Annotated in this window: 58 protein-coding genes and 2 pseudogenes (1 of these 60 only partly in view); 19 read left to right on the top strand and 41 right to left on the bottom strand. The window is 70.9% G+C overall.

Annotation, left to right across the window (positions count from 1 at the left end):
- Positions 1-2,110 carry the 5' portion of a PAS domain S-box protein gene (locus tag I4J89_RS44860; protein WP_196420347.1) on the bottom strand. Its footprint begins 209 nt before the window's first position, so the window shows 2,110 of its 2,319 coding nt (coding positions 1-2,110); the start codon lies at positions 2,108-2,110; its stop codon lies off the left edge, out of view.
- 79 nt (positions 2,111-2,189) lie between these two features.
- Between I4J89_RS44860 and I4J89_RS44855 the strand changes: the two genes are divergently transcribed.
- Positions 2,190-2,993 carry an SAM-dependent methyltransferase gene (locus tag I4J89_RS44855; protein ID WP_309238764.1) on the top strand — a complete coding sequence of 268 codons (804 nt, stop codon included), beginning with the start codon at positions 2,190-2,192 and terminating at the stop codon, positions 2,991-2,993.
- On the opposite strand, the gene I4J89_RS44850 is transcribed toward I4J89_RS44855, so the two are convergent.
- Positions 2,965-3,213, bottom strand: coding sequence for a hypothetical protein (locus I4J89_RS44850; RefSeq protein ID WP_309238763.1), 249 nt, complete (start codon positions 3,211-3,213; stop codon positions 2,965-2,967). The genes I4J89_RS44855 and I4J89_RS44850 overlap by 29 nt on opposite strands.
- A gap of 10 nt (positions 3,214-3,223) precedes the next feature.
- Complete coding sequence (locus I4J89_RS44845) at positions 3,224-3,454, bottom strand: hypothetical protein (RefSeq protein WP_196420345.1); 231 nt, start codon at positions 3,452-3,454, stop codon at positions 3,224-3,226.
- A gap of 123 nt (positions 3,455-3,577) precedes the next feature.
- Here I4J89_RS44845 and I4J89_RS44840 point away from each other — a divergent pair, with 123 nt between their 5' ends.
- A complete protein-coding gene (locus tag I4J89_RS44840; protein ID WP_196420344.1) occupies positions 3,578-3,889 on the top strand; it encodes a DUF3817 domain-containing protein in 312 nt (103 codons plus the stop codon).
- Positions 3,890-4,062: 173 nt separating this feature from the next.
- Here I4J89_RS44840 and I4J89_RS44835 read toward each other — a convergent pair whose 3' ends face one another.
- From I4J89_RS44835 to I4J89_RS44800, 8 genes are all read right to left on the bottom strand, one after another.
- On the bottom strand, positions 4,063-5,028 hold the full coding sequence (locus I4J89_RS44835) for an ABC-2 membrane transporter-related protein (RefSeq protein WP_196420343.1): 966 nt from the start codon (positions 5,026-5,028) through the stop codon (positions 4,063-4,065).
- A gap of 85 nt (positions 5,029-5,113) precedes the next feature.
- Positions 5,114-6,013, bottom strand: coding sequence for an ABC transporter ATP-binding protein (locus I4J89_RS44830; protein WP_196420342.1), 900 nt, complete (start codon positions 6,011-6,013; stop codon positions 5,114-5,116).
- Positions 6,010-6,405: a GntR family transcriptional regulator gene (locus tag I4J89_RS44825; protein ID WP_196420341.1), complete on the bottom strand. Its 396-nt coding sequence runs from the start codon at positions 6,403-6,405 to the stop codon at positions 6,010-6,012. The genes I4J89_RS44830 and I4J89_RS44825 overlap by 4 nt, the downstream gene beginning before the upstream one ends.
- Before the next feature lie 47 nt (positions 6,406-6,452).
- Positions 6,453-7,412: a cyclase family protein gene (locus I4J89_RS44820; protein ID WP_309238762.1), complete on the bottom strand. Its 960-nt coding sequence runs from the start codon at positions 7,410-7,412 to the stop codon at positions 6,453-6,455.
- The gene (locus I4J89_RS44815) at positions 7,409-8,551 is read right to left on the bottom strand and encodes an alpha/beta hydrolase family protein (RefSeq protein ID WP_196420340.1); all 1,143 of its coding nucleotides are present in this window, start codon (positions 8,549-8,551) and stop codon (positions 7,409-7,411) included. Before I4J89_RS44815 ends, I4J89_RS44820 begins: the two co-directional genes overlap by 4 nt.
- The gene (locus I4J89_RS44810) at positions 8,552-9,475 is read right to left on the bottom strand and encodes a fumarylacetoacetate hydrolase family protein (protein WP_196420339.1); all 924 of its coding nucleotides are present in this window, start codon (positions 9,473-9,475) and stop codon (positions 8,552-8,554) included.
- Complete coding sequence (locus tag I4J89_RS44805; protein ID WP_196420338.1) at positions 9,475-10,419, bottom strand: VOC family protein; 945 nt, start codon at positions 10,417-10,419, stop codon at positions 9,475-9,477. The genes I4J89_RS44810 and I4J89_RS44805 overlap by 1 nt, the downstream gene beginning before the upstream one ends.
- Before the next feature lie 11 nt (positions 10,420-10,430).
- A complete protein-coding gene (locus I4J89_RS44800) occupies positions 10,431-11,552 on the bottom strand; it encodes an FAD-dependent monooxygenase (RefSeq protein ID WP_196420337.1) in 1,122 nt (373 codons plus the stop codon).
- A gap of 109 nt (positions 11,553-11,661) precedes the next feature.
- Between I4J89_RS44800 and I4J89_RS44795 the strand changes: the two genes are divergently transcribed.
- Together I4J89_RS44795 and I4J89_RS44790 are read left to right on the top strand one after the other, a co-directional pair.
- Entirely contained in the window at positions 11,662-12,594 is a 933-nt protein-coding gene (locus tag I4J89_RS44795) for a LysR family transcriptional regulator (RefSeq protein ID WP_196420336.1), read from the top strand.
- A 198-nt stretch (positions 12,595-12,792) separates the two neighbouring features.
- Positions 12,793-13,911, top strand: a pseudogene (locus I4J89_RS44790) (MFS transporter); the annotation flags it as partial.
- Positions 13,912-14,052: 141 nt separating this feature from the next.
- Here the strand turns inward: I4J89_RS44790 and I4J89_RS44785 are convergent.
- On the bottom strand, positions 14,053-14,631 hold the full coding sequence (locus tag I4J89_RS44785; protein WP_196420335.1) for a DUF2087 domain-containing protein: 579 nt from the start codon (positions 14,629-14,631) through the stop codon (positions 14,053-14,055).
- A gap of 28 nt (positions 14,632-14,659) precedes the next feature.
- Here I4J89_RS44785 and I4J89_RS44780 point away from each other — a divergent pair, with 28 nt between their 5' ends.
- Together I4J89_RS44780 and I4J89_RS44775 are read left to right on the top strand one after the other, a co-directional pair.
- Positions 14,660-15,196, top strand: coding sequence for a hypothetical protein (locus I4J89_RS44780; protein ID WP_196420334.1), 537 nt, complete (start codon positions 14,660-14,662; stop codon positions 15,194-15,196).
- A gap of 166 nt (positions 15,197-15,362) precedes the next feature.
- Positions 15,363-16,463: a lytic polysaccharide monooxygenase gene (locus I4J89_RS44775; RefSeq protein ID WP_196420333.1), complete on the top strand. Its 1,101-nt coding sequence runs from the start codon at positions 15,363-15,365 to the stop codon at positions 16,461-16,463.
- Positions 16,464-16,634: 171 nt separating this feature from the next.
- On the opposite strand, the gene I4J89_RS44770 is transcribed toward I4J89_RS44775, so the two are convergent.
- From I4J89_RS44770 to I4J89_RS52135, 3 genes and pseudogenes are all read right to left on the bottom strand, one after another.
- Positions 16,635-17,120: a VOC family protein gene (locus I4J89_RS44770; RefSeq protein ID WP_196420332.1), complete on the bottom strand. Its 486-nt coding sequence runs from the start codon at positions 17,118-17,120 to the stop codon at positions 16,635-16,637.
- Between the two features lie 86 nt (positions 17,121-17,206).
- Entirely contained in the window at positions 17,207-17,812 is a 606-nt protein-coding gene (locus I4J89_RS44765; protein ID WP_230860667.1) for an SCO6745 family protein, read from the bottom strand.
- Between the two features lie 16 nt (positions 17,813-17,828).
- A pseudogene (locus I4J89_RS52135) lies at positions 17,829-17,930 on the bottom strand (helix-turn-helix domain-containing protein); the annotation flags it as partial.
- Positions 17,931-18,131: 201 nt separating this feature from the next.
- Here I4J89_RS52135 and I4J89_RS44760 point away from each other — a divergent pair.
- Complete coding sequence (locus tag I4J89_RS44760; RefSeq protein WP_196420331.1) at positions 18,132-19,037, top strand: AraC family transcriptional regulator; 906 nt, start codon at positions 18,132-18,134, stop codon at positions 19,035-19,037.
- A gap of 44 nt (positions 19,038-19,081) precedes the next feature.
- Here I4J89_RS44760 and I4J89_RS44755 read toward each other — a convergent pair whose 3' ends face one another.
- The 7 genes from I4J89_RS44755 to pcaH all read right to left on the bottom strand — a co-directional run bounded on the left by I4J89_RS44755 (position 19,082) and on the right by pcaH (position 25,352).
- The gene (locus I4J89_RS44755; RefSeq protein WP_196420330.1) at positions 19,082-19,714 is read right to left on the bottom strand and encodes a 3-oxoacid CoA-transferase subunit B; all 633 of its coding nucleotides are present in this window, start codon (positions 19,712-19,714) and stop codon (positions 19,082-19,084) included.
- A complete protein-coding gene (locus I4J89_RS44750) occupies positions 19,711-20,373 on the bottom strand; it encodes a 3-oxoacid CoA-transferase subunit A (protein ID WP_196420329.1) in 663 nt (220 codons plus the stop codon). Before I4J89_RS44750 ends, I4J89_RS44755 begins: the two co-directional genes overlap by 4 nt.
- On the bottom strand, positions 20,370-21,548 hold the full coding sequence (locus I4J89_RS44745; protein ID WP_196420328.1) for a thiolase family protein: 1,179 nt from the start codon (positions 21,546-21,548) through the stop codon (positions 20,370-20,372). The genes I4J89_RS44750 and I4J89_RS44745 overlap by 4 nt, the downstream gene beginning before the upstream one ends.
- A complete protein-coding gene (gene pcaDC / locus I4J89_RS52270; RefSeq protein WP_196420327.1) occupies positions 21,545-22,669 on the bottom strand; it encodes a bifunctional 3-oxoadipate enol-lactonase/4-carboxymuconolactone decarboxylase PcaDC in 1,125 nt (374 codons plus the stop codon). Before pcaDC ends, I4J89_RS44745 begins: the two co-directional genes overlap by 4 nt.
- A 94-nt stretch (positions 22,670-22,763) precedes the next feature.
- Complete coding sequence (locus tag I4J89_RS44735; protein WP_196420326.1) at positions 22,764-24,002, bottom strand: lyase family protein; 1,239 nt, start codon at positions 24,000-24,002, stop codon at positions 22,764-22,766.
- A 43-nt stretch (positions 24,003-24,045) separates the two neighbouring features.
- Positions 24,046-24,609 carry a protocatechuate 3,4-dioxygenase subunit alpha gene (gene pcaG, locus I4J89_RS44730; RefSeq protein ID WP_196420325.1) on the bottom strand — a complete coding sequence of 188 codons (564 nt, stop codon included), beginning with the start codon at positions 24,607-24,609 and terminating at the stop codon, positions 24,046-24,048.
- Positions 24,606-25,352 (bottom strand): protocatechuate 3,4-dioxygenase subunit beta, encoded by a 747-nt coding sequence (gene pcaH / locus I4J89_RS44725; protein WP_196420324.1) that lies wholly within the window; start codon positions 25,350-25,352, stop codon positions 24,606-24,608. Before pcaH ends, pcaG begins: the two co-directional genes overlap by 4 nt.
- Before the next feature lie 75 nt (positions 25,353-25,427).
- On the opposite strand from pcaH, the gene I4J89_RS44720 reads away from it, so the two are divergent.
- On the top strand, positions 25,428-26,207 hold the full coding sequence (locus I4J89_RS44720) for an IclR family transcriptional regulator (RefSeq protein WP_196420323.1): 780 nt from the start codon (positions 25,428-25,430) through the stop codon (positions 26,205-26,207).
- A 4-nt stretch (positions 26,208-26,211) separates the two neighbouring features.
- Positions 26,212-27,381: a 4-hydroxybenzoate 3-monooxygenase gene (locus I4J89_RS44715; RefSeq protein WP_196420322.1), complete on the top strand. Its 1,170-nt coding sequence runs from the start codon at positions 26,212-26,214 to the stop codon at positions 27,379-27,381.
- Here the strand turns inward: I4J89_RS44715 and I4J89_RS44710 are convergent.
- Both I4J89_RS44710 and I4J89_RS44705 read right to left on the bottom strand, forming a co-directional pair.
- On the bottom strand, positions 27,304-27,909 hold the full coding sequence (locus tag I4J89_RS44710; RefSeq protein WP_196420321.1) for a hypothetical protein: 606 nt from the start codon (positions 27,907-27,909) through the stop codon (positions 27,304-27,306). The two genes, I4J89_RS44715 and I4J89_RS44710, sit on opposite strands and share 78 nt — an antisense overlap.
- Before the next feature lie 21 nt (positions 27,910-27,930).
- Positions 27,931-28,698, bottom strand: a complete 768-nt coding sequence (locus I4J89_RS44705) for a hypothetical protein (RefSeq protein WP_196420320.1) — start codon at positions 28,696-28,698, stop codon at positions 27,931-27,933.
- A gap of 79 nt (positions 28,699-28,777) precedes the next feature.
- Between I4J89_RS44705 and I4J89_RS44700 the strand changes: the two genes are divergently transcribed.
- Entirely contained in the window at positions 28,778-30,262 is a 1,485-nt protein-coding gene (locus I4J89_RS44700; RefSeq protein WP_309238761.1) for a DedA family protein, read from the top strand.
- A gap of 45 nt (positions 30,263-30,307) precedes the next feature.
- On the opposite strand, the gene I4J89_RS44695 is transcribed toward I4J89_RS44700, so the two are convergent.
- On the bottom strand, positions 30,308-30,763 hold the full coding sequence (locus I4J89_RS44695; RefSeq protein WP_196420318.1) for a hypothetical protein: 456 nt from the start codon (positions 30,761-30,763) through the stop codon (positions 30,308-30,310).
- 631 nt (positions 30,764-31,394) lie between these two features.
- On the opposite strand from I4J89_RS44695, the gene I4J89_RS44690 reads away from it, so the two are divergent.
- Positions 31,395-31,664 carry a hypothetical protein gene (locus tag I4J89_RS44690; RefSeq protein ID WP_196420317.1) on the top strand — a complete coding sequence of 90 codons (270 nt, stop codon included), beginning with the start codon at positions 31,395-31,397 and terminating at the stop codon, positions 31,662-31,664.
- A gap of 17 nt (positions 31,665-31,681) precedes the next feature.
- Here the strand turns inward: I4J89_RS44690 and I4J89_RS44685 are convergent, their stop codons facing one another.
- Genes I4J89_RS44685 through I4J89_RS44670 form a run of 4 tightly spaced genes read right to left on the bottom strand, consistent with a single transcriptional unit; the run spans position 31,682 to position 36,156 of the window.
- Complete coding sequence (locus I4J89_RS44685; RefSeq protein WP_196420316.1) at positions 31,682-32,161, bottom strand: hypothetical protein; 480 nt, start codon at positions 32,159-32,161, stop codon at positions 31,682-31,684.
- A complete protein-coding gene (locus I4J89_RS44680; RefSeq protein ID WP_196420315.1) occupies positions 32,162-34,516 on the bottom strand; it encodes a trypsin-like peptidase domain-containing protein in 2,355 nt (784 codons plus the stop codon).
- A gap of 2 nt (positions 34,517-34,518) precedes the next feature.
- Positions 34,519-34,836 (bottom strand): trypco2 family protein, encoded by a 318-nt coding sequence (locus I4J89_RS44675; RefSeq protein ID WP_196420314.1) that lies wholly within the window; start codon positions 34,834-34,836, stop codon positions 34,519-34,521.
- Positions 34,837-36,156, bottom strand: coding sequence for a TIGR04013 family B12-binding domain/radical SAM domain-containing protein (locus tag I4J89_RS44670; RefSeq protein WP_196420313.1), 1,320 nt, complete (start codon positions 36,154-36,156; stop codon positions 34,837-34,839).
- A gap of 277 nt (positions 36,157-36,433) precedes the next feature.
- On the opposite strand from I4J89_RS44670, the gene I4J89_RS44665 reads away from it, so the two are divergent.
- Positions 36,434-37,237 (top strand): SAM-dependent methyltransferase, encoded by an 804-nt coding sequence (locus I4J89_RS44665; RefSeq protein WP_196420312.1) that lies wholly within the window; start codon positions 36,434-36,436, stop codon positions 37,235-37,237.
- Between the two features lie 628 nt (positions 37,238-37,865).
- Here the strand turns inward: I4J89_RS44665 and I4J89_RS44660 are convergent.
- The 6 genes from I4J89_RS44660 to I4J89_RS44635 all read right to left on the bottom strand — a co-directional run bounded on the left by I4J89_RS44660 (position 37,866) and on the right by I4J89_RS44635 (position 45,219).
- The gene (locus tag I4J89_RS44660; RefSeq protein WP_196420311.1) at positions 37,866-38,885 is read right to left on the bottom strand and encodes an aldo/keto reductase; all 1,020 of its coding nucleotides are present in this window, start codon (positions 38,883-38,885) and stop codon (positions 37,866-37,868) included.
- Between the two features lie 380 nt (positions 38,886-39,265).
- Positions 39,266-40,813, bottom strand: coding sequence for a carboxylesterase/lipase family protein (locus I4J89_RS44655; protein ID WP_196420310.1), 1,548 nt, complete (start codon positions 40,811-40,813; stop codon positions 39,266-39,268).
- Between the two features lie 42 nt (positions 40,814-40,855).
- Positions 40,856-41,992 carry an FAD-dependent oxidoreductase gene (locus tag I4J89_RS44650; RefSeq protein WP_196420309.1) on the bottom strand — a complete coding sequence of 379 codons (1,137 nt, stop codon included), beginning with the start codon at positions 41,990-41,992 and terminating at the stop codon, positions 40,856-40,858.
- 91 nt (positions 41,993-42,083) lie between these two features.
- Positions 42,084-43,307, bottom strand: coding sequence for a M28 family peptidase (locus I4J89_RS44645; RefSeq protein ID WP_196420308.1), 1,224 nt, complete (start codon positions 43,305-43,307; stop codon positions 42,084-42,086).
- A 53-nt stretch (positions 43,308-43,360) separates the two neighbouring features.
- On the bottom strand, positions 43,361-44,041 hold the full coding sequence (locus I4J89_RS44640) for a response regulator (RefSeq protein ID WP_196420307.1): 681 nt from the start codon (positions 44,039-44,041) through the stop codon (positions 43,361-43,363).
- A complete protein-coding gene (locus tag I4J89_RS44635) occupies positions 44,038-45,219 on the bottom strand; it encodes a sensor histidine kinase (protein WP_196420306.1) in 1,182 nt (393 codons plus the stop codon). Before I4J89_RS44635 ends, I4J89_RS44640 begins: the two co-directional genes overlap by 4 nt.
- A 111-nt stretch (positions 45,220-45,330) precedes the next feature.
- Here I4J89_RS44635 and I4J89_RS44630 point away from each other — a divergent pair, with 111 nt between their 5' ends.
- From I4J89_RS44630 to I4J89_RS44620, 3 genes are read left to right on the top strand one after another with little or no spacing between them, the layout of a single operon-like run.
- Entirely contained in the window at positions 45,331-46,248 is a 918-nt protein-coding gene (locus tag I4J89_RS44630; protein WP_196420305.1) for an ABC transporter ATP-binding protein, read from the top strand.
- A complete protein-coding gene (locus I4J89_RS44625; RefSeq protein ID WP_196420304.1) occupies positions 46,245-47,021 on the top strand; it encodes an ABC transporter permease in 777 nt (258 codons plus the stop codon). The genes I4J89_RS44630 and I4J89_RS44625 overlap by 4 nt, the downstream gene beginning before the upstream one ends.
- 31 nt (positions 47,022-47,052) lie before the next feature.
- Positions 47,053-47,283, top strand: coding sequence for a PLDc N-terminal domain-containing protein (locus tag I4J89_RS44620; RefSeq protein WP_196420303.1), 231 nt, complete (start codon positions 47,053-47,055; stop codon positions 47,281-47,283).
- 23 nt (positions 47,284-47,306) lie between these two features.
- Here I4J89_RS44620 and I4J89_RS44615 read toward each other — a convergent pair whose 3' ends face one another.
- Entirely contained in the window at positions 47,307-48,260 is a 954-nt protein-coding gene (locus I4J89_RS44615) for a nucleoside hydrolase (RefSeq protein WP_230860672.1), read from the bottom strand.
- Between the two features lie 156 nt (positions 48,261-48,416).
- Between I4J89_RS44615 and I4J89_RS44610 the strand changes: the two genes are divergently transcribed.
- The 3 genes from I4J89_RS44610 to I4J89_RS44600 are packed head-to-tail and all read left to right on the top strand — an operon-like array spanning position 48,417 to position 51,893.
- Positions 48,417-49,127, top strand: a complete 711-nt coding sequence (locus I4J89_RS44610) for a GNAT family N-acetyltransferase (protein ID WP_196420301.1) — start codon at positions 48,417-48,419, stop codon at positions 49,125-49,127.
- 49 nt (positions 49,128-49,176) lie between these two features.
- Positions 49,177-50,790, top strand: a complete 1,614-nt coding sequence (locus I4J89_RS44605; protein WP_196420300.1) for a tetratricopeptide repeat protein — start codon at positions 49,177-49,179, stop codon at positions 50,788-50,790.
- A complete protein-coding gene (locus I4J89_RS44600; protein WP_196420299.1) occupies positions 50,787-51,893 on the top strand; it encodes a hypothetical protein in 1,107 nt (368 codons plus the stop codon). The genes I4J89_RS44605 and I4J89_RS44600 overlap by 4 nt, the downstream gene beginning before the upstream one ends.
- Before the next feature lie 7 nt (positions 51,894-51,900).
- Here the strand turns inward: I4J89_RS44600 and I4J89_RS44595 are convergent, their stop codons facing one another.
- From I4J89_RS44595 to I4J89_RS52300, 5 genes are all read right to left on the bottom strand, one after another.
- Positions 51,901-52,287 (bottom strand): hypothetical protein, encoded by a 387-nt coding sequence (locus tag I4J89_RS44595; protein WP_196420298.1) that lies wholly within the window; start codon positions 52,285-52,287, stop codon positions 51,901-51,903.
- Positions 52,284-52,631 carry a hypothetical protein gene (locus tag I4J89_RS44590; protein ID WP_196420297.1) on the bottom strand — a complete coding sequence of 116 codons (348 nt, stop codon included), beginning with the start codon at positions 52,629-52,631 and terminating at the stop codon, positions 52,284-52,286. Before I4J89_RS44590 ends, I4J89_RS44595 begins: the two co-directional genes overlap by 4 nt.
- A 180-nt stretch (positions 52,632-52,811) precedes the next feature.
- Positions 52,812-53,333: a GNAT family N-acetyltransferase gene (locus I4J89_RS44585; protein WP_196420296.1), complete on the bottom strand. Its 522-nt coding sequence runs from the start codon at positions 53,331-53,333 to the stop codon at positions 52,812-52,814.
- Positions 53,330-53,620, bottom strand: a complete 291-nt coding sequence (locus I4J89_RS44580) for a type II toxin-antitoxin system TacA family antitoxin (RefSeq protein WP_196420295.1) — start codon at positions 53,618-53,620, stop codon at positions 53,330-53,332. Before I4J89_RS44580 ends, I4J89_RS44585 begins: the two co-directional genes overlap by 4 nt.
- Positions 53,621-54,165: 545 nt before the next feature.
- Positions 54,166-54,414: a YxzC family protein gene (locus tag I4J89_RS52300; RefSeq protein WP_507236533.1), complete on the bottom strand. Its 249-nt coding sequence runs from the start codon at positions 54,412-54,414 to the stop codon at positions 54,166-54,168.
- A gap of 1,015 nt (positions 54,415-55,429) precedes the next feature.
- On the opposite strand from I4J89_RS52300, the gene I4J89_RS52265 reads away from it, so the two are divergent.
- A partial coding sequence (locus tag I4J89_RS52265) for a leucine zipper domain-containing protein (protein ID WP_196417566.1) occupies positions 55,430-55,503 on the top strand: 74 nt, incomplete at its 3' end.

Here is a 55,503-nt window from a genome sequence, read left to right as displayed (position 1 = left end):
CGTCGGTGAGCAGGACGTCCACCGTGTTCTGGGTGGCCAGCCGCAAGGCCTCCTCCCCTCCCCCGGCGGCCAGTACGGTGTACCCGCCGCGCTTCAGGATGCGGCAGGTCACCTCGCGCAGTGCGTCCTCGTCCTCGACCACGAGCACGGTCGCGCCGTGCCCGGTGAGCTCGGGCGTGGCCTCCTCGGCCACGGCCTCCTGCGCCTGGACGTCGGTGGCGGGCAGCAGGATCGTGAAGGTGGTGCCGATACCCGGCTCGGAGTAGATCTGCACGGTGCCGCCGGCCTGGGTGATGATGCCGTAGACGGTGGCCAGGCCCAGACCGGTGCCCTGTCCGCTCGGTTTGGTGGTGAAAAACGGCTCGAACGCCTTGTCGATCACCTCTTTCGGCATGCCGGTGCCGGTGTCGGAGACGCGCAGGCGTACGTAGCGGCCGGTGCTGAGGCCGGCGCGGGCGGCGGCGTGATCGGCATCCACCTGCACCGGGGCGGTGTCGATGGTGAGCCGGCCGCCGGTCGGCATCGCGTCGCGGGCGTTCACCGCCAGGTTGACCAGGACCTGTTCGAGCTGGCCCGGGTCGGCCATCACGGACGGCAGGCCGGCGGTGGTGCGTACGGTCAGTGCGATGTGCTCACCGAGGGACCGCTCGAGCATCTGGTGCACCTCGGTGACCACGGCGTTCAGGTTGAGCGGGCGGGGCCGGATCACCTCGCGCCGGGCGAAGGCGAGCAGCTGGTGGGTGAGGTCGCTGCCGCGCCGCGCGGCCCGGGCGATCTGCTCGGCGTCGACGGCCGGTGGGCTGCCCGCCGCGTCCTCGACGATGAACGAGGCGTAGTTCAGGATGACCGCGAGCAGGTTGTTGAAGTCGTGGGCGATGCCGCCGGCCAGCTGGCCCAGGCTCTCCAGGCGCTGCGCCTGCTGCATCCGGGCTTCGAGGCGCTGCCGGTCGGTCTCCTCACGCAGCCGGCGGCGCTCCTCCTCGGCGGCGAGCCGCTCGGTGATGTCCCGGACCACCACCACGATGATCACGCCGCTGTCGGTACGCAGGGAGCTGCACGCGATGTCGACCGGCAGTTCGGTGCTGCCCCGGCGCAGCGCCCGGCGGGTGGCCCAGCGCTGGTCGACCGGGTCGGCGGAGTCCGTGCCGGCGCGCTCGGTGTCGAGCGGGGTGCTGTCCCCGCCGGTACGCAGCACCGCCGAGACCGGTGGCAGACCGTCCGGCAGCAGTTGCCCGAGCGGCATGTGCAGCAGGTCGTAGCGGGGGTAGCCGAAAAGGCGTTCGGCCTCGGCGTTGACCAGCACCACCTCGCCGGACTCGCCCACACCGAGCATCGCGTCCGGGGCGGCGTCGAGAAACGCCTGGACCCGGGCCTCGACGCGTTCCCGTTCGCTGATGTCGCGGGCGATGCTGGTGGTGCCGAAGATCGCGCCGCTCTCGTCGAGCAGCGGGGAGATCAGCATGGAGACCGCGACGTTCTCGCCCTTGGCGTTCTGCCGGACGCTGCGGTAGCGGTCCACCCGGCCGCCGAGACGGACCAGGAGCCGGACCTGCGCCTCGTCGGTACGCCGGCCCACCGGGATGATCTCGTCGATCGACCGGCCGATCATGTCGGCGGCCGGATATCCGTAGAGCATCTCCGCGCCGGGGTTCCAGGAGAGCACCCGGCCCTCCACGTCGACGGTGACGATCGCGTCGTGCGACGACTGGACGATCGAGGCGAGCAGCGCGCGGGTCCGGGCCGCCTCCCGCTGGGCCGTGTCGTCGCGGAGCACCGCGGTCACGTACATCACCTCGTCGGGAGCGGCCGTCGCGGAGAGCGAGACCTCCACGGGGAAGACGCTGCCGTCGCGGCGCAGGCCGCGCAGCGGCAGCCGGCGCAGGGGTGGATGCTCCCCACTGAGGTAGCTGGCCCGCTGTTCCGGATGCCCTTCCCGGACCTCGTCCGGAACCAGGTTGTCGATCGAGGTGCCCACCAATTCGCCGGCGGGGTAGCCGAACATGTCGTGGGCCCGGCGGTTGGCCAGGGTGATGATGCCGTCCGAGCGGCTGACGATGATCGCGTCCGGGGCGGTGTCGAGCAGGAGCCCCGGGATCTCGCGTGACTCCACCGCTACCTCCCGTCCTCTAAAGTACGTCTATCGGGATATTTCAGGTACGAGGATGGCGAATCTGGGAAAACCTGGCGTAGTGAGCACTACGCCAGATGCACCCGCCACCATCGACCCGAACCGCCCGAGCGCCGCCCGCATCTACGACGCGTTCCTGGGCGGTACGCACAACTTCGCCGCCGACCGCGCGGTCGCCGCCCGGGCCGTCGAACTGCTGCCGGAGATTCCGCTCATCGTGCGGGCCAACCGGGCCTTCCTGCGCCGGGCCGTCCGGTACGCGACCGACCACGGGATCTGCCAGTTCCTGGACCTCGGCTCGGGCATCCCGGCCGAGGGCAACGTGCACGAGGTGGCCCGGAGCACCACTCCCGACGCCCGGGTGGTCTACGTCGACATCGACCCGACCGCCGTGCTGTACGGCCGGCACGTGCTCGGCGACGACCCGCACGCCGCCGTGGTGCACGGGGACCTCCAGCAGCCCGGCGTGCTGCTGGACGAGCCGGAGGTCCGCGACCTGCTGGACCTGAGCCGCCCGATCGCCGTCCTGATGATCGCCGTGCTGCATTTCGTCCCGGACAGCCCGGCACTCGACTCGGCGATGGTCGCCTATCGCGAGGCCGTCGTTCCCGGCAGCCACCTGGCGATCTCGCACGTCACCGCCGAGGCACGCCCGGAACTGGTGGACAGCGTCACCGATCTCTACAACCGCACCGGCACCCCGCTGGTGCCGCGGGCGCACAGGCAGGTCACCCGGTTCTTCGACGGTTGGAGGCTGGCCGCGCCCGGTCTGGTGCCCGTGCCCGAGTGGCGGCCCGCCGCGGGGGACTTGCGGCTGCCGGAGGCGATCGCCTCCGTCAGCCTGGCCGGCGTCGGCGTGAAGTAGGCGACGCGGCGTCAGCCGGGCGGTCCCAGCCGTCGCAGTGGTCCTCCGGCTCGACCTCGATCAGGTCGAGCAGATCGGGCCCGGCGTGCCCGGTGTCGACCGTGCCGCCGGTCAGCCCGAGCAGGGCGGCACAGTTGCGCCCGTATCCCTGCACCATGCGGTCCACCCGGGTGGGGTGACCGCATCGGCGGCACGGGCGCATCCGGTCCGTTCGTTCCACGACACCAGTGTCAGCTCTCGCCGAGCGCCTCGGCCAGTTGATCCCGGGACATCTTGGAACGCCCGGGGATCTGCTGGTCCTTCGCCTTCTCGTACAGGTCGTGCCGGCTCAGATGATCGGGCCCCTCCTCCGGGACCCGCCCGGCGGTGGCCTCGGCGTCGGCGCCCTCTTCCGCCGCGCGCGTCAGGAGCTCGTCCACCTGGCGGTGCTGATCCTTGATGATCTCGATGATGTCCGGCACGGTTCCCCCTCGTTTGCTGCGTGCTGGTGCGAGATACCCGAAAGGAGACGATTAATCCCACAGCAAACGCTCATCTTCGGTCCCGTACCGTCAGCGCAGTCAAGATCCGGGAAGGAGAACCACGTGCAAGCGTTCCGGGTGTTCCGGGTGACCGCGATCGCCGAGGCGATCTCGTGGACCGGCCTGCTGGCCGGCATGTACCTGAAGTACGTCACCGAGACCACCGAGGCCGGCGTCTGGCTGTTCGGCCGTCTGCACGGGGCACTGTTCGTCGCCTACCTGGCCGCCACCCTCTGGGTAGCGCGCGCCGAACGCTGGTCGCTGTGGCGCACCCTCTTCGGCCTGGCCTCGTCGATCCCCCCGCTCACCACCCTGCTCTTCGAACGCTGGGTGACCAGGCGCCGCACCCACCCCGCCGTCGCGACGGCGAACTGAGACCGCGCCGGCCTCGCGTTCCGCCAACCGCGAGGCCGGCGCCCACTTCCGCTTCCGCTCGCGCCCGGCGGTCCCTATCCCGTGCATCGGTACGGTGATCTTGCTTGGCCCACGCTCAGCGCTGTCTCAACGGCCGCTAGGCAGCACCCACATTGGGGCGGACAAGACCCTCTCTAGATCATGCGGCGCCGTACCCGCCACACGACCACACCGATCAGGACCGCCGCGACGGCAAGGAACAGGGCCGCCTCGATGAGCTGGAACGTCCAGAACCGGTCGGCCGGGTGGTAGACACCGAACTGCTGGATGCCCCGCGCGTGCAGGAACTGGTTGAGGTTGGTGCCGGCCCGGTTGGCGGCGTCCTCCAGCTCGTAGTACTCGGTCCAGCTCAGCCTGCGCCCGGTGGCGTCCGCGTAGCCGTGTTCGATCATCCAGTCAGCGAAGCCGGGCACGGGCCGGTCCGTCGAGCCGCCGACCCCGACCGGCTCCATGGTGGTGAGCGGCGTGGCGTACGCGGGACGGGCCAACAGCCCCACCGACATCCGGGCGGCGAGGAACGCTCCGAACGCGACGCCGAACGCGGGCAGGCTGCGCCGCAGGATCGCCCCGGCGGCGGTGGCGACGCCGAACGCGAACAGCGCGTACGCAGGCGGAACAAGTCCCTCCAGGTCGAAGGCGTCGTACTGGAACCGCCCTTCCCACGCGTCGAACGGCTGACGGAACCAGGTGAGCACCGCGGTGAACATCCCGGTGAGCGCGACGGTGACGCCGGCCAGTGCCACGAGCTTGGCCGCCAGCCAGCGCATCCGCGGCACGGCCTGCGTCCAGGCGAGCTGCCAGGTGCCGTCCTCCAGTTCGCGCGCGAGCAGTGGCGCACCGAGGAACGCACCGATGACGACGGGGACCAGATAGAAGGCCGCCAGGAGGTTCTCGACGTACCCGTACTCCTCGTCGAGCCGGCGGAAGGAGGCCGCGCAGGCCTCGTTCATACCGGCCTCTCCCGCACACCGGGCGGGACCGCCGGGGAACAGCTCGTGGGCCTGCGTCCCGAGCACGAGCAGGGCGATGCCGAACATGCCGACGAGCAGACCCAGGACGCAGACCTCGGTCCGGTGCTGGCGCCAGATCAACCACGTCATGCTGTGCCGACCTCTCGCATGCCCTTCTCGCCCTCGCCTGCGCCCTGTGTGCGCAACTCGCGCGTCTGCCGCTCGGTGCAGGCGGTCATGCTGCCACCTCCGGCGTGACCGCGGCGCTCGGCTCGGACGGCCGGCGCAGGTACGCCAGCACCAGGTCCTCCAGCGCGACCGGCTGGGCCTGCCACCCCGGCGCGGCTGGGATCGCGCCGTCGCGTACCAGCAGGGTCGTGTGCCGGTCGCTGTGGACGGCCTCCACGACGGTGCCGGCCCGGTCGAGGTCGGTGGCCGTGCGCGGGCCGACGAGCAGCCGGTGCTCGGCGAGAAGGGTGTCGATGTCACCGGTGAGCGTGACCCGGCCGTTGTTGAGCACGACCAGGTGGTCGCAGACGCGCTCCAGCTCGTGCACGACGTGGGAGGAGAACAGGACGGTCACCCCGCCTTCGGCCACCGCGCCCATGAGGACCTGCAGGAACTCGTGCCGGGCCAGCGGGTCGAGGCTGGCCACCGGCTCGTCGAGGACGAGCAGGTCCGGCCGCTTCGCCAGGGCCAGAGCCAGAGCGACCTGGGCCTGCTGGCCGCCGGAGAGCGTACCGGCCCTGCGGTCGAGCGGGATGCCCAGCTTCGCCAGCCGGCGCTCGGCCAGCCCCTGGTCGAACCGCAGGTTGCAGGCCCGGCCGAAGCGGAGCATCTCGGCGACGGTGAAGCGCTTGTACAGCGGGTGGTCCTGGGCCAGGAACCCGACCCGGGACAGAGTTTGCGGGGTGCTGGCGGTGACGTCGTGGCCGAGGACCTCGACCGTGCCGGTGCTCGGTGCCAGCAACCCGACGACCAGGCGCAGCAGCGTGGTCTTGCCCGCGCCGTTCGGCCCGACCAGGGCGATCACGCCGCCCGCCGGCAGGGCCAGGGTGCAGTCGCGAAGCGCCCAGCCCTTCCGGTACCGCTTGCCCACACCGTCGGTGCGCAGCGCGAACTCGGTCGCTGTCACGCCGCTTCCTCATTCCTCGTCTGCTGGTGGACGGAAGTGAAGAGCGCGTCGACCGCCTGCTCGTCGAGGCCGGCCGCGTAGGCGCGGCGCAGCCAGGTCGCCAGGCCGCGGCGCAGCGACGTGTACGTCGATGCCGACATCACGGCCGACTGCTGTTCATTGACGAACGTGCCCTGGCCGGGCCGGCCGGTGACCAGGTCCTCCTGCTCCATCTGCCGGTACGCCTTGGCGACGGTGTTCGGATTGATCGCCAGATCCTCGACCACCTCGCGGATGAGCGGGAGGCGGTCACCGGGTTGGAGAAAGCCCAGCAGCACCGCCTGGCGGACCTGCTGGACGAGTTGCAGGTACGGCGGCACGCCGGAGTGGGTGTCGAGCCGGAAGACGAACACGGTAGCCCCTTACTGCTTTACTAGTGCCATAGTAAAGCAGCATGCCACTACTTGACGGCTATCGGGTTCACCGGGGAGCCGACAGCACCCGTGATCGGCAAAGGGGCGGCGGTCAGCCAGAAGTCGTAGACGCCATCGGCGGCGCAATCCTCGGCCAGCGCGTCCAGATCCCACATCTCGCCGAGGAACAGGCCGATGTGCGGGATCGCCACCTGGTGCAACGGCTGGAAGGCGTCGTCGAACTCGTTCGGGCGCACCTCGAAACCCCACGTATCAGTGGCGATCGCGGCGATCTCGGTGCGGTGCAGCCAGTCGGCGGTGGTGAACGACAGGCCGGGGGCCGGTCCGCCCGCGTAGTCGCCCCAGCCGTTCCGGCGGGCGCGGGTGAGCTGTCCGGTGCGTACCAGAACGATGTCTCCCCGGCCCACCGCCGAACCTTGCGCCGCGATGGTGGCGGCGAGGTGTTCCTCCGTGATGGCGAAGCCATCGGCGAGCTCGCCGCCGGGCGAGAGATGGCGACCGACGTCCAGCAGGACGCCCCGGCCCGCGACGACCGAGGCCACCGTCTCGATGCCGGTCACCGCGTCGCCGAGGCTGGTCACCACGTCGGCCGCGCGGCGGCCGTTCCAGGCGATGCCGTGGTCGAAGATGTGCCCGAGGCCGTCCCACTGGGTGGAGCACTGCAGCGGCATGGCGATGACGTCGTCGGCGCCGCCGATGCCGTGCGGGAAGCCTTGCACGCCGGCGGCCGCGTCGGTCCCGGTGTCGAGCATGGTGTGTACCGGGTTGGTGCGCCGGCGCCAGCCCTTCTGCGGGCCGTTCGCGTCGAACGACTGCGACAGCGAGAACGACACCCCGCGCCGCACGAGCGATGCGCCCTGCTTGCGCTTCTCGGGGGTCAGGAAGTTCATGGTGCCGCGTACGTCGTCCGGGCCCCACCGGCCCCAGTTGGAGCAGCGTTTGGCCGCCGCCGCGATGGCGCCCGCCGGGTCGGTACGGTCGATCACGCGAACTCTCCGGCGATCCAGTCGGCGATGTACGTCTGCACGTGCGCGAAGTGGTCCAGCCCGATGTGTTCCGCCCCGCCCTCGGCGGCCGTGAAGACCCGAAGCTCCCGGCGCGGCGAGTTGACCGCCTGCTGGTAGGAGCGGTGCGCGTACTCGAGGGGGATCTGCCGGTCGTTCTCGCCGTGACAGATCAGGAACGGCACGGTGATCTTCTCGACCACCCCGTCCAGGTTGACCGAGGACGCCTTCTCGATGAACGTGTCCAGATCGGTCTCGCCCCACACCCACAGCACGTGATCCCAGTAATGCGGGACCGGGTTCTCGCCCTCACGTTCGAGCCGGCGCTTCTGCACCGCGCCCCAGTCGTGGTTGGCACCCCAGGCCACGCAGAGCGCGAGCCGCTTCTCGAACGCGGCGGCGCGCGGCGCGTAGTAGCCACCCAGCGACCATCCGACGAGCCCGATCTTCCCGGGGACGACGTCATCGCAGGTGAGCAGGTAATCGACGCACGCCGCCGCCCAGTCCTCGGTCTCCACACGCGAGGTGAGACCCAGGAACCGCAGCGCCTCGCCACTGCCGGGGCAGTCGACCATCAGCGTGTTGATCCCGCGGGCGGCCAGCTCGTGGGCGAACCCCGAGGCGTACATGTGCTCCTTGGTCGAGTCGAGCCCGTTCCACAGGATGATGGTCGGCGCCGGCCCGGTGGCCGGGGCCTTCGTGAAGTACGCCGGAAGCAGCGCGCCCTCGAACGGAACGGCCACCCGCGTGGTCGCCGGGTCGATCAGGTCGAACGCCTTCTGTTGCAGGTCGAGCAGCCGCTGGTAGAAGGCGTTGCGGTCGGGCGACTTGGCGCTCTGCATCCGCTCGGCCTGGGCCAGGTAGTTGGTGGCCCGCTGGTACTTCTGACCGGCGGTGCGCAGGTGACCGGCCGCCTCGTCGGCGGCGGCCTGCGTCGCCAGATCCTCGGCGACCGACGCCCAGGACGCCATGAACTCCCTGGTGCCGACGTCCGAGCCCTGCGCGGCCAGCTCGCGGATGGGACGGCAGGCCCGGTCCACCTCGTCGATCAGCCCGCCGCTGTTCAGGGTGGCGACGACGCCCAGGTTCCAGACGTAGTTGCCGGGAAAGTACTCGAACATTCAGTGCTGCCTTTCGGAACGTGCGTTCGCCGGGTCGCGGCGGCGGACCGGAGCAAGAGGAGAGGCCGGGGCTGCGGAGGCGATCCGGTTGGTCAGGCTGCCGATGCCCTCGACGGTCAGGGTGACCACGTCGCCGTCACGCAGCGGGGGCGGGTCCTGCCTGCCGTTGCGTCCCCACAGCTCGGCCAGGCAGCCGCCGTTGCCGACGGTGCCGGACCCGAGCACGTCCCCGGCGACGACCCGGCTGTCCCGGGCCGCGTAGGCGAGCATGGTCTCGAAGGTCCAGCCCATGTTGCTGAGCAGGTCACGGCCGACCTCGACGCCGTTGACGCTAGCCGAGCACCACAGGTCGAGGAAGCCGTCGCGTTTGAAGCCGTCGAGCTCGTCGGCGGTCACGATCCACGGGCCCAGGGTGGTGGCGAAGTCCTTGCCCTTGGCCGGGCCGAGACTGACCTTCATCTCGCGGCTCTGCAGGTCGCGCGCGGACCAGTCGTTGAAGATCGTGTAGCCGAAGATCGTTTCATTCGGCCCGATCACCGCGGCGACCTCGAGCTCGAAGTCGCGGGCCACCGAGCCGGCCGGGAACGGCACCGAGTCGTCCGGGCCGAGCACGGTGTGCGGGTTGGTGAAGTAGAAGGTCGGCGCGGCGTACCACGCCTCCGGCACCCCGCTGGCACCGTCGATGCTGCGCCGGACCCCTTCGACGTGCTCCTCGAACGCGACGAAGTCGCGGATCGAGGCCGGGCGCAGCGGCGCCAGCAGGCGCACTTCTTTCAGGGGTACGCCGGAAGCGGTGTCCCGCCCGGCCCAGCCGGTCTCGATGATCTCGCGCATGCCGGGGTCACCGAGGAACGGGCGAACCTGGTCGCCCTCGACGATGCCGGTCCGGGTCCGGCCCTCGTGCCGGAAGGTGGCGAGGCGCATCAGACCGGCGGGGCGACGAAGACGCCGCGGTCGACGTCGTTGAACGACTGCCGGGCCACGAACTCGTTCATCGGGTTCGCGGTCCCCCACTGGTCACTGACCGCCGGGTCGGAGAAGTCGTACAGGTGCGGGTGCCAGGTGTCCTCGTCGAGTTCCTCCAGCTCGGTGGTGTACTCGATGGTGTTGCCGTGCGGGTCGAGGAAGTAGCTGAAGGTGTTGTTGCCGGCCATGTGCCGGCCCGGTCCCCAGACCTTCTCCACGCCGCCGCGCAGCAGCCGTCCGGTGCCGCGCATGTACTCGTCGATGCCGCGCATCTCGAACGACGCGTGGTGCAGCGCGACGTGCGGGCCACGCGCGATCGCGAGGCTGTGGTGCCAGCGGTTGGTCCGCATGAACCACATCATCTCGCCCATCCGCGGGTGCATCAGGGTGTCCGAGAGAGCGAAGTTGAGGTGCCGGTTGTAGAAGGCGACGGTGGCCTCCGGGTTGGGCGAGTTGATCACCACGTGGGAGAGCTTGACCGGTACGGACTCGCCCTCCTCCAGCTTGCGGTGCTGCCGGACGGCCACGTCGCAGGAGACCTCGACCGTGCGGCCGTCGATGTCGAAGAAGCGGAAGCCGTACCCGCCGCCGGGGGTGAGCAGCTTGCCCGGCTCGGTGACCAGCTTGATCCCGGAGCGGCCGAGCCGTTCGGCGAGCGCGTTCACGTCGGCCTCGTTCGCCGCGCCGAAGGCGATCAGGTCGAGGCGCTTCTCGGCGGCCTTGCGCAGGCGTACCGAGTAGTGCTCCGGTGAACCGGCCGCGGCCAGGAACGCGAGGCCCTCGTCGGTGGTCTCGGCGTCCAGGCCCCACATGGTCGTGTAGAACTCGAGCTGCTTGTCGTAGTCCGGCACCGCGAGGTCGACGTGCCGCAGGTGGGTGATGAGTCGTTCGTCGTTGCTCACAAGAGGTCCTTTCAGGCCGGCGTGGCGACCAGGTGTGCGATGCGGCCCATCAGGCCAGGTACGTCACCGCGCTCGTGGGCGAGCAGCCAGCGAGCCAGTTGCAGGGAGGCCTCGACCACCGTCTTGGCGCGCTCCAGGCGGCGGGCGGTGAACTCCTGCCACAGCGAGTCGGTCACCTCGCTGTCCCGCAGCAGCAGCCCGGCCAGGACGGCGGCGTCCTCGAGAGCCTGCGCGGCGCCCTGGGCCAGGGTGGGCGGGCAGCTGTGCGCGGCGTCGCCGATCAGCACCACGCGGCCCCGGTTCCACGGGCCGTCCAGCACGTGGCTCTCGAAGGCGGTGTAGTTGACCGTGGCCGGGTCGGTCAGGCCGTCGCGGATCTCGTCCCACGGCCCGTGGTACGCCCCGGCGAGGCCCCGCATGGTGGCGAGCTTCTCCTCCGGCGACAGCCCGGACCGGTCCCGAACGTCCTCGACCAGGTACGCGTAGATGGTGTCCTCGCCGGTCGGGCAGTACCCGGCGATGTAGGCCGGACCGCCGTAGTAGAGGTCCGTCCGGGTCACGCTCGGCGGGCGGCGGGTGAAGGTGCGCCAGATGCCCATGCCGACCGGCTGCGGCTCGCAGTCGATGCCCAGCTGGCGGCGGGTCCACGAGCGGATCCCGTCGGCGCCGACGACCAGGTCGTACGTCTGCGAGGTGCCGTCGGCGAAGGTGACCTCGCCGTCCGGGGAGAGGGCGGCCGGCCGGGTGCCGAAGCGGACCTTCGCGCCCGCCGCGGCCGCTCGGTCGATGAGGATCCGCGCGAGGGCCGGCCGGTACATCCCGAGCGTGGCGGGCAGGTCCGGGCCGCCGGTGCGCAGGTCGGTGAGCTCGGCGATCAGGGAGCCGGCCGGGTCGGGGGCGCGCAGGCCGAGCGTGTCGAACTCGTACCCCCCGGCCTTGACCTGGTCCCAGACTCCCAGCTCGCGCAGCACGCGCAGGGCGTTGCCCTGCAGGGTGATGCCGGAACCGACCGCGGACACGTCGGGCTTGCAGTCGACCAGGTCGACCGAGACACCGCCCTCGGCGAGCAGGATCGCCGCGGCAGCGCCGGCGGCACCCCCACCGACAACCAGAACGTTACGAACTGCTGGCACGGCGGTTTCCCTCCTGTTTCGTGTGACTGGGACCACTGTCCTTCGCTTCGGGTCATCAGGGAAGCTCAAGTTGCTGATCCCAGCCATAGCCGCCGCTTATAGTTGCCGGATGGCCGTCGACCGGGTGCTGGCAAACCTCGATCTGAACCTGCTCGTCACCCTCGACACCCTGCTCAGGGAGCGGAACGTGACCCGGACCGCGGAGTCGCTCGGGGTCAGCCAGCCGGCGGTCAGCGGCGCGCTCGGCCGGTTGCGGCGGCACTTCGGCGACCAGTTGCTGGTCCGGGTCGGCAACCGGTACGACCTGACCCCGCTCGCCACCCGGGTCGCCGCCCTCACCGGATCGGCCCTGGCCGGGGTGCGCCGGGTCTTCGACGCGACCGCCGAGTTCGACCCGTCCGGGCTGGACCGCGAGTTCGTCATCGTCAGCTCCGACTACGCCGCGACCATCCTCGGCCCGCTGGTCGCCCGCCGCCTCGCCGCGGCCGCCCCCGGCGCACGGCTGCACCTGCGGCAGACCACCCCGTATGCCGTCGACCACGCCGCCGAGACGCTCCGCTCGGCCGACGGGCTCTTCATCCCGCACGGCTTCGTCACCGACCTGCCCTACCTGGACCTCTACTCCGACCGGTGGGTGTGCATCGTGGACGGCGACCATCCCGACGTCGGTGACGCCCTGACCCTGGAACAGCTCGGCGAACTGCCCTGGGTGGCGCTGTTCAACGGGCCGACGGCGTTCGCCTCGGCGGCCCGGCAGCTGCGGATGCTCGGCGTCGAGGCCCGGGTCGACGTGGTGGTCGACGGGTTCCTGCAGATGCCGTTCCTGGTCGCCGGGACCCGCCGGGTCGCGCTCATCCAGGAGCGGCTGGCCCGGCGGCTGGCGCCGGTCAGCGGGGTACGCGTGCTGCCGTGCCCGTTCGAGGTGGTACCGGTGGCCGAGGCGTTCTGGTGGAATCCGCTGTACCGCAACGATCCGGCGCACATCTGGCTGCGGGGAATCCTCACGGCCGCCGCGGCGGAACTGCGCCATCAGCCGGACTGATGGTGGGCATCAGCGGATCAGTCTTCCGCGAATGACCGGGCACCGCACATAGTCAGGGCCACCGAGTGTGACCTGGACCACCGAGGCTTGTTCCGGCCCACCTTGCGCTGCGCGTCCGCGCCAGATCAGCAGGTGATCTCCACCGTCGTGACCAAGCCTCGAAGGAACCCCGACTTTTTCGCCCTGGAAGGCTCCTTCATGCCTGTTGCCACCTCCGCACCGCCACGCCAGGCCGGCCTGGCGCAGCTGGTGCTCCTGCTCGCCGGCAGCTGCCTCTCCGTGCTCGGCGCGGTCCTCATCGCTCCCGTGCTGCCGCAGATGACCGACCACTTCGCCGGTGTCGCCGGCGCCGACGTGCTGGTGCCGATCGTCCTCACCGTCCCGGCGCTGATCATCGGCCTGACCGCGCCGTTCGCCGGGATCATCGCCGACGCGATCGACCGCAAGCGGGTGCTCATCGCCGCGATGGTCGGCTACACGATCTTCGGGACCGCGCCGCTCTACCTGGAGTCGCTGCACGCCATCATCGGCAGCCGGGTCCTGGTCGGACTCTGCGAGGCGGCGATCATGACCTGCTGCACGACGCTCATCGCCGATTACTGGTCCGGGGCGCGGCGCAGCCGTTACCTCGGCCTGCAGACGCTGCTCGCCTCGGTCTCCGCGACGGTCTTCCTCGGTCTGGGCGGTGCACTCGGCTCGTCCGGCTGGCGCACCCCGTTCTGGCTCTACTTCGCGGCGGTGCTGCTGGCCGTGCCGATGGCGATGTTGATCTGGCAGCCGGAGCGCGCGCCGCGCACCGGCAGGCTGGCGCCGATCCCGTGGCGGCAGCTGCGTACGCCCTGCCTGGTCACCCTGGCCGGCGGCGTGGTCTTCTACGCGCTGATCGTCGAGCTGTCGTTCGTGCTGGACGAGGCCGGGGTCACCGCTACCGCGACGATCGGCGCGCTCAGCGCCCTGATGTCGCTCGCCACCGCGGTGGCCGCGGGGTCGTTCGCGAAGCTGTCGAAGCAGACGCCGCGCACGCTGCTGCCGGTGGCGTTCGGGCTCTCGTCCGCCGGCTTCCTGGTGATCTGGGCCAGCGGCTCGGTCCCGGTGATCACGGTGGGTGCGATCCTCACCGGTGCGGGCACCGGCCTGCTGCTCCCGACTCTGCTGACCTGGGCCACGAACGGCCTGTCGTTCGAGCAGCGCGGGCGGGGCACCGGGTTGTGGACCGGCACGCTCTTCGTCGGCCAGTTCCTGTCGCCGGTGCTGATCATGGGGGTCGGGGCGGCGGTCGGCGGGCTGCGGCCGGCCATCGGCATGCTCGGCGTCCTCGCCGCGATCCTGGCCGTCGCGATGCTCGCGATCGTCCCGCGCGACGCCGCCCCGCTGAACGTCACGCACGACTCCCCACCTTTCTGGGTCATCCGCCCCGCGCGCCCCCCCCGCAGTCACGGGAGGAGCGCGCGGCAGCGGTCAGGCGGGATTCAGCGCGGGCGGCTGCGGCAGCGCCCGCGCCGAGCCGTAGGAGGTGCCGGCCCGGTCGCGTTCGAGCCAGCCGGTCTCGACCAGCATCCGGCGGACCGCGGCCACGTCGTCGGCGACCACGGCGATCCGCTGGTTCACCTCGTCCTCGGTGAGGATGCCCTCAACCGCGAGGAACCGGGCGAACAACTCGCCGATCTGCTGGTACCGCTCGCTCATGGTGGGCGGCAGGCTGGTCAGGCGGCCGTGCGAGAAATAGGACTTGAGTTGCGGGTACTCACTCAGGAGCGGGGCGACCGGCTGCACCCGGACGAGCGCCTGCGCCGCGTCCCGCAGCACGTCGGCGCGAGCCCGGAAGACGCCGTTGCCGGTGCCGGTGGCCAGGCCGGCGCCGACCAGCCGGCCGCAGACCTCGCCGACCTCGGATTTCGGCAGGTCGAGGTGGATCGACAGCTCGGCGAGCGTGGCGCCGTTGTTGCCCTCCTTGACCAGCGCGGCGAAGGCCAGCAGCCGGGTCGGGTTGGACAACTGCATGAGGATCTCGGCGGCACGGGCGGCGTGAACGGACATCCCCTCACCGTAGGGATGCCGGCCCGGCGTGGCATCCGAATATCCGCCGGCCGGTTTTCACCTGATCAAGGACGGGTATCCAGTCGGCACTCCCCCGGTGTTGGGCGACGCGGCGACCGGCCGTGCCGTACCGGTGCAACCGGAGGCGATGATGATCATTCTGCGACGAGTCGCCGCAACCCTCGCCGTTCTCGGGTCGGTGGCCGTGGCGCCGGGCGCCGCCACCGCGGCCGCCGGCCAGGACGCTCTGGCACGGGTCTACGACGAGAACAGCCGCGTGCTCGCGGAGGCGTATTTCGAGTCCACGGGCGACAGCTTCGCGGTGACCAGACGAGCCGGCGCGGGCGAACGGCCGTACGTGGAGTACCGCTACGTCCGGAAGGACGGCACCCTGCGGGAGGGCACCCACTGGGGTTCGGGCACGGTCGGCGAGACCGTCCGCTTCGACCACAATTTCGGGGAGGGCCGTACCGTGACGTTCCGGGTGTGCATGCGCGCCGGACACGGGCCGGATGCCTGTAGTGGCACCGAGTTCGGGGAGAACTGGACCGTGGGGACGGCCTGACGCCGGAAGATCATTGACTTAGGTCGATTGTTGAGCCAGGCTGTGGCCACAGCACTGCCGCCGGAGCCACGCGGCACGCGGGAGCATGGGCAGCTCCCGCGAGTCCACCGATGCAGGCCGTCGCGCACGACGCGGCGGTCCCGAGCTCACGGAGTGCTGAGCCCACATGTCCTCACCCGTACGCCGCAAGTTTTTGATCTCCAGCATCGTCGCGGCCCTGGCCGCGGCTGCTGCCGTGCTCTTCGCGCCGAGCGCGCCAGCCAGCGCGCACGGCAACGTGATCGGTCCCTCCTCGCGCAACTACGGTTGCTTCGAGCGCTGGGGCTCCAAGTTCCAGGACCCGGCCATGGCGACCGAGGATCCGATGTGCTGGCAGGCCTGGCAGGCCAACCCGAACGCCATGTGGAACTGGAACGGCCTGTACCGCGAGGGCGTCGCCGGCAACCACCAGGGCGCCATCCCGGACGGCCAGTTGTGCAGCGGCGGCCGCACCGAGAGCGGCCGGTACAACGCCATGGACGCGGTCGGCGATTGGAAGGCGACCTCGATCGGCAACTCGTTCACCGTGCAGCTCTTCGACGGCGCGCGGCACGGCGCCGACTACATCCGGGTGTACGTCTCCCGGCCCGGATACAACCCGGTCACCACACCGCTGAAGTGGTCCGACCTGGAACTGGTGAAGTCGGTCCCGAACACGCCGGCGGCGCAGTGGACCCACCAGCAGTCCAACGGTGTGCAGCAGGACATCCCGGTGAGCGTCTCCGGGCGTTCCGGGCGGGCCCTGGTCTACACCATCTGGCAGGCCAGCCACTCCGACCAGTCGTACTACTTCTGCAGCGACGTGAACTTCGGCGGCAGCCAGCCGTCTCCCTCGACGCCGTCCTCCCCGTCGGCATCGCCGTCCCAGCCGTCGTCGCCCTCGGCGTCGCCCTCGGTGTCGCCCTCGGTGTCGCCCTCCACGCCTGCCTCCGGCGCCTGCTCGGCCACCTTCGCGGTGACCTCCACCTGGCAGGGCGGATACCAGGGCGAGGTACGAGTGACCGCGGGCAGCTCCGCGATCAAGGGCTGGAGGGTGCTGCTCACCTACCCGGGTACGCCGCCGATCCAGCAGGGCTGGAACGCCACGCTGACCACCAGCGGAAACACGGTCCAGGCGACGAACGCCGGTTACAACGGCTCGGTGGCGGCGGGAGGCAGTACGAGCTTCGGCTTCCTGGCCTCGGGTGCTTCGGCCACACCGACCCTCAGCTGTACCGCCACGGTCTGACACTCGCGCCTGCCGTTCACATCGGATACATTGTTATGAATGGGAGCGCTCCCAGTCCCCCAACTCATCCCCAGCAGAAACGGAGGCCAAGCTAGACCGCGTGGTTCGGCTCCGTCCACGCACGTGCTGTGTCACCCGGCGGGGAACGAGGCAGCCCCACCTCGTTCCCCGTCACCCAAGCCGGGACTGCTGATAGGTGCCCACGATCCGGCCGTCCCGGGACTCCACGCCGACGAAACCGTCGGTGGATTCGGTGAAGTGGTAGAAGCGCAACACCGTGCCGTCCGGGTCGGGAATGTCCAGCCGCGGACCGGCCGGTGTCTCCTCGACGCCGTTGTGCGCGATCCCGAGCCGGGCGCACCGGTCCATCAACTCGGTCAGCACCGATCCGCTCGCCGGCAGGAACGCCACGACGTCGAAACCGCGCAGGTCAGGCGAGGCGGCGCAGACCGATCGGTCGCGTAACGCGATGTTGAAGCGGCCCCGCGGATCGATCAGCCCCACCCCGCGTACCACCCCGTCCTCCAGGAACTCCGCCCACAGCCGCAGGTCCAGCAGGTCCCGGTACCACGCGACGCTGCGCGCGAGATCGGTCACCGGCAGTTTGATCTGAGCGATGCGGTCCAGGCCGGCGATGCCGGTAGCAGTGTCTGTCATGCGATCGACGCTAGGGCCGCCACTGGGGACACTCCAGGTGTGAGCGTCCAGCGAACCACAGCGGTCGTCTCGTGGATCCGCCGCCTTCAAACGCGAGGTCGGGACGTGGCCGGGCGCGTACCGGAAGGCGGCGATGTGACCGGGACCCGCGTGCCCAGGCCCAGCGTGCTCTGCCGGGGCAGCACACCGGACGCGGCGATGGCGCCCGCCAGCGGCCCGGCGAGCTGCACGAAGCGGCCCACCTCGGTGCCCAGCGCCCGCCACGGCCCGGCCGCGAGCTCGCTCGTCAGCAGCTCCAGATCAGCGCGCGCCTTGACACCGTGGTCGGTCGCGGTGCCGTCCGGGTGAACCCAGCCGCGGTCCACCAGGCTCGCCTGCGCCGCGTCCCACTCGTCCGGTGTCCAGCCCCGGCCGGCGAACACCTCGGCCGGCGCGGCACCCACCGCGGCGAACGAGACCAGCAGCTCGCACGGGCCGAACCCGGTGGCCAGGGCGGCGGCGACGTGCCCGTCGCCGCGGTGTTCGCGCAGGATCGTGGCCGCCTGCCAGAGGACCAGGTGCGGCTCGTCCGGCCAGTAGAGGTCCTTGTTGGCGGCGGCGAGCGGCCGCCCGGCGACGTCGGCCGCGACGTCGGCCGCGACGTCGGCCCGCCGGGACGGCCGCCGGGCCGGCCGCGCCGAGCGGGGCGGCACGCCAGGCGAAGTAGCTGGGCCAGCGGGTGTCGACGTCGTAGCCGAGCCTCGCGGCCTCCTCGATCACCTCCGGCGCGAAGTAAAGGACGGCGTGCAGCGGCTCCACCAGCCGCCACATCTGCCGTGCCAGTCCGTCCGGCGCGGATCGCATGCTGACCTCCCCCGGGGCTCCGGGGACGAGCAAAGCACAGCAATAACAACGGGCTTTCGCAACACATGCCACAAAACGCGCCGGCGGTTCTGTCTGTCATGCGATCGACGGCTGGGACAGCGCCGGGGACACTCCAGGCGTGAGCGTCCGCCGAACCACGTCCGTCTCGTGGACCTGCTGAGCGCGGTCCTGCGCGAGGCGCGCTTCGAGAGTGCCGGTTACCGGTGGCTCGAACTCGGCACGCCGTTCCGGGTCGGCTTCGACCGGCCAGGTCTGCGCGGCGTCCATCTCGTCACGCGGGGACGCTGCGAGTACGCACTCGCCAGCGGTCGCACCGCGCCACTCGGCGCCGGCGATCTCGTGATCTTCCCGCGCGGCGACGCGCACCTGCTGCGGTCGCCCGGATCGGTCAAGGGACCGGTGGCCTCCGGCATGGACCTGGCCACGCGTACGCCGGGGATCCGGTTGCGGGCCGGTGGGCCGGTGCCGGACACGGTCGTGATGTGCGGTGCGTTCGTCGTCGGCGAGCCGGACCATCCCGCACTGCGCGGGCTCCCCCGGGTGCTGCAGGTGCCGGGCACGGCGGGCCGTCCGCAGCCCTGGCTCACACCCCTGGTCACGGCGCTGGACACGGAGGCGCGCGACGGCGGACCCGGCAGTGACCTGGTGATGGCGCGGCTCTCCGACGCCATCCTGATCCGGGCGCTGCGCCATCACGGTGACACCGCACCGGAGGGGTGGCTGGCGGGCCTCGCTGACCCGTACGTCGCGGCGGCGCTCGAAGCCCTGCACGCGGATCCGGCCCGGCCGTGGACGCTCGCCGCGCTGGCCCGGGTCGCGGGACTGTCGCGCGCCGCGTTCGCCGCCCGGTTCACCGGCCGGGTCGGCGAACCGCCGATGCGGTATCTGCTGGCGATCCGCATGCACCGGGCCAGGAGCCTGCTGCGGGACGAGCGGGTCACGGTCGCACGCGTGGCGGGACAGGTGGGTTACGCGTCCGAGGTGGCGTTCGCCGCCGCCTTCAAGCGGGAGGTGGGAACCTCGCCCGGCGCGTACCGGAAGGCCGCGAGATGAACGGGAGCCGGCGGCGCGTCGTTGAGCCGCCGGCTCCCGTGGTCTCAGACCTTCGACAGCGGCACGTCCAGGCGGGACGCCAGCTCGTCGAAGGTGATTCCGAACGTCTGGGCAACCTGTACCCCGGACGGGCCCAGATGGAACGTGGCCAGCTCGGTGTATACGCGGGTGACGCAGGCCTTGCCGGTCAGCGGGTACGTGCACTCCGGCACCAGCTTCGCCTGGCCCTGCTTGGTGAACAGCGTCATCATCACCCACACCTCCTTGGCGCCCACCGCGAGATCCATCGCGCCGCCGACCGCCGGGATCGCGTCCGGCGCGCCGGTGTGCCAGTTGGCCAGGTCACCGGCGGCCGACACCTGGAAGGCGCCCATCACGCAGACGTCCAGGTGGCCGCCGCGCATCATGGCGAACGAGTCGGCGTGGTGGAAGTAGGCCGCCCCGGGCAGCTCGGTGACCGGCTGCTTGCCGGCGTTCGTCAGATCCCAGTCCGCCTCGTCGGCCGGCACCACGTCGCCCATGCCGAGCATCCCGTTCTCGGTGTGCAGGACGACGCAGCTCTCCGGCTCCAGGAACCGGGCGATCGTGGTGGGCTGCCCGATGCCGAGGTTCACGTAGGCACCGGGCGGGATGTCACCGGCGACGAGCCGGGCCAGTTCCTCCTTGTCCAGACTCATCGGGGCACCTCCACCAGCGTGTTTACGTAGATCGACGGGGTGACGACGCACTCCGGGTCGAGCGAGCCGATCTCGACGATCGAGGAGACCTGGGCGACGGTCACCGTGGCGGCGGTGGCCATCACCGGACCGAAGTTGCGCGCGGTCTTGCGGTACACCAGGTTCCCCAGCCGGTCCGCGACGTGCGCCCGGATCAGCGCCACGTCGCCGTGGATCGGGTACTCCAGCACGTACTCGCGGCCGTCGATGACCCGGGTCTCCTTGCCCTCGGTCAGCATGGTGCCGGCACCGGTCGGGCAGAAGAAGGCGCCGATGCCGGCGCCGGCGGCGCGCATCCGCTCGGCGAGGTTGCCCTGCGGCACCACCTCGAGCTCGATCTTCCCGGCCCGGTAGAGGCCGTCGAAGACCCAGGAGTCGGTCTGCCGGGGAAAGGAACAGATCATTTTGCGTACGCGTCCGGCGGCGAGCAGCGCGGCCAGCCCGGTGTCACCGTTGCCGGCGTTGTTGCTGACGATGGTCAGGTCGCCGGCCCCGTGCTCGATCAGCGCGTCGATCAGCTCGACCGGCATGCCGGCCATGCCGAACCCGCCGACCAGGACGGTGTCGCCGTCCTTGACCGCGGCGACCGCCTCCCGGGCGTCCGTGATGGTGGTTCTCATCGAGTGCAGTTCTCCAGGACGACGGCGAGGGCCTGGCCCACGCCGATGCAGATGGCCGCGACGCCCCATCGCTGGTTGCGTTCGCGCAGCACGTGGGCGAGGGTGCCGAGGATGCGGGCACCGGAGGCGCCGAGCGGGTGCCCGATGGCGATGGCGCCGCCCCGGGTGTTGACGATCTCCGGGTCGATGTCCCAGGCGTCGACGCAGGCGAGGGACTGGACGGCGAACGCCTCGTTGAGCTCGACCGCGCCCACGTCCGACCAGCTGATCCCGGCCCGGCGCAGCGCCTTCTCGGCCGCCTCGACCGGGGCGAAGCCGAACTCCTGCGGGTCGACGGCGTGCGCGGCCCGCCCGGCGATCCGGGCGATCGGGTCGAAGCCGATCTGGAAGGCCGCCGAGGCGGAACCGAGCAGCACGGCGGCGGCGCCGTCGTTGAGCGGTGACGCGTTGCCGGCGGTGATCGTGCCGTCCGTGCGGAACGACGGCTTCAGCCTGGCCAGCTTGTCGACGCTGCTGTCCGCCCGGATGCCCTCGTCCTGGGTGAGTTCACCCACCGGTACCGTCAGGTCGGCGTAGAAGCCGTCGCGCCAGGCGGCCGCGGCCAGCTGGTGCGACCGGACCGCGAACTCGTCCTGGCGAGAGCGGGAGATGCCGTGCTTCTCCCCCAGCTGCTCGTTGCACTCACCCAGCGAGGCGGTCCACTCGGCGGGCATGTTCGGGTTGGTCAGTCGCCACCCGAGCGTGGTGGAGACCGCCTCCAGGTTGCCGGCCGGGAAGGCCCGGGACGGCTTCGGCAGCACCCAGGGTGCCCGGGTCATCGACTCGACACCGCCGATCAGCACGACCTCGGCGTCACCGGCCGCGATCGCCCGCGAGCCGATGATCGCCGCGTCCAGGCTGGATCCGCAGAGCCGGTTGACCGTGTTCGCCGGCACGCTGGTCGGCAAGCCGGCGAGCAGTACGGCCATCCGGCCGACGTTGCGGTTGTCCTCACCGGCACCGTTGGCGTTGCCCCAGTGCACGTCGTCGATGCGGGCCGGGTCCAGCTGCGGCGCCTTGGCGAGCAGCCCGGACACCGCGGTGGCGGCCAGGTCGTCGGGGCGTACCTCGGCGAGCGCGCCGCTGTAGCGGCCGAACGGGGTACGGACGGCGGCGTAGACGAACGACTCGGTCACGGAGACTCCTCAAGAACGCGTTGCGCGATACGGAAGGCGGTGTTGGCAGCCGGTACGCCACAGTAGATCGCGGTCTGCAGCAGCGCTTCCCGGATCTCCTGCACGGTCAGCCCGTTGGTACGGGCAGCCCGGACGTGCATCGCCAGCTCCTCGTGGTGCCCGAGCGCGACGAGCGCGGTCAGGGTGATCAGGGAGCGGCTGCGGCGGTCGAGCCCGGGACGGGTCCAGATCTCTCCCCAGGCGTACCGGGTGATCAGATCCTGGAAGTCGCGGGTGAACTCGGTGGTGCCGGCGGTGGCCCGGTCGACGTGGGCCGGGCCGAGGACTTCGCGGCGCACCTTGATGCCGGCCGCGCGCTGCTCGTCGAAGTGCTGGTCGAGCAGGAAGGCGACGATCTCCGGGGATTCGGCCGGGGCCAGGTGGGCGACGTCGTCGAGGACGACCAGGCGGCCGTGCAGGACGGTCTCGGCGATCGTGGCCAGCCCGTCCGGCGGGGTGGGCTTGTCCAGTGCGCCGGCCACGGCCAGCACGGGGGCGGCGATCTCGGCGAGCCGATCGCGTACGTCGAAGGCGGCCAGGGCCTCGCAGGCGCGCGCATAGCTCTCGTCGTCGGTCGCGCGCAGCGCGTCCAGCAGGGGCTCGGCCACCTCGGGTGAGCGATCCGGGTAGCCCGGCGCGAACCACCGGTCGACCGAGCCGGCCACCACCACCCCGGTGCCCTCGGCCCGGACCAGCGCGGCGCGGTCGTGCCACATCGTGCTCTCGCCGATCTTGGCGCCGGTGCAGAGCAGCGCCGCGGCGGTGACCCGCTCCGGGAAGTCGAGCATCAACTGCAGGCCGATCGCGCCGCCGATCGAGTCGCCGGCGTAGAGGAACGACGTGCCGGGCCGGATCCGGTCGGCCAGCGCGATCACCTCGGCCGCCAGGCCGGCGACGGTGAACGGGCCGGGCGCCGGGGCGCTGCGGCCGTGCCCGGGCAGGTCGAAGCCGACCACGTGGTAGCGGCCGTAGAGACGCTGGGCGCAGCGCGCCCAGAGTGTCTCGACGCTCGTCCCGACGGACGAGCCGAGCAGCAGCAACGGCCGGTCGGGCGCGTCGTTGAAGGTGGTCGCGGTCAGCAAGGGGGTTCCTCTCCGCGCCTGCGCGCGGCCTCTCTCGGGGGTACGGGTATCAGCACGGTCGCGCCCGGCCCGGGGCCGCTCCGCGCGGTGCGGTTCACGACGGCGTCTCCTTCGCGCGGGCGATCGCCGCGGTCTCCTTCGTGCGGGCGATCGCCGCGTCGATGATCTGGTCGGTGGCGCCGAGGTAGGGCTCGCCGGGTGCCGACTGCGGGGCGACCGAGCGCTGTTCGGCGTTGATGCCGGGCCGGGCGGAGGCCAGGTTGGCGGTCATCCAGGCAGTCTCCACCCGCAGCCCGGCCAGGAGCTCGGCGGTCTGTGATCCGGCCACGACGGCGCGCCGGGCCAGGGTGCGCAGGGTGGCCCACTCGACGTGCCAGCCGCCGTCGGGCCGCTCGTCGACCGCGGCGGCCGCGCCGGCGTGCACGGTCGCGGCCAGCGGCGGCGCGGCCAGGGCGGCCCGGCGGATCAGGATCGACAGGACCGGGTTCTGCTTGTTCGGCATCGCCGATGAGCCGCCCCGGCCGTCGACCGCGCCCTCGCCGAGCTCGTGGATCTCGGGGCGGGCGGCGGCCAGGACGTCGTTGGCGATCCGGCCCCAGGCGTCGGTGCAGGTGACCAGGGCGTCGGCGGCCCCGGTCAGCGGAGCCCGGGCGGTGTGCCAGGGCGGGCGCGCCGGAAGGTCCAGGGCGGCCGCGGTGATGTCGACCAGGTCGCGTACCGCTTCCGGCGAGCCGGCCAGCGCGACCGGCGCGGCCAGGCTGCCGGCCGCCCCGCCGATCTGCAGCGGCAGGCGCGCGGCCGCGGCCGCGATGGCGTCGCGGGCGTCCAGCACGCCGGTCAGCCAGGTCGCGGCCTTCAGGCCGAAGGTGATGGGTACGGCATGCTGCGTGAGCGTGCGCCCCGCCATCGCCGTCGCCCGGTGCTCGTCGGCCAGCCGGGCCAGGGTGCCGATCTGCGCGCCGAGGTCCTCGCCGACTCGCCGCAGCGCGTCACGCAGGCTCAGGACGAGCCCGGTGTCCAGCACGTCCTGGCTGGTGAGGCCCTTGTGCAGGATGGACGCCGCGGCCGGGTTGCGCTCGTGCAGGCGGGACCGCAGCAGCTTGAGCAGCGGGATGACCGGGTTGCCGCCACCCTCGGCGGCGCGGGCCACGTCGGGCGCGTCCCCGGAGCCGATCAGCCCGCTGAGGTCGTCGCGCGCGTCCGGGCCGGCGACACCGTGCAGGACCAGGGCGTCCAGCCAGGCGGCTTCCACCCGGACCATGGCCGCCAGGACGGACGCGTCGGTGAACAGGTCGCCGGCGCGGTCGTCCCCGGGCCAGAGGAGATCGCTCACGGCGTACCCCGCTGGGTTGTGAAACGCGCGCAAGCGCGCGGGATCAGGCCCATGCGTCGCGCAAGCGGGGGTAGGTGAGGAAGACCGTCTCGCCCTCGCCCTGCAGGCGGACGTCGAAGACCAGGCCGTTCGGCTCGCGGGTGGCGATCAGCGTTGATCGGCGGTCCGGTGCGATCGCGTCCAGGAGCGGGTCGGTCGCCAGCGCGTCCGTGTCGTCCGGCAGGTAGGCGCGGGTGAACAACCGGTCGAGCAGCCCACGGGCGAAGACCGTGACGGCGAAGAAGGGCGCCCGCCCGGGCTCGGTGGCACCCGGCTCCAGGGTGGCGAACTGGTAGTGCCCGTCCGGGTCGGTGGCGGCGCGGCCCCAGCCGGTGAAGGTCCAGCCGTCGCGGCGCAGCGAGCCGGGCTCGCGCACGATGTGGCCCTGCGGGTCGGCCTGCCAGATCTCCAGGACCGCGTCCGGCACCGGGTCGCCGTTGCCGTCGAGCACCCGGCCGTGCAGCCGGACCGCGCGCGGGTGCGAGGGCGGGACCAGCTCGTTCATCCCGGGGTACTCGAGACCGAGGTGGAAGAAGGGGCCGACGGTCTGGCCCGGAACCGCGCTCATGCGTTTTCCTCAACATCCGACTCGAGCGGAGTGCGGTGGGTGCCGGTGAGCACGATGTCCCAACGGTATCCGGTGCTCCACTCCGGGGTGGTCACGTCGTGGTCGTACTGGGCGATCAGCAGCTCCCGCGCCTTCGGGTCGGTGATCGACTGGTAGATCGGGTCGAGCGGGAACAGCGGGTCGCCCGGGAAGTACATCTGGGTGACCAGCCGCTGGGTGAAGTCGGACCCGAAGATCGAGAAGTGGATGTGGGCCGGGCGCCACGCGTTGAGGTGGTTGCGCCACGGGTACGGCCCGGGCTTGATGGTCTGGAACCGGTACGTGCCGTCCGGCCCGGTCAGCATCCGGCCGACGCCGGTGAAGTTCGGGTCGTGCGGCGCCGGGTGCTGGTCGCGCTGGTGGCGGTAGCGGCCCGCGGCGTTCGCCTGCCAGACCTCGACGAGCTGGTTCGCGACCGGCCGGCCGTCGCCGTCGAGCACCCGGCCGGTGACCACGATCCGCTCGCCGATCGGGGTGCCCGCGTGCTGGATGGTCAGGTCGGCCTCGTCGTCGGCGACGTCGCGGTGGCCGAAGGCGGGCGCCCACAGCTCGACCGACTCCGGATCGATCAGGTGCGCGGGCTGCTTGGGGTGCCGCAGGACGCTGCTGCGGTACGGCGGGTAGTCGATCTTCGGCTGCGGACCGCCCGGCTGCTGGGCCGCGGCCTCGATCTCCCGGTTCATGTCAGCTTGTGACGACTCCATGTTCACGCTCCGGACGCTAGGCGTTGCAACCGTGCTCGGCGATAATCCTCTTCCGTTGAATGGAAGGAGGGGGCGATGGGCGTCAGCGTCACGTCCCGGGCACTGGACCTTCTGGGCGCCTTCGACGGGGAGCACCGCAGCCTCTCGCTCACCGATCTGGCCCGCCGTGCCGGGCTGCCCCTGGCCACCGCTCATCGCCTGGTCGGCGAGTTGCACCGGTGGGGCGCGCTGGCCCGGGAGCCGAACGGCGACTACGTGATCGGGCGCCGGCTCTGGCAACTCGGGCTCCTGGCACCCGTGCAGAGCGGACTGCGTCAGGCAGCTTCCCCATTTTTGCACGATTTGTACGGGACAACCCTCGCGACCGTGCACCTCGCCGTGCGGGACGGCCTGGAGGTGCTCTACATCGAGCGGCTCGCCGGGCACGTCTCGGTTCCGGTGGTCAGCCGGGTCGGGTCCCGGCTGCCCATGCACGCCACCGGGGTGGGGAAGGTGCTGCTCGCGTACGCACCGGAGGAGGTGCGGACCGAGGTGCTGGGGCGGCTCACCCGGATCACCGCGTACACCGTCACCCAGCCCGCCCGCCTGCTGGAACAGCTGCGCCGGGTCCGCGCCGAGGGGTACGCGACCACCGGCGAGGAGATGAGCCTGGGCGCCTGCTCGGTGGCGGTGCCGGTGCGCCGGGGTGACACCGTGGTCGCCGCCCTCGGCATGGTGGTGCCCGACCTGCGGCGCCAGCTGCCACGACTGGTGTCGGCGTTGCAGGTGGCGGCCAACGGGATCGGGCGAACGCTCAACGCTTCCGTTGAGTGGAATTCGGGTCTTGCCGGAGCACGTCCCGCTGCCGAAGGCTGAGGTCATGCGTACCCAGGTCGCCATCATCGGCGCCGGCCCGGCCGGCCTGCTTCTGTCCCACCTCCTCGCCCAGGGCGGGGTCGAGTCGGTGGTCCTCGAGACCCGCTCCGAGGAGTACGTGGCGGCCCGTATCCGGGCGGGCATCCTGGAGCACTCCAGCGTCGAACTGCTCGAGGCGGCCGGGCTCGGCGGCCGGATCCGTACCGAGGGTGACCACCACCGCGGCATCTACCTCCAGTGGCCCGGCGAGCGGCACCACCTCGACTTCGTCGACCTGGCCGGCCGCAGCGTCTGGGTGTACGGCCAGACCGAGGTGCAGAAGGACCTGATCGCGGCACGGAAGGCGGACGATCAGGAGGTCCACTACGAGGTCTCGGACGTCTCTCTGCACGACGTGACGTCCGACCGCCCGTTCGTGACGTTCACCGACAGCTCGGGCGCGACCCAGCGACTGGACTGCGCCGTGATCGCCGGCTGCGACGGCTCGTTCGGCCCGTCGCGCCACGCCGTCCCGGCGGCGCAGAAGTTCGAGAAGGTCTACCCGTACTCCTGGTTCGGGATCCTCGCCGACGTCGCGCCCTCCACCGACGAGCTGATCTACGCCTGGCATCCCAACGGGTTCGCCCTGCACTCGATGCGCTCGGCCACGGTGAGCCGCCTCTACCTCCAGGTGCCGAACGGCACCGACCCGGCGTCCTGGTCCGACGACCGGATCTGGGACGAGCTGGCCACCCGGCTCGGGCACGGGCAGAACGGCTGGAAGCTCAACCCGGGCCCGATCACCGACAAGAGCGTGCTGCCGATGCGCAGTTACGTGCAGACCCCCATGCGGCACGGCAACCTGTACCTGGCCGGCGACGCCGCGCACATCGTCCCGCCGACCGGCGCCAAGGGCCTGAACCTGGCCATCGCGGACGTGGCGCTGCTCAGCAAGGCCCTGATCGCGTCCCTCGTCGACCGGAACCAGTCACTCGCCGACCGGTACTCCGACGACGCGCAGCGCCGGGTCTGGCGGTGCACCCACTTCTCCTGGTGGATGACGACCATGCTGCACACCTCGGGCGACCCGTTCGACGCCGAGCTCCAGCTGTCGCAGCTACGTTGGGTTGCCACCAGCCGGGCCGGTGCCACCGGTCTCGCCGAGAACTACGCCGGCCTGCCGATCGGGTACTGAGGAACCGTCCGGCGGGTTGGTCGCCTCGATGGTGGGCGGCGGCGGCGCGTGGTCGACCGCCTCCCGGTAGGTGCCCATCGGCAGCGTGGACGGGCTCGCGCCGGGCGGCACCTGCCCGTTCGGCGCGGCCGGCTCCCGGGCCAGCAGGCCCTTGCCGAGCGCGGCGAGGGTGGCCAGCGCAGCGACGTTGAACGCGGCGCCCCAGTCGAAGGTGGTGATGTCGAAGACGCCGGCCACCATCGACCCGGAGAGCGAGCTGAGGAACGTCTTCGCGAGGCGGATCAGCAGATCCGGCCAGAACGCCAGGTGGGTGAAGTTACCCAGGTACTGCACGCCGGTGAGCAACGCCGAGGCGACGAAGGCGCTGACCGCCAGGGTGATCGCCTGTTTCCAGGGCAACTGCCCGACCGCACCGAGACCACCGGCCAGCAGGGTCGCCACGAACACCTGCCCCGCCGACCAACCAGCCCGCTCCAGGAAGTCCAGGAGCACGGCCCTCCACTTGGGAACCGTCTGCACCATGGACATAGACATTGCTCGCTTGAAAGATCACTGATAATCGGCCGAACGGCCGAGCAGACCGCGGATCGCCGCCCCGATCGCCGGGTCCACCGGGTAGCGCCGGGACAACCACGCGAAGGTGGTGCGCGCGGCCGCCAGATTGGCGGCATAGCCGGGCACCATCGCGGCCAGCGGCAGCACATCCGCCGGGTACGCCCGCTCCACCCGCCGCGCCGGGTCGAACGGATCCCGGTACGGCGGCTCGCCGGCACTGAGCCGCATCAACGCGATCACCGCGTCCACCGCGCGGGTCTGAATGAACCGGCTCGCGGCCAGCCGCTCCCCGCGCAACTCCAGGTGCAGGCCGGTGTAGAGGCAGGTCAGCGCGTCGTTCACATGGAAGTCGACGGTGTCGTACGCGTCCCGGGGCACCGGCGCCTCACTCTGCGCCAGTCCGGCCGGCGCGCCGTCGCGGCGCCACACCACCCGCGCACCGCTGAACGGCACCCGGGACAGCTCGGCCGGGGTGAGCACCAGAAACTCGGCGTAGACGCCGTCGGAGTACAGCGCCCGGCGGCCGGACCGGTGATGGGCGAAACTGTAGGCCACCGGGCACGGCGCCTCCAGCCAGTCCAGCCGGTCCACATACCGCCACTTCGCGCCGTCCGTCACCACCAGCAGGAAGTCCAGGTCGGAGTGGTCGTCCAGGCGGGCCCGCTGCGCGCCGGCCGAACCGAGACCGAGCAGCGCGACCGTGTCGTCGCGGGTGGCGAGATGGGCGGCGAGCTCGTCGAGCCGGTGCAGAACGGGGTGCATCGTGCCTCCCGGATATCGGTGGATCCCTAAGGAGCATCACCGATCCGTCGCCCGCGCCCAAGCCCCTAGGTTCGTCGATGTGGGCTGGTTGAATGATCTTCTGGGCGGGCTGCCGCCGGCACTGGTGTACCTCGTCGTCGGCGTGCTCGTCACCGCCGAGACCGCACTGGTCGCCGGTCTGGTGCTGCCGGCGGCGACCGCGCTGGTCGCGATGGGGCTGCTGGCCAACGCCGGCATCGTGCCGCTGGCGCCCGCGCTGGCCGTGGCCGTCGTCTCCGCCCTGCTGGGCGGCAACCTCGCCTTTCGCTCCGGCACCATGAAACGCGGTCGTGGCTGGGACCGGGCCGAACGTCTCTTCGCGAAGCACGGCGGGCGGGCGATCTTTCTCGGTCAGTGGGTGGTCGGGGCGCGTACCCTCATGCCTCGGCTGGCCGCGCGGGCGGGCGTACCCCGCCGTCGCTTCGCGGCCTGGCACACGCCGGCGGCGATCCTGTGGGCCTTGTGGATGGTGGGCGCGAGCTACGCGGCCGGCGCCTCCTACGACATCCTCGCGGCGCGCGCCGGGCGCGCGGCAGGCGCGCTGGCCGCGCTGACCCTGCTCATTCTCGGCCTGATCCTGGCCGGCCGATGGTTCGGCCGACACCCCGATCCGGTACGGGGATTCGCCCGTTCCCTGCGCCGGATCCCGCCGCTGAGCGTCATCGCGGAATCGTGGCCGCCCCGGTTGTGGCATCCGGTCGCCGCGGCCGGACTCAGTCTCGGGCTGCTCACCACCCTCGCGGTGCTGCTGGTCGCGGCGATCCCGCCGGTGGTGCGCTTCAGCGGCCTCGCCGCGACCGACGAGGCGGTGGCCTCCTGGGCGCGATCCCAGTGGACGTCGGACGGCTACCTGTTCGCGTTGGAGACCGCGACCACGCTGGTGCCGGAGGCGCTGATCGCTCTCGCCGTCGCGGTCTCCCTGCTGCGCTGGTGGTGGAACCACCACCGGCCCAGCCTGCACTCCTTGCTGGTACGGTTCGGCCTCCCGGCTCCGGCGCCCCGGCCCGGCCTCGTTCGCGCGCTGTCCCGGCCCGGCGTCTCGTCCGTGCCGCCGAGGCTCCTCGAGACCCTCGGTCCCGTGCTGCCGGCGGTGATCCTCGCCGCCGTGCTGGCGATGGCGGTCCCGCCCGGCTGGCGCGCCGCGGAGACGCTGGTGTTCCCGGCGCCCGCCGAGTTCGACGGCGCCGTGCCCCTGGACGCGGCGGCCCTCGCCCTGGCCACCATGTCGGCCGGGCAGACCGCGCAGGTCGCCGCCGCTGCCGGGCTGCTCGCCTGGCTTGTCGCACGTGGCCTGCCCTGGAAGTGGCAGGTCGCCGTCTGGACGGCGGCTTCGGTGGGCACGGTGATGTGCGCCGGTTCGTGGGTCTACCTGGGCTGGAGCCGGACCAGCGAGACCGTGGCCGCCCTGGTGCTCGGCGCGGCCTGGGCGGCGGTCAACACCGCGGTGTGGTCGGGCCGGACCACTCCGCCGGCCGTACCGCGGGAACCCGTGCCCCAGCCTGTGCTCGTCGCCGCCCAGCGGTAGGACCGGGCTGGGGGCGCGCCCTCCGCGCCCCCTAGCCGCCGCGATTCAAAGCTTGCGTCGCATCAATTTCCTCCCCAGCCAGCCCAGGCCGCCGATCTGCAGCAGCACGACTCCCAGAACCACCCAACCCGGCAATGCCACACCGGCCATCTCCACCACGGCTTTCGGTCCCCAGACGATGCCTGCCACGGTCACCGCGTACCCGGTCACCGCGAGCAGGTGTCCGGCCTGCCGGCCGCTCGCCCGCGCGCCGATCCCGTTCTCCGCCGTGAACCACACCTCCGCGGACTCCGACGGGGGCGGACCCTGATGTACGACACTCTCCCGGAACTCGAACCTGACCTCGGCGTACGTCGTGGGATCCACGTAGTCCTTCTGTTCCTGGTGTACCTCCCTCTCCTGGCCGGCGAAGAGCTCGCACTTCTTCTGGTCACACGTTTGCTCCGGCAGTCGCGCTTGGAACGTCGTGGTCCAGGGGTCGGTGGGCGGCCTCGCGTTCATCTGTTTCCTCTCGGCTGACCTTCCGCCCGGGCGCACCCGCCCCTTGTGGAGCCGGCGTGATCGCCGGGTCAGAAGGCCCATTCCTCATCCCGTGAGCAGCCCCCCAGGTGAGGTTGGGTCCAATCGCCCGGATCGGCGCACCTCGTGCAGCTGGGCGGGCCGTTGCGCGCGCGCCTTGGTCCGCCCTCTGTGCCGGCGCGGTTCGGCGGTTGCCGCCGCCGAACGCAGCCTCCGGACTCGCGCACCCCGCAGCGGGGCGCGGTCCATGACGATGGCCACCTCAGCCGTTGCGTAGAGCCGATGCAGTGCGGCCCTGGGCTGGATCGAGATGACCGCACAGGTGATCACGACGCTGGACGACCGGTAGTACGCCCGTCTCTCTCTCGGAGCGCCGGGTGGCGCCCCGGAGAGTGCTTGGACTTCCATGTGTTCCTCCTTCTCTCGGGAGCCGCGTGCATCGCGGCTCAACCCCACGATAGACCCGCGGCGCGCAATATCGCATCAGAGTGATGCGTTCTAGTCGACAAAAAGCATCGATCGTGGCACGCTGAGGGCGTGGCGGTCAGCCGCGATCCGATCGCGGCGAGGGGCACGGTCCCGGCGCCGTACCGGACAGAGGAGTGATCGAAAGGTGAGCACTGAGCAGCGGGCGGCACCCGAGCGGGGCGGGCGCAAGACCTCGGGCCGCGCCAGCGTGGCCGGCCGGATCACCGTCGGACTGATCCCGAAGGTTTACGAGGAGCTGGAGAGGCTCACCGCGGCGACCCGGCTCAGTACCACCGACGTGGTGAACCGGGCGATCTCCATCTACCACCTGATCGACAGCAAGCGGCGCGAGGGATACGAGCTGGTGCTGCGTCAACCGGAGACCGGCAAGGAAGTGATCGTCGAGATCATCTGACCCGGGCCGGGGGAACTTCAGACGGCGTCGATGACGTGCTGAAAGTCCGCGAACTCCGTGAGATAGCGGTCGTAGTCCGCGGGTTCGGGCTCGGCGAGCAGGTGCGCCATGTCAGTTCGGATGGCGGAGGCTTCCTCCTCCTCGCCCGCGGCGTCCAGGATCTCGACGAGGAGCCGCAGACTCCCCCGGAAGTAGAAGACGTTCGCCGGGAACTCGTACGCATAGTGCGCGTAGGCGTTGGCGGAGATGACGGCGCACGCTTTCGCCTGCTCCAGATCTCCCGATCGCAGATGCAGGTCCGCCGCCCTGCCGTTGAGATACCCCACATCGTCCAGCTCGGCGTTCTCCTCCGCCTCGCCGATCGCAAGCCCCTTGGATGCCGCTGACTCCTCGAGCGCCGCCCAGGCGTCGCGGAGATCGCCCACCTCCATGCGGTGATGGGCCATTTCGGAGAGCGCCCGCTCCAGGTATGGCTTGACCCTCTCGTGGCCCTGCAATCATGCGGCTCGCAGGAGGGCGATCGCTTCGACGCCATACGGAATCGCCTCGGCGGGCCGGCCCGCCGAGCAGACGGTGTCCGCCAGGTTCGTGAGCGAGATGGCAAGGTCGTCCCGTTGATCCGGGTCCTCTCGGGCCAGCACGCGCCACAGCCTGGTCGCCGCCTTCGCGAACCGCGTCGACTCGTCGTGCAGGTCCAGATTCCGGAAGAACTTCCCGGCGTGGCTGAGTGCGATCGCCAGCTGGCGCCGGTCGCCGAAGTTGCCGAACTTGCCGCTGAGCACCGAGAAGATCTCGACGGCCTCGAGCGTCGCGGCCAGCGCCCGGCCCCAGCGGCTCAGCATTCCCAGGCTCATTCCCTCATGGATGAGCATCCGGCCCAGGTCCGCGAACGCTTCGGCTCGATCGTCGACGATCATGTCGTCCGCGACCTCGCTGATCCGGCCGCCGGCCCGTTTCCGGTTCCGGACCGTCGCCAGGTGGTAGACCTCGGCCCGCACCTCGGCGAGCCGTTCGGATTCGGCGGACAGACCGGAGGCGACCTGCTGAGCGGCCCTCGACAGGGCGAGACTGGTCCGGTCCGCCGCTGCCAGTGCGGCGGCGAGCGAGCTGGGATCGCCGTCCAGCAGCTCGGGCAGGTGCCTCGCCAGCGCGGCGGTCAGCGCGGCGCGGGAGTTCGGTCCGTTCTGCGCCGCGAGGGTCAGCAGGTGGAACACGCGCCCGCGGTGCGCGGCGGTGACCGTGTCCCTCGCCGCCAGCAGACGCAGCGTGAGAGACCGCAGGTCCGGCAGGGTTTCGAGCAGGTGCTCGACGAGGAGGTCGGGGCCGACCGGGCGGAGCACGCCGTCCTCGGCGCCGAGCACGTCGGTCAGCCACTCGACGACTTTCCCGACGTCGTGCGGCGCGACGGTGTCCAGCAGGGTCTTCGCCTCGTCGCGGGCCGGGCTGACCAGCGACACCAACGCGATGATCCGGGCGGCCTCGGCCGGGTGCAGATGATCGAGCTTGTGCGTCGCGAGCGCTGCCTCCCACCGGATGACCTCGCGGTCGAGCAGGCGCTGCAGGAGCGCTTCCCGGCCGGATCGGCCCGCGTCCTCGCCCCGCAGAGCCAGCAGTACGGCGACGTGGATCAGCAGCGGGCGGTCCGCCTTGATCTCTCCGACGGTGACGGGTGACATCCCGAGGCGGCGCGACAGCGATCCGGTCGCCGCCTCGACATGCCGGCCCAGCTCGGCTTCCCGCATCGTCATGTCCAGGCCGAGAAGATGCCGGGCGAGACGGGCTGTCTGCCGATCGACGCTCTCCCACCAGGAGCCCATTCGGCGTTCGAGCAGGAGCAGGCGTACCGGATTGGTGGGGCTCTCATCGGCCAGCCGGCTGATCAGGCCGGCCAACGGCTCGGCGAACCGGCTCGCGTAATCGACGATGATCAGCAGCGGCTGGTCGGAGGAGATCTCGTCCCAGCTGCGGGGGTTCTCGGTGTTGAGCAGCCCGGCGTCCCAGCCTGCCCGGCGCAGCCGGTCGGCGAACTCGGCTGCGAGCCGGCTCTTGCCCATCCCGCCGGCGCCGGTGACCACGCCGACGCTGAACGGCTCGGACGACGTGGCCCACTCCGTCAACGTGCCGAGGTGACCGCCGTCGTCGACGAAGTCGACGACGGCGTACCGCGACTCCAGCAGCCACGAATCCGGGCGGTTGTCCGGCAACGTCTCGTAGGGCGGATGCAGAACCGACCCGAACCTGGTCACCGGGTGCGCCGCCGGATCACCGACGAGCGTACGGAATGACGGGTCTTCGAGGAGAACGCCGGCCGGCAGGACCTTCAGGCGGTTGTTCGGATAGCTCGCCGGGGTCTTCTCGACGATCCCCAGCAGGAAGGACTCGGGCGCCGAGAAGACCGCCGCGCCCGAGATGCCCGCCCACGGCGACGCCGACCCGGCGAGGTCGCGAGGCCCGCCGGCGGACTCGATGACCAGCCGGCCGTCCTTGACGCCGGCGCCGGGCACCGTCTGCCCGCAGAACGTGTCCGAGTCGCGCACACCGTCGGGCAGCACGGCCGCCGCGGGGAAGCCGGTGGCCCGGCAGGCGATCTGCTCCCGGGACCCGGCGCGGCCGAACCGCAGCGCCGGATCACCCGGAAGAACCTCACGGGTACGGAGAAGCACCGCGTCCACGTCCCCGGAGCCGCGCCAGACGACCTCGGCGTCCACCCACGCGGCCGTGCCGAGCGGCCGCACCGAGATGTCATGACCGTCCGCCAGAACGTGCGCGGCGGTCAGAACCAGGCCGGGAGCCAGCACGTACCCGGAGCCGGACCGCCCGCCGAAAACCTCCGCTACCGAGCTGAGCCGCATTGTCAGCGGGGGCGAACCGGCGCCGTGTCCGCCACGTAGACCTCCTCGCCCGGCGCCGACGGGCTCTCCGGCCTCAGCACCAGCTTCACCTTGTGGGTCGCGGCGTTGGCGTGGTCGGCGCCGCCCTTGAGGGTGAGTACCCCGAACAGCGTGCCGCCGCCCTCACTCTTCAGCGTGTTGGTCGCGACCACCTGCATCTCCAGCTCGATGAACTCGACCGCGAACTTGAGATCCTCGGTGGCGGCGTCGTCGACGGCCGCCATGAGCTCGTTGCGCAGCTCGCCGATGGCTTGCGCGAGCGGCAGGTACTCCGGCTCCATTCAGGCTTCCTCCGTAAGCGGGACGGTGGGCAGCAGGGTACGGCTGCGGCCCGGCCGAGGGTACGCCTCCGCGGCGGCCGCCAGGCGGACGGCGTGGTCGCGTTGCTTCTGCCAGTGGCCGTACAGGGCGCCGCGGCGGGAGAGCCGGTCCACCTCGCGGATCGTCTCCGGGTCGACGTCACCGGGCGGGGCGTCGCGCCACGGGGTGCCGGGCAACGGCATGAAGGTGTGCGCGTGGATACGAGCTCCGAGGTCGGCCAGCTCCCGGGCCAGGCCCAGCGACGCGTCCACGTCGGCCCGGTCCTCCCCCGGCATCCCGAAGATCATGTCCACGTTGATCCGGAAGCCCTCCTCGACGCCGAGGCGCACGGCCCGGCGTACCTCCTCGGTGCTGTGCCCCCGTTTGGCCGCGCCGAGCACCCGGTCCGACCCGGACTGCGCGCCCACGATGATGTTGTTGTTCGCGCAGTACTTCTTGACCAGGCGCAACGCCTCCCGGCTGACATGCTCGGGCCGGATCTCGCTGGGGAACGATCCGAAGAAGACCCGCCCATCCGGGCCGATCCCGGCCCGGCAGGAGGCCAGCAGTGCCTCGATGACCGCCAGGTCCGGTTCCTCGGTCTGGCTGCCCCAGGACAGCGCGGTGGGGGTGATGAACCGGACGTCGCGCAGGCGGCGCTCACGCATCCGGTCGACGTGCCAGCGCACGTTGTCCAGGCTGCGGTGCCGGAATTTGGCGGAGAACATGAACGGCGTCTGACAGAACCGGCAGGCGTAGATGCAGCCCCTGGTGATTTCGAGGGCGTTGAACCTGTCCCACGTGAGGGCGAAACCCGGGAAGTCGTCGAGGGGGCGCTGTTTCGCCTTGCCGGTCCTGATCAGGTTGCCGGTGGTGTCGCGGTAGGCCAGGCCGGTGATGCCGGCCGGATCGCCCTTGGCGTCGACCAGGCTGAGCAGTGTCGACTCACCCTCGCCGATCGCCGCCATGTCCCAGCCCGCGTCCAATGTCTGCACCGGCTCCGCGGTGGCATGCACTCCCCCGGCCAGGTGGGTGACGTTCGGGCCGTCGGCGAGGTTTCTTGTCTGGGCGAGCTCCTCGGCGAGAGCAGCCGCGTCCGGCGAGTAGAACGACCACAGCACAAGGGTCCGGGCGTCGCCGGCCTCACGGATGTGCCGGGCCGTCTCCTCGACCGTCTCCCCGAACCGGACCTCGTACCGGGTGGGGGTCTCGTGCTCACCCAGCGCGCCCAGCAGCACGTGGAAGCCGTACGTCACCGCCTTGCGGTAGCGCAACACCAGGACCAGGTCAGGACCACTCATGCCGCGATTTTGCCAGCCGCTGGACCAGGTTTCCGACTGCGGGGGGCTCAGCAGGCTGAGCCCCCCGCCAGCAGTCGCAGGGCCGGGTCCGCGCTGCGTGGACCGTGCCATTCCGTTCTCAGAACTCAATCGGAATGCACGCGGCGACCACCGACCTGCCGGCGGCTTTCGCAAGGCGATACGGGTTATTCGTCGGTGGACCTTCGGGGTGACGTGCGTCGATCACACCGGCTAGTCTCTGGCCGCGAGTACTTTCGTATCGAATCGGAGGGCACGGGTGTCCGAGTCGGGCAGTACCATCTCGAAGCTGGACAGCGGGGTGCCGCACTCCGCTCGTCTCTGGAACTACTGGCTGGGCGGCAAGGACAACTTCGCCGTCGATCGGGCGGTCGCCGACCAGATTCTGGAAATGGTTCCCGAGATGGTCGAGTCGGCCCGGGCCGACCGCGCCTACCTGGGCCGTGTGATCCGGTACTTGGCCGGTGAAGTGGGTATCCGGCAGTTTCTCGACGTCGGCACCGGCATCCCGACCGCGAACAACACTCACGAAGTTGCTCAGGCGGTCGCCCCGAGCAGCCGGGTGGTCTATGTGGACAACGACCCGCTTGTGCTCGTCCACGCCCGCGCCCTGCTGACCAGCCACCCGGACGGTCGGACCGACTACCTCGATGCCGACCTGCGCCAGCCGGAAGCAATCACCGAGGGCGCCCGCAGAACCCTCGACTTCGACAAGCCGATCGCCCTGACCCTGCTGGGCATTCTGAACTTCGTTCCCGACGATGACGAGGCCGCCGCTCTGGTCGCCCGGCTCGTCGACGCGCTTCCCGCCGGCAGCTACGTGGCCATCTCGCATCCCACCACGGAGATCAACGGGGAAACCATGATCGAGGCGCTGCGGCTGTGGAACGAGGGTCCGGCGGCCAAGATGGTGCTTCGCAGCGCCGACCAGGTACGGCGCCTGTTCGGCGACCTCGACCTCGTCGAGCCCGGCGTCGTCAGCTGCTCGCGCTGGCGGCCCGACACCGGCGGTGAGAACGCCCAACCGGTCCCGCACTACGGCGGTGTCGCCCGCAAAGCCTGAGGCAGCTGAGGGCTCTGGGCACGATGGGTGCCGGTAGATCAGCTTGTTGGAGGTGGGCGGCCGTCCGCTGCTGCGCCGGCTGTCCTGCCACCTTCCGAGCATGGCCCGGACCAGCGGTGGTAGCCAGCCAGGAGGACCTGACGTGATTTCGAGAGACGGCCGGCCCTCCGGGCGACCAGTCTTGGCGATCCCGCCGTCGGCGTCGCGGTAGACCAAGCCGGTGACCCGGGTGGGATCGCCGACGGCGTCGACGACCAGTGCACGAGCACCTTCTGCTCCACGGCGCCGAGCAGCACATGGAAGCCGTACGTCACCGCCTTGCGGTAGCGCAAGGAGACCGGAGCCCAAAGGAGTCGGCGCACCGCTCTTTCGCGCGGCGCTGCTGGTCGTCGCTCCAGCGTAGGGGTCGCGGTGGCCCGTTACGGCGTAGTCGTCGACGCGCTGCTGCACGACGCCGACGTGGCGCTGTACCGCGCCAAGGCCATGGGCAAGGGCCGGGTGTGCCGCTTCGACGCCCCAGCGTTCGCCGCCGGGGCCGAACAGGACCGGCACCCCTCCGGCCTGAGCCGGAGGGGTGCCGCCGACCCGCCGCGCCGGCGTATTGCTCACTCGACCGGGCGGCGCCTTCTCAGATCCTGCGGTCGCGCTGGGCGATGCCCTGCTGACCGTACGGGTATTCGCCGGCCACGGGGATGCTGGCCTCGGTGAGCAGCTCGGTCTCTTTCTCCGACAGGTGCAGGCCCGCGGCGCCGAGGTTGTCCTCGAGCTGCTCGACGGTGCGAGCACCGAGGATCACCGAGGTGACGGCCGGCCGGTCGGCGAGCCAGGAGATCGACACCTGCGACATCGACACGCCGCGCGCCTCGGCCACCTGCCGGACCGCGTCGAGGATGTGCCAGGTGCGGGTGTCGGAGTTGCGCGGGCCGTACGCCTCCATACCGCGGCCCGGGTCCTCGCCGAGGCGGGTGGCGCCGGTGGGCGTGCTGTCACGCCGGTACTTGCCGGTGAGCCAGCCGCCGCCCAGCGGCGACCAGGGCAGGATGCCGATGTTCTCGTTGCGGCACACGTCGACGAGCTCGAACTCGATCTCCCGTGCCAGCAGGTTGTACTGCGGCTGCAGGGTGACGATCGGGGCCAGCCCGCGGAACTGGGTGATCATCGCCGCCTTCTGCAGCTGCCAGCCGAGGAAGTTGCTGACCCCCACGTACCTGATCTTGCCGGCGCGTACGGCGTCGTCGAAGAACGCCAGCGTCTCCTCGATCGGGGTCAGCGGGTCCCAGGCGTGCGCCTGGTAGAGGTCGATGGTCTCGACGCCGAGGCGGCGCAGGCTCGCGTCGAGCGCGCGGGACAGGTGCACGCGGGTCAGTCCGGCCGAGTTCGGGTCGTCACCCATGGGGAAGCGGCCCTTGGTGGCGATGACAAGCCGGTCGCGTGCGCCGGGCCGGGCAGCGAGCCAGCGGCCGATGACCTCCTCGGACACGCCGCGCGAGTACACGTCGGCGGTGTCGATGAAGTTGCCGCCGGCCTCGGCGAAGCGGTCGAGCTGGGCGTGTGACACCTCCTCGCTGCTTTCGTTGCCGAACGTCATCGTGCCCAGGCAAAGGACCGACACGATGGTGCCGGTGCCACCAAGAGTGCGATATTCCATCAGCTGCTCCTCACGCCGAGATAACTCGTATCCCCCTACCGACGCCGGTTAAGCCAGGCAGGACGAGTGGATCCAGGAACCGGCCGGCATTGCGGTCGCGGGCATCGGCAAGGGGTACGTGCGTCCACGACGGTTCGGTAACCTCAGCCCTTACCGGCACGATCACATCAGCGTAAGGAGTCAGTGTGCGTCTGCGAACCGTGGTCCTGACCATTACGACCTTCCTACTCGCCACCATCGCGGCCCTCCTCGCCAGTCCGGGCGCGGCCATGGCCGGATACACCTGGTCCAACTGAGTGGCCCTGCGGGAGCGCCCCGGTGGCGCTCCCGCTGGATTCATGCTCCGCACCGGTGCCCGTGGCAGATCGGCATGTAGTAGTTCAGGTTGCTACGGGCAGGCCACGCCAGAACCGGCACTGATGCTCCCGGTACACATCTACCGGCCGGACCTCGGCACTGGACAGAGACAACGCCGTGCCCGGCTGGTCCGGTGCCCAGCCGGGACCGGGCCGCCCGGTGTGCGCGAAGGCCGTCCACCGGCCGATCAGCTCGGCCGTGAGCCCCGGGTCAAGGTCCTCCGCCGGCACGCCGGGCAGGTACGAGTCGAAGAAGTACCGGACGTCGTCCCCGTGTGAGGCGCCGAGCGGCAGGTCGCCCAGGGTGTCGCCGGAGTCCTCGGCGAACTCGTAGGCGTACACCGGCTCGCGGTGGGCGGTGTTGAACGGCCACTGGCTACAGGTGCCCATCGTCCGGCCCTCATCGGTCTGCAGCGTCGCCAGCGCGAGACTCGGCGTCGCGTACCGGGCCGCCGGATACCGGTTCAGCACCGTGGCGGCGTCCCGGCCGTACAGTTCGTGGACGATGCTCCGGTACCGGTCGGCGGTCAGCGTGTTCTGTTCCAGGTTCAGCAGCCGGGCCAGGACCCCGCGCATCTCGTCGCGAGTACCACCGTGGATCAGCGGTACCCGGTGGGTCAGGCCGGTCCGGGCGGCGTGCAGCGGCTGCCGGGGCAGCGCCGGAGTACCCGCGGTGTAGAACCAGGGCATCGCCGCGGCGATGTCGCGCTGGTGGGTGGTGGTGTTGGGCAGGGCGGCGATCCGCTCGGCCGGCACGGCACGCAGGCACGCGGCGATGTCGGGCGCCCGGTCGCAGCCGAGCGCCGCCACCGCGCGGTGTCCACGCCGGACGGCCTCCGCGCGGGTGACCACGTGGTTGCCGCAGGAGGCGCTCTGCACGACGCCCTTGTCGAACAGCCCGCGCGCCGACGGTGAGGCGAGGTTGGCGCAGACTCCGAAGCCGCCGAACGACTCGCCCCACAGGGTCACGTTGCCGGCGTCGCCGCCGAAGGCCGCGATCTCGGCGCGCACCCAGCGAAGCGCGGCCTGCTGATCGGCGAGGGCTAGATTTCCGGCGTACGGGTCGGGCAGAGCCTCGTGCAGCAGGAACCCGAGGGCGCCCAGGCGGTAGTTGACCGTCACGACGATCACGTTCCCGGCCCGCGTGACCGGCCGGGGGTCGTAGTGGCTGCCCGCGCCGGAGTTGCCGCCGTGCAGGAACACCATGACCGGCAACGGGCGGCCGGCACCACGGGGCACGTGCACGTTGAGGTACAGGCAGTCCTCGGAACCGTCGTACCGCACCGGGGCGCCGGGCGGGTACGCGTACGTCTGCGGGCAGATCGGCGCCGGCTTCACCGCATCCCGGACTCCGGACCACGGCGGATGCGGCCGCGGCGCCCGCAGACGCAGCGCACCGACCGGCGCGGCGGCGTACGGAATCCCGTGGAAGATGCGATGGTCCGCCGTGACGAGGCCGCGCACCGCACCGGCGGCGGTCCGGACGACGGCGTGGTCGCCGCGGGCGCCGGATGCGGCGACCGGCGTGGCGGCGAGAACGGCGGCCAGCAGGCCGCTGATCCAGAGTTTCATGGTGTAGCGTCCTTTCCTGCGAAACAGTCTTCGGTGGCGCCGTCACAGCGGCTTCTCGTTCAGCACGCTGCTGCACCGGCGGATCATCGCCAGTTGCAGGCGGGCGACCATGCCCGGTGACAGCACACGGCCGGCGAGCCGGCCCACCGCGGACGGCGGGCGGTTGGTGACCTCGCGGGCCGCGAGCCGGGCGATGGGCCGCACCCGGCGGGTACGGGCGCGCTCGTACCGGCGCAGCGCCGGCACCGGATCGCCCGGGGTGCGCAGGACCCGCCGCAACGTCCAGGCGTCCTCCAGTGCCTGGTTGGCGCCCTGCGCCTGCGACGGCGGGAAGGCGTGCGCCGCGTCGCCGAGCAGGGTGACCGCTCCGGTACCCCAGCGCGCCGGGACGCGGTGCACCACGTGCGGACACCGTCCGATGTCGGCAGCGCTCACCGAGGTCAGCAGCGTGCCGACCGGTTCGGCGTACCCGGCGAACCGCTCCCGCAGCCACTCGTCGACCGGGCCGGTGCCCGGTCCGGGCGGCGGCACGTCGAACCACCACTGCAGCAGTCCGGCGCCGGCCGGCATCAGCCCGCACAGCCCGGCCTGGCCGACCACGCACATCGCACGCGACCCACTCGTGAGCTCCAGCGGTACGGCGGTGAGCCCCTGCCAGCTCACCCACCCGTTGCGGGCCGCGCCGGCATCGCCCAGCACCGCACCGCGCACCGCCGAGCGATACCCGTCGGCGCCCACCACCACATCGGCGGTGTGCCGGTCGCCGCGGGCATCGGTGACCGCGACCCGGTCCGGCCCGGCTGTCACGCCGACCACCTCGCGGCCGGGTCTCACGACGCCCGGCCGCAGTCCCGCGGCGAGCCGGCGAAGCAGGTCGGCGCGCGGTACGGTGGCCACGCCGAAGCCGGTACGCCGGCGCAGGACCCGCAGGTCCGCCCGGGCGAACCGGCGCCCGTGCGGGGAACAGAAGTCGAGCGTCTCGATGACCCGGCCCAGCCCGTCGAGCGGCACGCCGAGGCCGGCCGCCGCAGCGGCGCCGTTGCTGTAGACGGTGACCGCGGCTCCGTCGGTACGCAGGCTCGGCGCCCGCTCCAGGACCCGGACGTCGTGCCCGTCCGCGGACAGGCCGGCGGCGAGGGCCAGCCCCCCGATCCCCGCGCCGACGATGATCACTTCCATGGCTGCCCCGCTTCGGGATCGGCTGCTCCGGTGGTGATTCACGGTCGCCGATGCGCGGCCCCGGCGCGTCGCCCGGGTGACGCAACAGCCGCTACGTCACCTGTCGTACGGGCCGCCCGGGGAGGCCGAAGCCCGCACCGAAGCGCTGGGCGCGGGCGGCCAGTTCGCGGGCCACCGCGCCGGCGAGGCGGGCCGCCTGCTCGACCGAACCGAGATCGACATGTTCCGGCAGGTCGGTGTCGAGGTGGTAGTGCGGGATGAGCTTGCGGTCGTCGACCGAGACCAGCGTGGCGGTGCGATACCCGTGGCGATGCGGGACGGCACCATCCGTGCTGTTGCGCGAGCGCAGGCCGCGCACCAGCTCGATCCCCTCGCTCGCGGCGCAGTCGGCCACCAGGTCTCGGAAGGCGGCGTCGTAGTCGTGCATCCGGATCGGCCCCTCGCCCTCGAGCATGACGAGCCGGCCGGAACCGACCGTGTCCAGGTTGAGGAAACAGGTGCGGTCGCGGGCCAGCCCGGGGAAGTGCCGCCGGGCGAACCCCCGGATGCCCTCCTGCAACGCCTCCTCCGCGCCCGCCGACACCAGCACCACCCGCAGCCCGCGCAGCGGCTCGGCGTGCAGGGCACGGGCGAGGGCCAGCACGGCAGCCACGCCGCTGAGGTTGTCGTTCGCGCCCGGCACGGCCGGGCGGCGGGCGATGTCGAGCATCGCGGCGAGCGAGCACGCGGTCAGCACCGATCCGATACGCCACCATCGGGTACGCCCGGTGGCGCTACCCAGCGAGATGAGAGCGGGACCCGCGACGACCGGCCACCACAGCGGCGGATTGCTCTTGGCTCGTGCGATGAGCCACGGCAGGTGGCGCGACACCCATTCCTGCACCCGCTGGTCGAAGACCGCGCCGGACGGGGCGGCATCATGATGGGCCAGCACCACCAGCGTCGCCTCGGCGCGGTCGTCGCCGGTCACCGCCACCACGTTCTGGGTCGTCCCCGGTCGCAGGAAGCACCGGCGGAACGCCATCCGGCGCCCGCTCACGTCGTCCACGATGCCGGCGGCCGCGAGCGCGCCGCCGACCGTGGCGACGACCCGGTGGCCGCGAGCGCCCGCCCACGCCGAGACCAGCGCCACCCCGCAGAGCAGACCGATCGGGACCGCGTACGAGCTGTACGCCGGCTCGGGCTCGATCTCCACCGAGGAGCAGCACGTGCTGAGCTCCGCGCCGATGATTTCCGCGGCTCGTTGCTCGCCGGCGGAGGTGGGCAGCCGCGGGATCGCGGCGAGCCGCTCGATGGCCGAGCGGAGAATCGACATGTAGCGATGCTAGGCGCTGGTGGGAACGGCTGCCGGCCGAGGGTGACGCGGACTCAGTTGCTGTTCCACCCGGCGCCCTGGGCGGCGACCAGCCCGGACTCGTAGGCGGCGATCACCAGCTGTGCGCGGTCGCGGGCGGCGAGCTTGTGCAGCAGCCGTCCGATGTGGGTCTTCACGGTGCCCACGCCCAGGTGCAGATGCTGTGCGATCTCCGTGTTGGAGAGCCCTCCGGCGATCAGCGTCAGCACCTCACGCTCTCGCTCGGTGATGGTTTCGAGGCCGCGCGGCGTACCGGAAAGGGGTTTGCCCTGTTTGGTGAAGGCGTCGATCAACCGCCGGGTGACCCGGGGCGCGAGCAGCGCCTCGCCGGAAGCCACCAGCCGGATGCCGTTGAGCAGCTCGGCCGCCGTGGCGTCCTTGACCAGGAAGCCGCTGGCGCCTGCCTGGAGTGCGGCGTACACGTACTCGTCGAGGTCGAAGGTGGTCAGGATGAGCACCCGTACCGCGGAGGTCTCCGCGCAGATCTGCCGGGTGGCCTCGATCCCGTCCATCTCCGGCATCCGGACGTCCATCAGGACCACGTCGGGCCGGTGTTGCCGGGCCAGCCGGACAGCCTCGGCGCCGGTACCCGCCTCGCCGATCGCGGTGAAGCCGGGCGAGGCGTCCAGCAGTGCCCGGAAGCTCTCCCGCATCAGCGGATGGTCGTCGGCGAGAAGGACGCTGATGTCGGTCACACGGTCTCCTCGGCTGCGGTGTACGGGATGGCGGCGACCACCTGGAAGCCGCCTTCCGGGCGGGTGTCCGCGGACAGCCTGCCGCCGTACATGGTCACACGCTCACGCATGCCGATCAGGCCCTGTCCCCCGCGACGCTTCCGGGTCGGCTGCCGGCCCCGTCCGTCGTCGGTCACCTCGATGTGCACCGTGCCGTCACCGGCTCGCACCGTCACCCGGCACCGGCCGGCCTCCGCGTGCTTGATCACATTGGTGAGTGACTCCTGGACGATGCGGTAGACGGTGAGGCCGACCGCCGTCGGCAGCTCCTCGGTGCCGCTGAGCTCGAGGTCGATGCGCAGCCCGGCGGACCGCAGCCGCTCGACGAGATCGGGCAGGTCGGCGGCGCCGGGTGAGGGAGCCAGTTCGGCAGCCGGGTCGTCGTCCTCGCGCAGCACGTCGAGCAGCCGCCGGATCTCGACGAGTGCCGACCGGCTGGTCTTCTCGATGGTCTGCAGGGCCGCCCGGGTCTCGGCCGGTCTCTCCTCGGCGATGTGGTTGGCCACGGTGGCCTTCACCGCGATCAGGCTCAGGCTGTGCCCGACGATGTCGTGCAGCTCACGGGCGATCCGCAGCCGTTCGTCGGCGACCGCGTCGCGGGCGAGGCGGCGAGCGGACTCGGCCTGCAGCGCGCGCCGCCACCGGATCAGGCGGCCGACGGCCCAGGCGGCGGCCAGGATCACGGCGACCAGGCTCAGTTCGAACTGCCACCACAGCGGCACCTCGCTGCCCTGAGCGTCGGCGGAGGTCACACCGGTTCGCAGGTAGAGCCAGACAATGGTGACGGCCGGCGCGGCCAGGCCGCCGGCCAGCGCGAACGCGGCCGCGATCCGGCCGGCCGCGGTGGCCGCGGTGTAGAGCGCGAGTGCGACCGGGAGCCAGGCCATGAAGATCACGCCGAAGCCGACGACGCCGGCCGCGGTGGCGGCCGCGGCGGCCGCGATCACGAAGGCCAGCACCGGAAGCGGCCAGCGGCGGCGCACCGCCAGCGGCAGACCCACCGCCGCACCGGCCAGCCACGCTGCCGCCGCGGGTCCGGCGTATGCCGGACCCGGCGGGTCGAGGGTCGCGGTGGTGATCAGGTAGGTCAGCAGGACCGCGACAGCCCCGTCGATCAGCGTGCCGCGTACCCGTTTCACGCGCCCAAGTTATACGGACGGGCCGCGACGGCGCGTCTGACCCAGGTCATACCTTGATTTCCGACCCCGGGCAGACGCCCGGGACCGGCCCGCGCCGACACCATGGGATCCATGATCGAGCTGAAAGAGCTGACCAAACGGTACGGCGACACCACGGCCGTGGACCGGTTGTCGTTCGAGGTCCGCCCGGGTGTGGTGACCGGCTTCCTCGGGCCCAACGGGGCGGGCAAGTCCACCACGATGCGGATGATGCTCGGCCTGCACCGCCCGACCGCAGGCGTAGCCCTGATCGGCGGACGCCGGTACGACGAGATTCGTCACCCGCTGCACGAGGTGGGCGCGGTCCTGGACGCCGACGCCGCCCACCCCGGCCGCAGCGCCTTCACCCATCTCGCCTGCCTGGCCCGCAGCAACGGCATCGGCAAGGCACGGGTGAACGCGGTGCTGGACCAGGTCGGCCTGGCCGCTGTGGCGCACAAGCGGGTCGGCGGGTTCTCCCTCGGCATGCGGCAGCGGCTGGGCATCGCCGGCGCCCTGCTCGGCGATCCGGCGGTGGTTCTGCTGGACGAGCCGGTCAACGGCCTGGACGCGGCCGGTATCCGGTGGATCCGCTCGACGCTGCGCTCGCTGGCCGCCGAGGGCCGTACGGTACTGCTCTCCAGCCATCTGATGAGCGAGATGGCGGTCACCGTCGACCGGGTTCTGATCATCGGCAAGGGCCGGCTGATCGAGGACACCTCGGTGGCGGAGATGCGTGACCGGTTCGAGCGTGACGTTCTCGTACGCACTCCCCGCACCGCCGAGCTGACCGGCGTGCTCACCCGCCTCGGTGCCACGGTGACCCGGACCGGCGACGGCGACCTGGTCACGGTCGGTGTGGACGCGCCGGCCATCGGCGACGCCGCCGCGGCCGCGTCGATCCCGGTACACGGGCTGACGCCGCGCAGCGCCACGCTCGAGGACGTCTACCTGGAGATGACGAACGAGGCCGCGGAGTACCGGGCTGTTGCTGAAGGAGACCGCCGATGAATGTGTTCCGTGACGCTGTGGCCGCCGAGTGGATGAAGGTACGCACCCTCCGGTCGACGTGGGCGTTCCTGGCCGGTGGTGTGGCCACGACCGCACTGGGCGCGCTGATCCTGTTCTCCCTGGTCCAGTCGTACGATGCGGCCACCCCGGCCGACCGGGCGAACTTCGAGACGGCCGACCCGACCGTGGTGACCATGCCGTTCGTGATGTTCTTCATCGGAGCGATCGGCGCGATGCTCATCACCAGCGAGTACACCACCCGTTCGATCGGACCCGCCCTGCTGGCCGTACCGCAGCGGCGCCTGCTGCTGGGTGCCAAGGCGACGGTGGCCGGACTGGTCGGCCTCGGCTGCGGCGCCTTGTTCGCGCTGCTCGCCTTCGCTGACGCCCGCCTGGTGCTCGGCGACCGGCCGAAGCCGATCAACCCGTGGCCGCAGTGGACCGGCGCCATCCCGACGATCCTCTGCGCCGCGCTGATCGTGCTGGTCACCTGCCTGGTGGCGATGGGTCTGGGCGCGATCGTCCGGTCCACCGCGGCAGCGCTGACGACGCTGGGCGCGCTCGTACTGGTGGCGCCGATCTTCGCCCACTTCCTGCCGACGGTCTGGCAGCTGCGGCTCGCCTCGATCCTGCTGCCCAACCTCACACCGCAACTGGCCGGCAGCGACCACCCCTACCTGCTCTCGCAAGGCGGCGCGGCGGCGGTGACAGCCGCGTACGTGCTGATCGCCCTCACCGCCGGCGCGGTCAGCTTCAGCCGCCGCGACGCCTGAGTCATCACCGACCACCATCAAGGAGAATCAGATGTCCGACCTCGGCACGACGCTCGCCGGCATCGCCTTCTGGACGATTCTGCTGGCCGCCTACGTGGCCCTGTTCAGCGCCACGATCGTTAGCATCGTGCGCGCACCGCTGGACAAGCGATCGCGTACCCGCTGGATCTTGCTCGTCACTCTTGCCCCGGGCATCGGCATCATCATGTGGTTCGCGAAGGGCCGGCCGGCGGTCCGGAGTTCACGCACCTCGTTGCGGTAGGCCGGGCTGGTTCGCCGGCCGGGTCAGGTGGTGTCGATCAGGGCGTCGAGCCGGCCGGCGAGCCGGGCGGGATCGGTGAGGACGAGGTACCGCTGGCGGTGCCCGCCTTCGGTCCAGATGTTGCGGCCGTCCGGGGTGACGACGTTGTGGCCGCCGGCTCCGGCAAGCTCGTAGACGCCGCCGGTGCCGTAGACCGCGTAGTACAGCGCGGTCGGATCCCAGGTGCCGTCGCTCTGTGCGTTGCCGCACCCGTACAGGACATCGAAAGCCGCCCGGACCGGGCTGCCGGCCGGGTGCGTGACGCAGACGTTGTTGCCCACCCGTACCCGAAGCCCGATCTCGAAGCCGTCGAACACGACGGGGGTGGGCCAGCCGGCCACCACGTGCCGGGTGGCGTCCAGGTCGAGCCCGAAGTTCCACTCCGGCACGGTGGCGTGCGGGTACTCACCGCCCATCACCACGGTGCGGGCGACCTTGCGGGCGACCAGGGCGCGGTCGGTTCGCAGCAGCCTGGACAGGCCGGTCAGCGCACCGATCGACAGGATCGTCACGCTATGGTCCGGCTGCGACCGCAGGAGCCGCCGGTAGAGTGCGACCGAGTCCTCGCTCCGGCCGGCATGTGGGAAGGTCTCGGCCAGCAGCCGGCTGTAATTCTGATCGACGGCCGGGGCGCCGGCGGTGACACCGATCGGGATGTCCGGCCGGCCATACCAGGTGTTGAGCGCGTCCAGCGCGGGCGCGTTCCACGGGTTGTTCACGTCGGACACGACGCCGAGAATCCGTGTCCTGCCCTGGTCGGCTGCGGCGTGGGCGGCTGCGAGAGCGGCCACGTCGTCCCACCACTGGCCGAAATCGGTGTCGATGATCAGACGGTTCGGTGCCCGCCCGGCGGACGCCGGCGCCGGCGCAACAACCACCGCGAGGGCCGCGACTGCCATCGCCACGAACCGCCTCAGCACGGCCGGCTTCGATGTCATCACGCTCGCCATGATGCCAATCATTGAGCAGCGCCGATAGCCTTGCGAGGATGGCGCCATGACGACGGTACGACGCCTGCTTCCGGCAATGTCCGTAACCGGCGATCACACCAGGTGTACGTCCGCACTGGCCAGCCGATCGGAGGGCGACTCGTCGTGGTCGAGGTCTCGATCCGATTCCTTGCGGGAGACTCGGACGCCGGCACACTGCGCAGGCTGTACGACACGGTGCTCGAACCGAGTTTCCTGCCCGCCGAGCGCGAGCCCATCGAGAAGCTGAGGCGGGTACTGTCCGCCGACCAGCTACGCGGGGCGATCGCGATGACGCCGGATCAAGAGCCGGTGGGCGCACTCTTTCTGGAGTGGTTCGCCGACATCCGAGCCGCGCTGCTCTGCTACTTCGCCGTGCGGCCCGACCTGCGCGGCCAAGGCATCGGCCGGCGGCTCGTCGCTGCCGCCGGGCCGCACTGGCGGGCGACGCTCGAACCAGAAGTGGTCTTCGCCGAGGCCGAGGACCCACGCTGCGCCACGAACACGGGCGACGGCGACTACGGCGATGGCGACGCGCGGCTGCGGCTCTACGCCGGCTTCGGTGCCCGCCGCCTGCCGATCCCCTACTTGCTGCCCGAGCTGACACCGGGCGCGGGACGGGTGCCCAACCTGCTGCTCCTCGTCGTCGAGGCCGACGACGGCGTGAGCCCTACGCCGGACCGGATATCGAGCGCGATCGTCGGAGACTTCCTGGTGCGCTATTTCGCCCGGATGGAGGGCAGCGCGGTCCGCGAGGACGACAGCCGGCTGCAACAGCTGCTGACCGAATGCCGCCGCGCCGACTTCCTGCCGCTGCTGGCCCTTCCAGACGAATGACGACGGGTAGACTCTCGTCGATCCGGCGCGGCGGTTTTGGGGGCAGTCGATGACCGAGACGGGGGACGCCACGCGACGAGGCAGACGCGAGTCCACGCTGGACACGTCGCTGCCGGCGCATCGCGTCGACTTCGCCTCGCGGCTGCGTGACCTGCGCAAGGAGTGCGGGCAGCCGACCTACCGGGCACTGAGCGAGCTGGCGCACTGCAGCTTCGCATCGCTCTCCAGCGCGGCTGCGGGCCGCCGCCTCCCGACCTGGGAGACGACCCGGGGGTACGTGATCGGCTGTCTCCGCAACGCCGGCCGTGAGGCGGAGGTCGACGCGGTCCTGCCACAGTGGCGCCGCGCGTGGGAGGACGCCTCGGTCAGCGAACAGGCGCAGCGGCTGGTGCCGGTCGAGGATCCCGTCGTCCGGCCGGCGCCACCCCCGCGCCGCCGCATGTGGCGGCCGGTGGCCGCTCTGATCGTGCTGACCCTGCTGCTGACCCTGGCCGGAGCGGGTGGCCCGACGCACGCGCCCACCCCGATGAGCGGCCTCTTCAACATCCTCGTGGTGCCGTTCTCCGGTCTTCCCGCGCTGGAGACCACGCTGGCACGTGAGCTCAACCAGTGGGCACGTGCGGAGCCGGTCGTCGCCGTGCGCGGGCCGTCCGGCGTCGAACGGGCCGGTCCGGAGGCTCTCGCTCAGGTCGGTGCGGAGCACGCCGCTGACGTGGTCCTCACCGGACGGCTGCACACGGCGGGCGAGCTGTGGACGATGACCATCGACGTGGTGCTGACCGAGCGGGTCTTCAGCGAGACGCCCGAGTTCGTCGGCCGCCACGAGATCAGCATCACCGAGCCGGCCGATGTGGTCCGCGGCAACGTCGAGGTGAACCACCAGCTGGCCGGTGACGCGGTCCGCTACGTCGAGGCGGTGGTCGCGTTCGTCCGCGGCCTGGGGCGGTACGCGCTCGACGACTACCCCGGTGCGGAGGGCTTCTTCCGCACGGCCGACGGGAGACTGTCCGGGATCACGAGGACCACCCGGGGCGAGGTGATCCTGCTGATGCTGGGTAACGCGGTGGGGCGTGCCGCCCGGTTCGCCGAGGCGGCCGACCTGTACCGGCGGGCACTGCGGCAGAGACCCGGCTACGCGCGGGCCACGGTCGGCCTGGCCGAGGCGTTGCGGGCGGATTCGCAAGGTGATCCGACGGGACTGCGGCAGGCGCTGGAGCTCTATGGGACGGCGCTGGCCCGGCCGGAGAGCACGCTTCTGGAGATGAAGGCCCGGCTCGGGCGCGGGCTGACGTACCAGAGCCTGAGCCTTCTGCATGCCGGCGTGTACTGGGCGGCGGCGGACGCGGAGTTCGGGGCGGTGCGGCGGGCGTACGCCGGTGCCGGGCTGCACGGGGAGGCCGGGCGGCAGGCGATGCGCCTGGCGGCGGAGGCGCGAGCCGGACAGGCGCTGGGGGCCTGGCGGTCGCAGCGCAACTCGCAGGCCGCGTTGGCGTACGAGGAGGCGCTGGGGCTGCTCGGCCAGATCGAGGTCGACCGGCCCACCCTCCGCGACCGCAAGCTGGTCTTCCTGCGCAACCTGCGGGACGTCTATCTCTCGATGCACGCGACCGCCCAGGCCGAGGATGTCGAGGCCAGGATCCGCCGGGCCGGCGGCAAGCCGTGACCCGCCGCCGGCGCGTCTTGATCCCGGCCGGGATCGTGCTTGCCCTAGCCGCCGGCATCACGGTCCGGATCGCCGGGACCGCCCCTACGGGCGCCCCGCCGGCAACCGTGCCGTCGGTCTCCGCGGCGCCCTTTCCCACCCCGGCCACCGCGACGTCAGGACCCGGTACACCGGTCGCGCCCGGCCCGGCGACCACCACGCCGGACCCGGGCTCCGGTCTGGATCCGGTACGCGCGGCCGTACCCGGTCCGGCGCCGACGGATTCCGCTCGCCCGGGTTCCCCCGGGCCGGGCTCGCCGGGGCCCGGTGGCGAACCGTCCCGCCCGCCGCAGAAACCCCACCCGTCCGATCCCGCCGCACCGCCGCAGACCGCCGATCTGAACGATTTGCTCGATCAGCACGACCCGGTGCCGGAGGGCGTGCCCGCGCAACTGAACCTCTTCCTCGGCGGTGGCCCGCGCTGCGGGGGAATGGATGACGACCGTCCACCGCACATCCGGGTGCGGCCGGTCGTGGAGATCCCGACGGCGCCGATCCTGTGCTTCGGGGGCTTCGACGGTTCCCGGGACCTGACGGTCGTCGTCACCACCTCGACCGGTGCCGCCAGCACGTTCACGATCAAGGCATACTGGGACAGCCTGAGCGAAGTCGAGTACCCGCTGCCCCCGGGCAGCCCGACCGGCCGCTACCGGGTCCACGCGGCCCAGGGGCGGACGACCGCCGACACGACGTTCGAGGTACGCCGTGCCAGCGTGCCGACCTTGTGGCTCAAACACTTCATCACTCAAGGCGAGACGATCAACGTCTATCTCGGCGGCTTCACCCCGAACCAGCCGGTCCGCCTCCACCTCTACGTGTGCCCGCAGTTGCAATACCGCACCACGATGACGATCCCGATCGACCGCAACGGCGAAGGCCGCCTGGACCTGCGGACGGACACCGCCACTGAACCGACCTGCTACGCGATGAACAACGCCCTCATCTACACGCCGCCGGAGACTCCGCCCGGCGGGCCCGAGCCGGACAACTCGGTCTTCTGGCTCCATAAGCCGTCTCCGCCGACGTCGCCGCCGTCCTGCTTGGCCCGGGGGTTGCGGTGCTGACGGATATTCATGTTTCGGATGCGATTATATCCAGTTCCGAAAAGCCCACTTCAAGTCTTCGCCGCCCCTCCCATTCAACTGCGATGCCGAGTCCCGAGGATGCGGAGACGGGCACGATGCGAGCCACCTCCGTAAGGCCCCAGTTGATCAATTTTGGATTCTCTTTCATGGACTCGGTGAGGTCACCGACAAAAGAGATATGATCCACGCCGAGCATCCGCAAGGTCACGAGTCGGGGCGACTCCAAAACCTTCTCCCGCACTCCGCTGTCGCTCCAGATGTAGTTCATGACCAGGTCGACTCCGAAGCCGAACATGATCGGCCGCACGTCGTGCACAAGGCACTCTTCGAAGTTGCTCCAGTCTTCTAACCGCTCCCGCAACGATCGGCTCATCGAGAGCGCACCTCGATATTGTGCGTGTCTATGGGATTAGCCACGTTCCCGAACTCGTCGAGATAGTTGCCGTGTGAATTTCGTACGCGGATATCCCACCCGCCCTCGCGGCGCATGATCCTCACCTCTTCACCGGCACTGTTTCGGAAGAGGTAGCCCCGCCCGTTGTTCGCGAGCACCTGCTCGAACCCATCGTCCAAGAGTTGCGACCGGATATCGATGATCGATCTTCCGCGAACGCCACCATCGCTGAAGATTCCCCTCAACCCGGCCGACGCGTTGTTGAGGCCGGTTCCACATGGACCCGTGTTGTGCACGAGTACCGGGGTGTTGCCGGCGAGCACATAGTACGTGTGGGATGTTCACGCCCAGCACAGAGAGTCACTTACCGTTTTGTCGCCGTTGACCTGCGCTTACGCCGAACGCCCGCACTGCTCGTATCGAGAATGTTCGCTGTTGACGGCAACGCCGACGGCAACGTGGGCAGACATCCACGCCCACCCACGCCCACCGCGCGCCGAGTTCTACCCGGCGAGAGCCCGGCGGAGATCTTTCATCAACAGCAGCAGGTGCATCGGGTCGGTTGGGCTCGGCTCGAACTTTGCCAGCCGCAGGTAGAAGTCTCGTGCGGCCTCGGATTCACAGTGGATGAGTACCGCCCGCACTCCGATGACCTCGGCAGCCGCGGCGATCCGGCGTAGCGCGTCGACCACCAGGGCTCTGCCGAGGCCGGCACCCTGGACAGCGTGGTCGACACCGAGCCGGGTCAGGATCACCACCGGCTGGTGATAGCGTCCAGCACCCTGCCGCAGCCGTGGTGAGGCGTCGGCTGGAGCAACACTGCCAGCAGCGAGGGCGTAGTAACCGACGACTCGCCGGTCCGGATGGTCGGCGTCAGCGACCACGTACACCCGGGACAGGCCCGCGCGGTGCGCCTGCAGGGCGTGCTCGACCAACCAGACCGACTGCGCCGGAGACCTGCAGTCGAAGCCGGCCGTCAGGTGCGACGCTGTCAGCGGCTCGACCGGCAGGAATCGAGGGTTCACCCACGTGTCCCATCCGGCTCGGCGTCCAGAACCGTCGGACCGGTCAGCAACTCCCGCAAGCCGGCCACCTCCTGCTCCGGCTGCTCCAGCGCAGCGTCGAACACCTGCCAGGCATCCTCGCCCAGCACGAACACCCGCCGGTCAGCCAGCACGTCAGCCGCCGCCTCCGTCGCGGCTTTGAGCACGAACGTCGACACGCTCGCACCCGCCGCCTGGCTGGCCGCCTCCAACAACGCCTTCTGCGCGGCGTCCACTCGCAGGTGCAACCGCTCCGCCTTCGCCTCCACGACCCGAGTGTACGCACAACGTACGCCACACCACCGGTCGAAGGGCACCGGATCGGCAGCTGGTCCAAACTGCTTCACGTAATCAAGACGGCCCGGCTACCGCCGGGCCGCGCGCACGCGCTACAGGCCTACGGCCCCGCGCGCACGCCATGCGAAGCCGAGACCAGTGAATCAGGGCTACTGCGGAAGCATTACGACAACCGGGACCCGGCGTACCCTCCGCCAGCCGCCCTTCGCGAGTGGTTCCGGGGAGCGACTCCGCACCGCGACGCGGCGGACCACCGAGTACCCAATGACCCGCCATGGCCCCGATGCCTTACATCAATAGTTATCGATGTGTGCCCAATGCTGACGGCAACCGTGACGGCAACACAGGCCCACTGCCACCAACCTGTGCAGACAACCGTCACGGTCCGCGTTCACCTCAACTGCCCATGGCAGACGGCCATAGAGCATTAGCGTTATAAACGTTAGCCGCCGTCAACTCGTATTCGAGGAGCCGTCAGGCGAGGCCATTCGCTCGCAAACATCTCCGCACCCGTCGACTAATTATCAAGGTCCGCTAGCCAGGCGCGGAAATCCTCCTCGTCATGGAGATATACCCCGGGGCCCTGCTGAAGATCGGCACCGGCTAGCCGATCGAGCGCAGTCCAAAGAGTTGCATCTGACGAGTAATCCGCAGACTCGTCTTTGATCAGCGCCAGAGCCCAGTCTGCAACTTCCTCTCGCCTCACCGACCCCAGGACCAAGGCAACCATCCTGCTCCTGACCTGCTGTTGAATGCCCTGCAACACTTACCAACTCCCTGTGTAGTTGCCGTCGGCGTCGAACATGTAGTGAACCTTGTTGCCGCCGGTTGCGCCAACGTCAGGGCGAACGATTCTAACGTTTCCGCTATGATCCAGGGTTTCATGCCAAATACGGGTAGCCCCAGAATCAGGGTTCCACTCCCGAACGAGGCGACGGCCAACCATCTCCCCCGGTGTCCGCGCCTCCGCTATCTCACCATAGAAACGGACTCGACCATCGGGCAGTTCACGAACGCCGCTCTTTCCATATTTTGCCGCTTGGTCCAGAAATTCCTGTGGGTAAGCCTTGAAATGCGGAACCTCGCCGCCCCCGCAGTTGTGTACGAGGACCGGGGTGTTGCCAGCGAGCACATAGTACGTGTGGCATGTTCACGGCCAGCACGGAGAGTGACCTAAGGCGGCATGCCGTTGACCTGGACTTTCATCGACCGCAACCGTATCGGTCCTCGGCCGAGGACCTGGTTGACGGCAACGGTGACGGCAACACGGACAGACGCCAGCGCACGCCGCCGCACATCGAAGGGCGCGGCAGATCGCCCATTGGACGTCGTCGACACATCTCCTGGGACAACCGGCCCAGGCCGCGAACGACGACCTATGGGCGGCGCGAGCGTACGAGGCCCGCCCCTACGGCCTCAAGGGCGCTACGCGTCGCCCGGCGACCGCCCTCCGGGCGTCCCTTGACCCCGGAGACCACTACGGCCCCGCAGCCGCCGACACCATCGGGCAGGCACCTGACGGGCACCCGCCTCGCCACCGCGCCACCCCTCTGTGCCGGCAAGTCGACCAGAACACCGAGCAGGAGACAGCGACCACGGGAGGGTGCTGGTCCAAATTTGCTCTACATAATCAAGAAGGCGGCCCGGCCGATGGCCGGGCCGCGCGCACGCGCTAGATGTAATGACCATGAGCGTTGTTGACTGCGGCGTGGCTGCTTGAGATGTGAAGAGACCTCCGGCGAGGTGGAAGTTGCGACGCTTTCACCGGAACCGGAGGTCTCATGGCCCACCGTAACGCCCGACTGACCGTGCACGGCCGACGGCTGCTCATCACGCGTGTCGTGCACGACGAGCG

The sequence above is a fragment of the Actinoplanes aureus genome (assembly GCF_015704865.1).
Classification (GTDB): domain Bacteria; phylum Actinomycetota; class Actinomycetes; order Mycobacteriales; family Micromonosporaceae; genus Actinoplanes; species Actinoplanes aureus.
This window is presented reverse-complemented; position numbering and strand designations above follow the sequence as displayed.

Excerpts from the sequence above, each read along its gene's own strand:
- I4J89_RS44630 (WP_196420305.1), top strand. The coding sequence starts at position 45,331 with ATGATCGAGCTGAAAGAGCTGACCAAACGGTACGGCGACACCACGGCC.
- I4J89_RS44680 (WP_196420315.1), bottom strand. The coding sequence starts at position 34,516 with ATGCGGCTCAGCTCGGTAGCGGAGGTTTTCGGCGGGCGGTCCGGCTCC.
- I4J89_RS44710 (WP_196420321.1), bottom strand. The coding sequence starts at position 27,909 with ATGTCCATGGTGCAGACGGTTCCCAAGTGGAGGGCCGTGCTCCTGGAC.
- I4J89_RS44660 (WP_196420311.1), bottom strand. The coding sequence starts at position 38,885 with ATGGAATATCGCACTCTTGGTGGCACCGGCACCATCGTGTCGGTCCTT.
- I4J89_RS44770 (WP_196420332.1), bottom strand. The coding sequence starts at position 17,120 with ATGACAGACACTGCTACCGGCATCGCCGGCCTGGACCGCATCGCTCAG.
- I4J89_RS44675 (WP_196420314.1), bottom strand. The coding sequence starts at position 34,836 with ATGGAGCCGGAGTACCTGCCGCTCGCGCAAGCCATCGGCGAGCTGCGC.
- I4J89_RS44605 (WP_196420300.1), top strand. The coding sequence starts at position 49,177 with ATGACCGAGACGGGGGACGCCACGCGACGAGGCAGACGCGAGTCCACG.
- I4J89_RS44720 (WP_196420323.1), top strand. The coding sequence starts at position 25,428 with ATGGGCGTCAGCGTCACGTCCCGGGCACTGGACCTTCTGGGCGCCTTC.
- I4J89_RS44750 (WP_196420329.1), bottom strand. The coding sequence starts at position 20,373 with ATGAGAACCACCATCACGGACGCCCGGGAGGCGGTCGCCGCGGTCAAG.
- I4J89_RS44655 (WP_196420310.1), bottom strand. The coding sequence starts at position 40,813 with ATGAAACTCTGGATCAGCGGCCTGCTGGCCGCCGTTCTCGCCGCCACG.
- I4J89_RS44755 (WP_196420330.1), bottom strand. The coding sequence starts at position 19,714 with ATGAGTCTGGACAAGGAGGAACTGGCCCGGCTCGTCGCCGGTGACATC.
- pcaH (WP_196420324.1), bottom strand. The coding sequence starts at position 25,352 with ATGGAGTCGTCACAAGCTGACATGAACCGGGAGATCGAGGCCGCGGCC.
- pcaG (WP_196420325.1), bottom strand. The coding sequence starts at position 24,609 with ATGAGCGCGGTTCCGGGCCAGACCGTCGGCCCCTTCTTCCACCTCGGT.
- I4J89_RS44625 (WP_196420304.1), top strand. The coding sequence starts at position 46,245 with ATGAATGTGTTCCGTGACGCTGTGGCCGCCGAGTGGATGAAGGTACGC.
- I4J89_RS44645 (WP_196420308.1), bottom strand. The coding sequence starts at position 43,307 with ATGTCGATTCTCCGCTCGGCCATCGAGCGGCTCGCCGCGATCCCGCGG.
- I4J89_RS44795 (WP_196420336.1), top strand. The coding sequence starts at position 11,662 with ATGGCCGTCGACCGGGTGCTGGCAAACCTCGATCTGAACCTGCTCGTC.
- I4J89_RS44810 (WP_196420339.1), bottom strand. The coding sequence starts at position 9,475 with ATGCGCCTCGCCACCTTCCGGCACGAGGGCCGGACCCGGACCGGCATC.
- I4J89_RS44615 (WP_230860672.1), bottom strand. The coding sequence starts at position 48,260 with ATGACATCGAAGCCGGCCGTGCTGAGGCGGTTCGTGGCGATGGCAGTC.
- I4J89_RS44695 (WP_196420318.1), bottom strand. The coding sequence starts at position 30,763 with ATGAACGCGAGGCCGCCCACCGACCCCTGGACCACGACGTTCCAAGCG.
- I4J89_RS44785 (WP_196420335.1), bottom strand. The coding sequence starts at position 14,631 with ATGTCCGTTCACGCCGCCCGTGCCGCCGAGATCCTCATGCAGTTGTCC.
- I4J89_RS44775 (WP_196420333.1), top strand. The coding sequence starts at position 15,363 with ATGTCCTCACCCGTACGCCGCAAGTTTTTGATCTCCAGCATCGTCGCG.
- I4J89_RS44620 (WP_196420303.1), top strand. The coding sequence starts at position 47,053 with ATGTCCGACCTCGGCACGACGCTCGCCGGCATCGCCTTCTGGACGATT.
- I4J89_RS44705 (WP_196420320.1), bottom strand. The coding sequence starts at position 28,698 with ATGCACCCCGTTCTGCACCGGCTCGACGAGCTCGCCGCCCATCTCGCC.
- I4J89_RS44815 (WP_196420340.1), bottom strand. The coding sequence starts at position 8,551 with ATGTTCGAGTACTTTCCCGGCAACTACGTCTGGAACCTGGGCGTCGTC.
- I4J89_RS44595 (WP_196420298.1), bottom strand. The coding sequence starts at position 52,287 with ATGAGCCGATCGTTGCGGGAGCGGTTAGAAGACTGGAGCAACTTCGAA.
- I4J89_RS44670 (WP_196420313.1), bottom strand. The coding sequence starts at position 36,156 with ATGAGTGGTCCTGACCTGGTCCTGGTGTTGCGCTACCGCAAGGCGGTG.
- I4J89_RS44715 (WP_196420322.1), top strand. The coding sequence starts at position 26,212 with ATGCGTACCCAGGTCGCCATCATCGGCGCCGGCCCGGCCGGCCTGCTT.
- I4J89_RS44835 (WP_196420343.1), bottom strand. The coding sequence starts at position 5,028 with ATGACGTGGTTGATCTGGCGCCAGCACCGGACCGAGGTCTGCGTCCTG.
- I4J89_RS44650 (WP_196420309.1), bottom strand. The coding sequence starts at position 41,992 with ATGGAAGTGATCATCGTCGGCGCGGGGATCGGGGGGCTGGCCCTCGCC.